This window comes from Streptomyces sp. B93 (genome assembly GCF_018070565.1).
Classification (GTDB): domain Bacteria; phylum Actinomycetota; class Actinomycetes; order Streptomycetales; family Streptomycetaceae; genus Streptomyces.
In genome coordinates this window covers 1-57,671 of record NZ_JAGPXL010000041.1, presented here as the reverse complement: position 1 = coordinate 57,671, position 57,671 = coordinate 1, and the positions used below count along the sequence as shown (strand labels likewise).

Here is a 57,671-nt window from a genome sequence, read left to right as displayed (position 1 = left end):
ACCAGTTTGCGGACGTCGGCGCGGGTGCCGGCGGCGAGCGCCTGGAAGAGCGCGGCGTGCTCGGAGTCGACCGGGATGATCTGGCCGGGCTTGGCGAGCGCCTTGACCAGCGGGCCGCCCACGATGAGCGACTCCTTGTTGGCGAGCGCGAGGGTGCGGCCCGCCTCCAGGGCGGCGAGGGTGGGCGCGAGTCCGATGGAGCCGGTGATGCCGTTGAGGACGGTGTGGCAGTCCGCGGCGGCGACCTGGGTGGCCGCGTCGGGGCCGGCGAGGATCTCGGGGAGCGGCTCCCCGGCGCCGTACTCGGCACGCAGGGCTTCCCGGAGGTCCGGTACGACGTCCTCGCGGGCGACCGCGACGGTCCCCACCCGCAGCCGGTACGCCTGCTCGGCGAGGAGGGCGACCCGGCCGCCGTTGGCGGAGAGTCCGGTGACCCGGAACCGGTCCGGATTGCGCAGCACCAGGTCGATGGCCTGGGTGCCGATCGACCCGGTGGACCCGAGGATCACCACGTCCTTCGGGCCGCCGCCCGCCACGGGGTCGTAGACGAGGTGCGGGTCGGCGAGGGGGGATGGGCTGTCGCTCATCCCCCCATTGTGGCCGTAAGGACTGTGTGGGAAGCACAGGGCGTCCCCGTCAGGGGTTCACGGTCCACCGTGGACGGTGACCCCTCGGGGTGCGTGTCACCTGATCGGGCGGTGCAGGTTCTCCTTCGTCGAGGGGCCGGGGGGCGCGGCGGCGATCCACGGGCCCTCGCCCGAGGGGTCGACGACGCCGTGCTCCAGCCACTCGTAGGTGCCCGCGAGGACGCCCTTGACGACCTTGCGGTCCAGGTCGTCGGTGTTGCTCCACAGGCGGCCGAAGAGTTCCTCGACGCGGAGGCGGGACTGGCGGCAGAAGGCGTCCGCCAGCTGGTAGGCCTCGCGGCCGTGGTCGCCCTGGCCGCGCAGCAGCTCGGCGCGGACGCAGGCCGCGCTCATCGCGAACAGCTCGGCGCCGATGTCGACGATCCGGCCGAGGAAGCCCTGCTTGGTCTCCATGCGGCCCTGCCAGCGGGACATGGCGTAGAAGGTGGAGCGGGCCAGCTTGCGGGCGGTCCGCTCGACGTACCGCAGGTGTCCGGAGAGGTCCACCTCCCGCTTGAACTCGGCGTACGAGGTCGGCAGTTGGCCGGGGCCCGCGACCAGTTTCGGCAGCCACTTGGCGTAGAAGACGCCCGCCTGGGCGCCCGCCCTCGCCTTGTCCTGGAGGGACTTGTCGGGGTCGATGAGGTCACCGGCGACGGAGAGGTGGGCGTCGACCGCCTCGCGGGCGATCAGCAGGTGCATGATCTCGGTGGAGCCCTCGAAGATGCGGTTGATGCGCAGGTCGCGCAGCAGCTGCTCGGCGGGCACGGCGCGCTCGCCCCGGGCGCGCAGCGACTCGGCGGTCTCGAAGCCGCGTCCGCCGCGGATCTGGACGAGTTCGTCGGCCATCAGGCAGGCCATCTCGGAGCCGTACAGCTTGGCGAGGGCGGCCTCGATGCGGATGTCGTTGCGGTCCTCGTCGGCCATCTGGGAGGAGAGGTCGAGGACGGCCTCCAGGGCGAAGGTGGTGGCGGCGATGAAGGAGATCTTGGAGCCGACCGCCTCGTGCAGCGCGACCGGCTTGCCCCACTGCTCGCGGGCGCCCGACCACTCCCGGGCGATCTTCAGGCACCACTTCCCGGCGCCGACGCACATCGCGGGGAGCGAGAGGCGGCCGGTGTTGAGGGTGGTGAGGGCGATCTTCAGTCCGGCGCCCTCGGGGCCGATGCGGTTCGCGGCCGGGACGCGGACCTGGTGGAAGCGGGTGACACCGTTCTCCAGGCCGCGCAGGCCCATGAAGGCGTTGCGGTTCTCGACGGTGATGCCCTCCGAGGCGGCCTCGACCACGAACGCGGTGATGCCGCCCTTGTGCCCCTCGGACTTGGGGACGCGGGCCATGACGACGAGCAGGTCGGCGACGACGCCGTTGGTCGTCCACAGTTTCACTCCGTCGAGGACGTAGTCGTCGCCCTCGGGGACCGCCGTGGTGGCGAGCCGCGCGGGGTCGGAGCCGACGTCCGGCTCGGTGAGGAGGAAGGCGGAGATGTCGGTGCGGGCGCAGCGGGGCAGGAAGGTGTCCTTCTGCTCCTGGGTGCCGAACTGCTTCAGCGGCTGCGGGACGCCGATGGACTGGTGGGCGCTGAGCAGCGCGCCGATCGCGGGGCTGGCGGAGCCGACCAGGGCGAGGGCCTTGTTGTAGTAGACCTGGGTGAGGCCGAGGCCGCCGTACTTGGTGTCGATCTTCATGCCGAGGGCGCCGAGTTCCTTGAGGCCGTCGATGACCTCGTCGGGGATCTGGGCGTCCCGTTCGATCCGGGCCGAGTCGATCTTCGTCTCGCAGAAGTCGCGGAGCTTGGCGAGGAACTCCTCGCCGCGCTGGACGTCCTCGTCGGCCGGGAGGGGGTGGGGGTGGATGAGGTCGAGCCGGAAGCGGCCGAGGAACAGTTCCTTGGCGAAGCTGGGCTTGCGCCACTGCTGTTCCCGCGCCGCCTCCGCCACTTGGCGGGCCTCACGTTCGGTGACGGTGGGTCGGGTGGTGGGAGTTGCGGACATGAGGCTCACCTCGCCGCGAATCGGGATCATGGGCCGTTTTGGTTACCGACGGGTGCTACTCGATCGTATGTACCCGATCCCGGGCGAGGCCACCACCCTGCGTGCAGCCGTTCGGCCGATGCGACCGGATACCGGCGGACGGGGACGCACGCTTACCTTGAGGGGCGCGGGACGGGCACCGGCGCCCGAAGAAAGCCATCGAAGCGCTTCGACAGCTCTGGACACCCACTCGCACTGAAGCTACTGTCGAACCACCCTCACCACCCCCTGATCGACAACGCGCCACAGTCGAAGCGCTTCACAAAGCTTGGAGAGCCGGATGGTCACCCTCGCCGAGGTCGCCCAGCACGCCGGAGTCTCGGCGAGCACGGTGAGCTATGTCCTCAGCGGCAAGCGGTCCATCTCCGCGACCACCCGGCTGCGCGTCGAGCAGAGCATCCGGGAGCTGGGCTACCACCCGAACGCCGGTGCCCGGGCCCTGGCCAGCAACAGGTCGAACATCATCGCGCTGATGGTCCCGCTGCGCACGGACATGTACGTGCCGGTGATGATGGAGATCGCCATCGCCGTCGCCACCACCGCCCGCACCCACGGCTACGACGTGCTGCTGCTCACCGGTGAGGAGGGCCCGGACGCCGTGCGCCGGGTCACCGGCAGCGGGCTCGCCGACGCCATGATCCTGATGGACGTCGAACTCGACGACGAGCGGCTGCCGTTGCTGCGCGCCACCGACGACCCGTCGGTGCTGATCGGTCTGCCCGCCGACACCGCCGGACTGACCTGCGTCGACCTGGACTGGTCGGCGACGGGCGCGTTGTGCGTGGCGCACCTGGCGGGGCTCGGGCACCGGGACGTCGCCGTCATCGGCGAGGCCCCGGCCGTCTACGAGCGGCACACCGGCTTCGCCGAACGCACCCTCGACGGACTGCGCACCCGCGCCCGGGAACTGGGCGTGCGGCTGCTGCACCGGCCCTGCGAGGGCGGGTACGACGCGATGGCCGTCACCCTCGCCCGCATCCTCGACGAACGCCCCGGCACCAGCGGCTTCGTGGTGCAGAACGAGTCGGCGGTGGAGCCGCTGCTCGCCCTGCTGCGCCAGCAGGGCCGCGCCGTGCCCGAGGACGTGTCCGTGGTCGCGATCTGCCCCGACCAGGTCGCCACCCAGGCCTCGGTGCGGCTGACGTCGGTCGCCATCCCCGCGCAGGAGATGGGCCGCAACGCCGTGGAGCACCTGGTCGCCAAGCTCGACGGCCGCGGCACCGACGAGGTCGTGCTGATCGCGCCCGAGCTGACGGTCCGGGCCAGCTCGGGCCCGGCGCCCGCGGCCTCCTGACCCACCTCCCCGTACGGCCTCCCGGGCCGACCCCTGCCTGCCCTCAGGAGCACCCACGTGACTCAGCCCAAGGTCAGCCTCGCCCAGTCCTCCCCCACCGTCGGCACGTTCCGCGAGCGAGGCGGCGCGCTGGAGTGGAGCGGCCGTCAGGAGACCGTACGCGTCGAGCCCTGGGGCCCGGACGCCGTCCGGGTGCGGGCCCGGCTCGGCGGCCCGGTGCTCGACGGGCTGCCGGGCGCGCTGCTCGAGACGGCGCCGGCGACCGGGTCCACCGTCAAGATCGAGGACGGCCGCGGCCGGCTGACCGTCGGCGCGCTGACCGTCACGGTCGACGCGGAGGGCCTGGTCCGCTTCCTGCGCACCGACGACGGCGGCGAACTGCTCGCCGAGGAGCGCGCCCACTTCTGGTGGCCGGGCCCGCGCCTGTACACGGCCGTCGGAGGCGGCCACCACCGCCTGGAGCAGCGGTTCGCCGCCTACGACGACGAGAAGCTGTACGGCCTCGGACAGCACCAGCACGGGCGCCTGGACCAGAAGGGCCTGGTCGTCGACCTGGTGCAGCGCAACGCCGAGGTCTCCATACCGGTGCTGACCTCCAGCCGCGGCTACACCCTGCTGTGGAACAACCCGGCGATCGGCCGCGTGGAGCTGGCCCACAACGGCACCCGCTGGGTGGCGGACTCGGCCCGCCAGATCGACTACTGGATCACCGCGGGCAGTCCGGCCGACGCCCAGCGCCGCTACAGCGCGGTGACCGGCCGCACCCCGATGCTGCCGGAGTGGGCGGCGGGCTTCTGGCAGTGCAAGCTGCGCTACCGCACCCAGGACGAACTCCTCGCCGTGGCCCGCGAGTACAAGCGGCGCGGGCTGCCGGTCTCCGCGATCGTCTGCGACTTCTTCCACTGGACGCACCTGGGCGAGTGGAAGTTCGACCCGGAGGAGTGGCCCGACCCGGCGGCGATGGTCCGCGAGCTGGACGAGCTGGGCATCAAGCTCGTCGTCTCGGTCTGGCCGTCGGTCTCCCCGCTCTCCGAGAACCACCCGGTGATGGAGCAGCGTGGCCACTTCATCGGCACCCAGTACGGCCCGCTCGCGCACGCCGACTGGCCGGACAAGGAGGTGGCGTCGACGGTCCAGGTGGCCTTCTACGACGCCACCAACCCCGAGGCGCGGGAGTTCGTGTGGTCGAGGATCAAGGAGAACTACCTCGACCCGTACGGCATCACCGCGTTCTGGCTGGACGCCTGCGAGCCGGAGCTGAAGCCGGGCTTCCCGGAGAACCTGCGCTACTGGGCGGGCCCCGGCCTGGAGGTCGGCAACCTCTACCCCGCCGAGAACGCCCGCACCTTCGACGAGGGCCTGCGCGCGGCGGGCGTGGACGAGGTGATCACCCTCAACCGCTCGGCGTGGGCGGGCAGTCAGCGGCACGGCGCCGCCCTGTGGTCCGGTGACATCGGCACCGACTTCGCGACCCTGCGCCGCCAGATCGCGGCCGGGCTGAACACGGCCCTGTCGGGCATCCCCTGGTGGAACACGGACATCGGCGGCTTCCACGGCGGCGACCCGGACGACGAGGCCTACCGCGAGGTGCTGGTCCGCTGGTTCCAGTTCGGCGCGCTGTCCCCGCTGATGCGGCTGCACGGCTTCCGCGAGCCGGGCATGCCGCTGGGCCCGGAGATGACGGGCGGCCCGAACGAGGTGTGGTCCTACGGGGAGGAGGCGTACCCCATCCTGGCCGGGTACCTGCGCCTGCGCGAACGCCTGAGGCCGTACGTCCTCACGGTGATGCGGGAGGCCCACGAGGAGGGCCTGCCGGTGATGCGTCCGCTGTTCCTGGAGTTCCCCGGCGACCCGGCCGCCTGGTCCGTGGACGACGCCTACCTCCTCGGCCCCGACCTGCTGGTCGCCCCGGTCCTGACGGCGGGCGCGACGGCCCGCACGGTCTGCCTCCCGGCGGGCGCGCGCTGGACGGACGCGTGGACCGGCGAGACGTACGACGGCGGTGGGACGGTCACGGTCGACGCACCGCTGGACCGCATCCCGCTGTTCCTGCGGGACGGGGCGCGGCTGCCGGTGGCGGAGTAGCCGTCGGGTGGGGTGGCTCAACTGGCCTTAGAGGGGGGACGGTTAAGGTCCTTGGGTCGAAAGGAGCCGCCCCGTGACCACCGTCCCGCTCCCCCTCACCCTGGCCAACGCGCTGGTGCGGCCGATGGCCCGGTCGCGCCGTGACCCCGATCAGGTCTTCGACCGGCTGCTCGCGGAGGCCGGGCGGGCGGTGCGGAAGGAGGCCGGGCGGACGCTCGGGGACGAGCCCGGGGGTGACGAGGAGTTCACCGAGGGATTCCGGCTGCTGCTGCGGCACTGGGCCGGGGCCGAGGGCCTGACCCCCGTGGGCTGGCAGTCGGCGCAGGTGCACGTGCGCAGGCACCTCACCAACCGGGCCCGGCTCCGGCGGCTGGTCGCCGAGCACCCCGCGATCGAGCGGGAGCCCGTCGAGCGGCCGGTGTTCGTGGTGGGGCTGCCGCGCACCGCGACGACGCTCACCCACGGGGTGCTCTCGCTGGCGGCGGAGCACCGCAGCCCGCTGCTGTGGGAGCTGCTGACGCCGGGACTGCACACCACCCCGGTGCAGCAGCGGCGGGCGATCGCGTCGGCCCGGCGGATGGTGCAGGGCACGAACCTGTTCGTGCCGAGGTTCCGGGACATCCACCCGATGGCCGCCGAGGGCCCCGAGGAGTGCACCTTCGCCCTGCCGCACGCCCTGATGCCGCTGTCCCAGGCCCGCATACCGGCGTACCAGGAGTGGCACTGCGGGCGGGACTTCACCGACGACTACCGGCACCTCAGGCGGGTGTTCCAGGTGCTCCAGTACGGGCGTGAGCGGCGCTGCTGGATCCTGAAGTCGCCGATGCACCTGGAGAACCTGGACGCGCTGCTGAGGGTGTTCCCGGACGCGACGATCGTGTGGACGCACCGCGACCCGGTCACCGTGCTGGCGTCGTTCTGCTCGCTGATCGAGCACGGCATGGCCGTCAGCACCCACCCCGTCGACCTGCCCGGCATCGGCGCCACCTGGCTGGAGCTGCTGGGCCGGGCGATGCGCCGGGCACTGGCCGCCCGCGCCGCGATACCCCCGGAGCAGTTGGTGGACGTGCCGTACTCCTGGCTGGGCACCGACCCGGCGGCGGGCGCCCCGAAGCTGTACGCCGCCGTCGGCGCCCGCTGGACGGACGCGGACGCCGCGCGGCTGCCGGAGGTGGCCGCCCGCCCCAAGGGCTCGCGCCCGCACCGGTACGAGCTGGCCCGGTACGGCCTCGACCGCGCCGGGGTCGAGTCGGTGTTCGCCGACTACAACGCCCTGCGAGCCGAGGTCGACCGGGCCTGAGACGGCTCAGCCGCCGCTGACCGTCAGGTGGTTGGTGACGAAGTCGAGGCCGCCCGACGACGAGGTGATCTCGTAGCCGAACTGGACGTCACCGATGGTCTCGTTGCCCATCCAGCCCTTGGTGTCCTTGATCCACTTAAGGACCGGCAGGATGTCGACGGTCCCCGAGGTGGAGTCCGAGGTGCGCAGGAACGAGAAGACCTCGTTGTGGCCGTTGCTGCCCTTGTAGACGTTCCAGGTGTGGCCGCCGAGGCTGGCGCTGCCCTGCGCGGTGCCGAGGGGGCCCACCGCGCCGTTGTGGTTGACCCACAGCATGATCTCGTAGTCGTAGTCCGTGTCCCAGATGTCGTACGACGTGTTGTACGCGCCCGACGACGGGACGGTGACGTTGTAGCTGCTGGTGAGGGAGGCGATGGAGGTGATCGGCTTGTTGATCACCTTCTTGGAGTTCGGGTAGGACTTGATGCCGCCCGTGTTGGGGTGGTTGGCCCACACGCCCCAGTTGGTGCCGGAGTTGGCCCACACGCACTGGCTGCCCGCGCCGGAGCCCCAGATGTTGTTGTAGAGGATGTAGCCGTTCAGGGTCGTGTTGCCCCACTGGTCGCAGCTGCTCCAGACGGCGGCGTGCGCGGGTGCGGAGGCGAGGCCGACGGTGGCGCCGAGCGCGAGCGCGGGGGCCAGCAGTGCCTTGGCGACCTTGCTCAGGGTGCTGGTTGCCATGGTGTCCCTTCCATGGGTGGGGGGAGTTGCGGGGGGTTACCACGCCCCCAGACGGAGGACGTGGTCCTGCCCGGCGACGAGGTCGAGCGGCTCGGCGCCGGAGGAGGTCCTGAGTTCGACGCGGTGGGTGCGGTCCGGGCGGAGGAGCGCCGTGGCGCCGTCCGGGCTCCAGGTGAGGTCGACCTCCGCGCCGAAGCGGGTGCGGACGCCGTACAGCGCCCCGCTCGGGCAGGGCGGCGCGGGCAGCAGCACCAGCCGGTGCGGGGTCGACTGGACCAGCCCCTCGATCAGCACGGCCGGGAGGGTGTGGGCGGCGTCCGCGTTGTAGACGTCGCGGTGGGGGTAGTGGGCGCTCATCAGGGAGGTGTGGAAGAAGTCGCCCTCCAGGACCCGGGCGAGCGCCCCGGTCACGGCGTCGCGGTCGCGCAGCCGGGCCGCGATCAGGGCGTGGTGGAGGTGGCCGTGCGCGGAGTCGTTCTCGGGGCCGCGCAGGGTGAGGGCGCGGTGGGCCGCCGCGGCGAGGCCGGGGGTGTCGTAGGGGTTGATCTCGTCCAGCGGCCAGACGCCGTAGAGGTGGCTGAGGTGCCGGTGGTCGTAGGTGTCGTCGAGGCCGGGCCACGCCCACTCCGCGAGCGCCCCGTCGGCGTTGACGCGGTGCGGCGGGAGCCGGTCGGCCAGGGCGTGCCAGCGGTCGGCGTGTTGGGGGTGGTACGCGGCGGCCGTGCGCAGGGCGTGCCGGGCGGCGGACAGGTCCATGGCCGCGTTGACGGTGCCCCAGCTGGCGTTGGCGGGCCGGTTCTCGGGTGAGTAGGAGGGGACTACCACGAGACGGCCCTCGCGGTCGGTGCGGGTGAGGAAGTCCTCGTAGAACGCGGCGACCTCGGCGAGCGCGGCGGCGGTGCGCGGATCGCGTCCGCCGTGCGTCTCGTCGTGGTCGACGAGCGGCTTCAGCAGCCAGTCGGCGCCCGCCGTCCACAGGTGCAGCGGGTACTCGCGGCTGAAGTGGTACGAGTGTCCCGACTCGCCGTCGCTGTGGCCGGGCGCGACCACCCCGCGGGCGCCGAAGACCTCGCGGGCGTTGTCCCGCCAGTCCGGCAGCTGGCGCTGGACGAGGGCGGCGTGCGCCTCGGTCACCTCGGGGAGGTGGGCCGCGGCGGCGGAGGCCGTCTGGAGGTTGAGGTTGGCGTCGTAGGTGAGGGCGCCGGACCAGGCGGTGTGCCACTCGCCGGTCCACAGGCCGGTCAGGCGGGGCGGGTTGAGGCCGCTGGCGGAGAGCAGGTGGTAGCGGCCCGCGGCGAACAGGCGCTCCAGCAGGGCCGGGCTCCGGGGGTGTTTGAGCAGTTCGGAGCCGGGGAGGGCGCGTTCGGCGGGGGTGGCGGCGAGGTCGAGAATGACGCGGTCGTAGGCGGTGCGGTGCGCGGTCAGATGCGGGTCGAGGAGGTCGTCGTAGGTGCCGGGCAGTTCGCGCAGGGCCCGGGTCTCGGCGACCACGTCCAGCTCGCCGGTGTGGCGGCGCACCCGGGTGAGCAGCAGCACGGACTCGGCGCCGGTGACGTGGACGCCGGGCGGCGCGAGGGCGGTCCGGCCGCCGGTGACCGCGGCCAGGGTGACGCCGGTGCAGGCGAGGTCGCTGTCCGGGTAGCCGGCGCGCAGGCTCAGCACGGCGCCCTCGGCGGTGCGCAGGACACCGCTGCCGACGCTCAGTCCGTTGGGGGCGCCCGGGAGCTGGTGGTCGAGGCGGACGTCGAGGGTGAGGCCGGGGCCGGCGATGTGGTGGACGATGACGTCGTCGGCGCGGGAGACGAAGAGGCGGCTGGTCCAGTCGCCGGTGCGGGCGGTCACCTCGCCGGTGCGGAAGTCGACGGTCCGCCGGTAGTCGCGGGGGTCCCCGTCGGGCCGGTTCAGGCGGAGCTGGAAGGCCGGGTGGAAGGCGCGCACCCAGTGCAGTGCCCGTCCGTCCGTGAACTCCTCGGCGGCGGTGCGGTCCCCGGCCAGCAGCCGGTCCTGGAGGGCGGGCAGCCGGGCGGCGAGCCGGGGCGGGCGCGGGTGCGGGCCGTTGGGCCGTACGAGGCTGTGGTGCGTGACGATGACACGGTCGGCGTTCGGATCACCGAACACCAGGGCGCCGTGGTGGCCGTTGCCGCTCAGGAAGGCGTCCTCCCAGCGGGCGGCCGGGTGCGGCTCCCAGGTGCCGTGGACGGGGGAGGACGTCATGGCCGCAGCACCGCCACTCCGAAGCGTTCGAGCCGGACCTCGTCCCGGACGGCCACCCCGGTCAGCAGCTCACGGTGGGTACCCGGGACGGCGACGGTGACCGGCTCCCGCCCGTGGTTGAGCACGAACAGCAGCTCGCCCCGCCGTACCGCCTCCACGCCCTGCGGAAGGCCGTCGAGCACGGGCCGTACGCCCGCGCCCGCCGCGATCCGGGCGAGCAGCGCGCGCAGCGCCTCCGGCTCGGGGAGGGTGGAGACGTACCAGGCCCGTCCCCTGCGCAGCACGGCGGGCAGCCCGGCCAGCTCACCGCCCCGGTAGTCGATCCGCTCGTCGAGGTCGTCGGCGGCCTCGATCTCCTCCGACCAGAGCGTGCCCCGGAAGCCGTCGCAGCCGACGGTCTCCCCCTCCTCCAGCGGCCACCACTCGTGCAGGACGCGGATGCCGAACAGCTCCCGCAGCCGGGGGTCGACACCGCCGGGGCGGACGCGGTCGTCCTCGTCGGCGACCCCGGTGAGGAAGCCGCAGACCAGGGTGCCGCCACCGTCGACATAGGCGCGCAGGTTGTCGATCGCGGCGTCGGTGAGCAGATAGAGCTGCGGTACGACGACCAGGCGCCGCCCGGTCAGATCGTGCTCGGGATGCGCGAAGTCGGCGGTGAGGTGGGCCTCCCACAGGGCGCGGTGCCAGGCTGCCAGCAGGGTTGGGTGACCGGCCCTGCGGGAGAGACGGCCGTCCTGCTCGGCGGCCCACCAGGCGTGCCAGTCGTGCAGGACCGTGACATCGGCGGTGACCTGCCGTCCCGCGACCTCGCCGCCGATCCGCTCCAGCTCGGCGCCGAGCCGCCTGACCTCCTGGAAGGTCCGCCCCCGCTCCCCCGCGTGGCCGACCATCCCGGAGTGGAACTTCTCCGCGCCCTGCCGGGACTGCCGCCACTGGAAGTAGCAGACGGCGTCCGCGCCCCGGGCCACGGCCTGCCAGGACCACAGCCGGTTCAGGCCGCGCGGTCTTGGGTGGTTCACGCCCCGCCAGTTGACCGCTCCGGCCGCCTGCTCCATCAGCATCCACGGACCGCGCGCCTGCGACCTGGTGAGGTCCTGCACCAGTGCCCCGTCGCGGGCGCCGCCGACCGGGTCGCGCGGGTCGGGGTAGAGGTCGACGGAGACGACGTCCTCCTCCTCGGCCCAGCGCCAGGCGTCCTGGCCGAAGAACAGCGGCATGAAGTTGGTGGTGACCGGCAGGTGCGGGGTGTGGCGCCGGACGATGTCCCGCTCGGCGGTGAAGCACTCCAGCAGCATGTCGGAGGTGAAGCGCCGGAAGTCCAGCACCTGGGCGGGGTTCTTCAGGTAGTGGGTGTGGCGGGCGGGCAGGATCTCGGCCCAGTCGTCGTAGCGCTGGCTCCAGAAGGCGGTGCCCCAGGCGGTGTTGAGGGCGTCGATGGTCCCGTACTTCGCCCGCAGCCAGCCGCGGAAGCGGGCGGCGGCCTCGTCGCCGTGGTCGGCCGTGCAGTACTCGTTGTTGATGTGCCACAGGGTGAGCGCGGGATGGTCCGCGTACCGGGCGGCCAGGTCCTCGGTGATCGCGGCGGCGTAGCGCCGGTAGACGGCGCTGGAGTGCGAGAAGTGCTGCCGTCCGCCCCACCACTCCACCCGGCCGTCGGCGTCCCGGGGCAGCGTCTCCGGGTGCAGCCTGCCGAGCCAGGGCGGCGGCGCGGAGGTGGGGGTGGCCAGGACGACCCCGATGCCGTGCTCGTGCAGCAGGTCCATCAGCCGGTCGAGCCAGCCGAAGTCGCGCACCCCCGGCCGGGGTTCGAGCCGGGCCCAGGAGAAGACGCCGACGGTGACGGAGTTGACGCGGGCGTCCCGCATCAGCCGGACGTCCTCCCGCCAGGTCTCCTCGGGCCACTGCTCGGGGTTGTAGTCACCGCCGAAGAGGACCCGGCCCCGGGTGGTGTCGTCGAGCGACGGCATCAGACCGGCTCCCCGTACTGGATCCCACGCCCGTTGGTGCCGAGGTAGACCCGCCCGTACACCCGCGGATCGCCGGTGATGACCTCGCCGGTCCACCCCCACTGGTGCCGGTCGTCGTTGATCCGCGTCCAGCTGCGGCCCGCGTCGTCGGAGCGCAGCACGGCGGTCACGGCGTCGGTGGCGCCCACCTGGTAGACGGCGGGGTAGTCGGCGGCGCCCTTGCCGAAGCCGAGGGTGTACGACGCCCAGCAGCTGTCGACCTTGCTGAATGCCGCCCCGCCGTCCGTCGACCGGTACAGCCCGTTCCACTTGGTGCTGAGCCAGAGGTCGCCGACCCGGCCGGGCGCGGCCGCCAGCCGGAACTGACTGTCGCCGGACGGCAGTCCGGAGGCGCGCGCCGCGAAGGTGCGCCCGCCGTCCGTACTGGCGTACAGCGTCCCCGTGTCGGTGTCGTAGGCGTAGCAGCGCGCCGGGTCGACGGGGTCGGCGACGGGTGTGGCGCCCTTGGGGAACGAGCCGACCTCGGACCAGCTCGCCCCGCCGTCGTCGGACCGGTGGGCCGCGTACTTGGTGCCGTCCCAGTGCACGAACGTCCACAGCAGTACGGTGCCGTCCGCGCTGACGGCGATGGGACCGGGCGCGTTCGGCGCGAGGTCGGGCTGCGCCGGGAAGGGTGTCCAGGTGCGCCCGCCGTCGTGGGAGTGGGCGCCGTTGCCGCCGTCGCCCCATCCCGTCCGGACGACGTACGACGGCTCGGTGGCGGCCTGCGCGAGCCCGGTCGCGGTCCCGAAGACGGGGTTGGCGGCCATGCCCCGTGACGGGGACGAGGTCAGCGTCTCGTGGTACATCACGCCGATGTCCCCGAGGCCGCTGATCAGATGGGCCCGCCCGGTCGGCGGCGACACCAGCTGCCGCACGGACGACTCCTCGATCCCCCGGACCTCGGGCGCCCAGTGGACGAGGTCCCGGGTGCCGTAGAGGGTGGCGCCGGTGCCGAAGACGAGGTGCCGGGAGTCGTACGGGTCCAGCGCCAGCGCCTGGATCCACCAGCCGAACTTGGGCTCGTCACCGCCCCACTTGAGGTACGGAGTCTCGGAGACGTCCATGACCGCCGACTCCCTCAGCGACGCCCAGGTGCGCCCGCCGTCCGTGGAGTGGTACAGGGTGTCGACGGCCGCCCAGCGGTTGTTGGTGGAGACGACGACGGTGCCGGGACGCCGCGCGTCGACGGCGACCCCGCCGTACCCGAACGTGTCGTCGCCGCCGGGCACGACGGGCGTCACGTCGGTCCAGACGCCGGTCGCGGTGTCCAGCCGGTGCACGCTCCCGTCGGACTGGCCGTTGGGGCCGGGGGCGTCGGCGTAGGTGATGTGGAGGGCGCGGGTGTGACGGTCGTAGGCGGCACGTATCGGCACCCTGGCGGCGGCGCCGGCCGGCTGCCCCGGGACGGCCTCCCAGCCGACGCCGTCGAAGGTCCGGTAGAGGTTGGGCGCCCCGTCACCCCACCCGGCGTACACGGCCCGCCCGGCGGCGACGAGGAGGGTGACGCCCTGGCCTGGGTCGGCGGGCGTGCCCGGAAACGTCTCCGCCCGGACCCAACTGGCGCCACGGTCCGTCGACTTCAGCAGCCCGTCGTGCCGCGTGCCGAGCCACAGCACGTCACTGTCCCGCGGATCGACCAGCAGCCGCTCCCCGGTGCCGCGCCCGTCCTCGTTGGCGCCGAGTTTCACGGAGAGGTCGGTGCGGCTCCAGGTCGCTCCCCGGTCCTCGGACCGCAGCACGGCCCCGTTGCCGCCCCAGGACTGCGCGTAGGTGCCGACGGCGAGATACAGCCGGCCGGGATGCGCGGGATCGACGGCCATCGCCTCCACACCGAGCAGGTTCCAGTCGTCCCACCCGATGTGATCCAGGAGCGGTGTCCAGCGCCCTCGCCGGTCGTCCCACCGGTAGGCGCCGCCGATATCGGTACGGGCGTAGGCGAGCCCGCGCACGGAGGGGTGGAAGAGCACGCCGGTGATGAACCCGGTCCCGCCGATGACGACGTCGCGCCAGCGATAGGGAGCGCCCGCTTTCGCCGCGTGCGCCGGAGAGGCGCCGAGAAGCGGCAGAGCGGAAACGGCAGCGGCTCCGGCAAGAACGGCTCGCCTGGTCATGCGCATGACATACCTCGCCTAGAAAAGTAGGGGGAGCTTCCTTGCCCCGCACCCAGGACTCAACCCTTGACCGCCCCGGTCAACATGCCCTTCTTGAAATGCCGCTGCACGAACGGCGAAACCACCGCCACCGGCAACAACGCCATCACCATCACGGCCATCTGCACGGCCAGCGACGACAACTCCCCCGTCTTGATCGCCTGCCCCAGCCCCACCGGCGCCTCCTGCTTCTGCACCAGCTGGATCATCACGTTCTGCAACGGCATCATGTCCTGGTCCGTCAGATAGATCGACGCGTTGAACCACGCACTCCAGTACCCGACGGCGTAGAACAGCGTGATCACGGCGATGACGGCCCGCGACAACGGGATGACGATCTGCCACAGGATCCGCCAGTCCCCCGCCCCGTCGATCCGCGCGCTGTCGATCAGCTCCGGCGAGATCCCCATGAAGAACCCGCGCAGCACCAGGATGTTGAAGACGCTCACCGCACTCGGCAGGATCAGCGCGAGATACGTGTCCGTCAGCCCCAGCGACTGCACCAGCAGATACGTGGGGATCAGCCCCGCCCCGAAGAACATCGTCGCCAGCAGCGTCATCAGCATCCACCGGTGCCCCACCGACCCGCTCCGCGACAGCCCGTACGCCGCGAGCACGGACACCGTCATGGAGAACAGCGTGCCGACGACGGTCACCCCGATGCTCACGATCGCCGCACGGGTGACCTGCCCCCCGCTCAGCAGCTCCTCGTAGGCGATGAAGGTGAGGTCCTTGGGCACCACCACCAGACCGCCCGCCTCGGTGATCGTCTGCTTGGTGGACAGACTGGTCACGATGACGATCCACAGCGGGAACAGGACCGCCAGACACGCGCCCCCGATGACGATGCCCTTGCCCGCCAGCCCCGCCGTGCTGGGCGGCTCCTCCCAGACGGGCCTCTCGGGCCCGGCCCAGCCGCTCCGTCCCCGTACCGGCGGCTTGTCGATCACGGCGCTCACTTCTTGTACACCCCCTGCTCGCCCATCAGATGGGCGACCTTGTTGGCGGCGAGGACCAGGCCGAGGCTGACCACGCCCTTGATCAGGCCCGCGGCGGCGGCATAGCTGAAGTCCTGGTTGCGCACGCCGTTCCACCACACATAGGTGTCGAGGACTTCGGCGGCGCCCGGCCCCACCGCGTCCCGTTGCAGCAGGATCTGTTCGAAGCCGACGGTGAGCGCGTCACCGACCCGCAGCACCAGCAGCAGGGCGATCACCGGCCGCAGCGCGGGCAGGGTGACGTGCCACATCCGGCGCCAGCGCCCGGCGCCGTCCATCGCGGCGGCCTCGTACAGGTCGGGGCTGACGGAGGCGAGCGCGGCGAGGAAGACGATGATGCCCCAGCCCGCGTCCTTCCAGACGCCCTCGGCCGTCACCAGGAACTTGAAGATCCCGGGGTCGGTCATCAGGTCGAAGCCCTCGTAGCCGTGCCGCCGCAGGGTCTGCGCGATGATTCCGGCGCCGCCGAAGATCTGCTGGAAGACGGTGATGACCAGCACCCAGGAGAAGAAGTGCGGCAGGTAGAGGATGGCCTGCGCGACCGCCCGCACCCGGGGCCTGATCACGCTGTTGATGAGCAGCGCGAGCACGATCGGGACGGGGAAGAACAGCACCAGCTGGAGGAAGAAGAGGACCAGCGTGTTCCATACCGCGTCCCAGAACGCCGAGTCCTCGAAGATCCGCTGGAACTGCTCGACGCCGACCCAGGGGCTGTGGAAGATCGCCACGAACCCGTTCTCGCTGACGTACGGGTCGTACTCCTGGAAGGCGACGACATTGCCCAGGATCGGGACGTAGTTGAAGACGAGCACCAGCAGCAGGGCCGGGAGCGTCATCAGGACGAGCGTGCGGTCGCGCCGGAACCGGGGGCGCAGCCCCAGCTTCGGCTCGCGGCGCCGCCCGCCGGGCCGGGCACGGTGGCCGCCGGACCCGGCCGGAGCCCCCGCCCCCGTCCCCTTCTCCGTCTTCGCCTCGGCCCTGCTGCGAGGCACCGTGCTGTGGGACACGGCCTTCTCCTTGCCTCGGGTGCCGGTCAGTTGGCCGAGCCGTTGTCGTCCAGCAGCTTCTGGTACCAGTCGCGGAGCTTGTCGCCGCCCTGGCTCTTCCAGTCGGAGACGGCCTGCTGCATCTCGCTGACCTTCTTGCGGCCCCGGACGATGTCGTCCTCCAGCTGCTCGAAGTCGTTGGAGAGGTTGGTGTAGCGGGCGGGCTCGGTGATCTGGAGGCCCCAGAAGGGGCTCTTCCTCGTGAAGGCGCCCATCCGCTGCTGCCACTCGACCTGCGCCCGGGCGATGTCGGGGAGGTCGGGGTGGGCGATGGTCGGGGCGGGGCTGGCGATCATCACATAGGCGTTGATGACCTCGGTGTTGCCCTTGTCGTTCTTGACGGGCGTGCCGTTGTCGAGGGTGTAGTGGGTGCCCTCGACGCCGTAGTTGGTGAGCATGTACTCCTTGGTGCCGTACGGGGCGGCGGTGACGTTGGCGACGGCCAGGACGTCACGGATGACCGCCTCGGACGCCTTCTTGTTGACGAACGCCCAGATGCCGGCGGGCTGCTTGGCCCACAGCACCGGGTCGCCGCCGTCGTGGCCGAAGACGTCCATGCCGCCGATCTCGAACTCGGGGTTCTGGGAGGCCTGTTCGGCGGCGCGGCCGTACCACTGGGAGATGTCCTGGTTGTAGATCAGGCTCTGCCCGGACCCGAAGCGGACGGCGGGGTCGGTGTTGGTGGAGGCCTTGGCGTCGGGGTGCACGACCCCGGCCGCGTACAGCTTGCGCGTCCACTCCAGGGCCTCGAGGTAGGCGTCGGTCTCCACCCGGTAGACCAGCTTGCCGTCGGCCCGACCCCAGCCGAGCGGCTTCTCCTCGCCGGAGAGCACGCCGAAGCTGTTGAACGCCGTCCACTTCATGTCCTCGCAGGCCCACACCTTCGCCCGGGCGTTGGTGATCTCCTTGGCGAGGGCGAGGAACTCGTCGGCGGAGGTGGGGATCTCGTACCCCTCCGCGTCGAAGACGTCCTTGCGGTAGAAGGGCACGATGTTCGGCACGTACGGGGCGGGCATGGGCAGGCCGAGCAGCTTGCCGCCGAAGATGGAGCGCTGCCAGGACTCGGTGGGGATGGCGGCGAGGTTCGGGTACTCCTTGACCTTGTCGCCGGAGAGGTACGGGCCGAGGTCGGCGAACTTGCTGATGATGGCGCTCGGTATCTTGCCGCCCATGTTCCAGCCGGGGACGACCACGACGTCCGGGATGCTGCTGGAGGCGAGGACCGCGCCGAGCTTCTCGTCGTAGGTGTTGCCGTCCTGGTTCTGCCAGACGACGTCGACGCCGATGGTGTCGTTCATCGCCCGGTAGTAGGCGTTGTCGCTCTTGGGCGGCGAACCCCAGAACGGCGACATGATCTTCACCGTGCCGCCCTTGCCCAGCTTCTCGGGCACCGAGGTCTTCAGTCCCGCGAGGTCGAGCTTGCCGGTGAAGCCGGCGGCGGAGCCGTTCTTGGCGGGGATGTCCGGGGTCACCACGCTCTGCGCCACGAAGGCGGGCAGGATCTTCTTCGCGTCCTTGCCCGCGGTGGTCCCCTCGCGCGAGCCGCTGTCCGAACCGCCGCAGGCGGTGAGCAGGGGCACTCCCCCGCCCACCGCGACAGCGGCGACCGCCGTGGAGGCGAGGAAGCCTCTCCGGCTGGGAGCGGAGGGGGCGGAAGCGGCGTTCGGCGTCATTGCGTCAACCCTTCGTGGCGCACCAGGACACCCGGCGGTGGAGCCGTCGGCTGAGGTGTCTCGATTGGAACTGGCCGATCCGAAGCGGCTCTCGCAGGAATACGCGCCTCCCGGCGGCACTTCCCGTTTCGTCGAAGCGCTTCGATGTTGCTGCGAGGTTAAGTGAACGCCGGAGGGCGCACAAGGGTCGATTCCAAGATTCCTCCGACGTGTGGCGGTGCCGCGCCGAATCCGGCCGCGCTCATATGTGCCTTGAATTGGCGGTGAGAACAAGGAGATGTTGCGGAGGGACGTCTTGACACCCACCCAGGGGTCGAATCAGCATCGAAGCGCTTCGAAAGGCCTCGCCGCTCCATCGCAAGGGGAACCCCACGTGACCGCTCACCCGCCGCCCACGCCGCCTTTCCGCGACCCCAGCCTGCCGTTCGCGAAGCGCGTCGACGACCTGCTGTCGCGGCTGACACTCGACGAGAAGGTGCCCTTTCTGCACCAGTTCGGCCCCGCCGTCGAACGGCTCGGCGTCGCCGCGTTCCGCACCGGTCAGGAGGCCCTGCACGGGGTGGCGTGGATGGGCCCCGCGACGGTGTTTCCGCAGGCCGTGGGCCTGGGCGCGACCTGGGACCCGGACCTGGTACGCCGGGTCGGGGACGCGGTGTCGCGGGAGGTCCGCGCCATGCGGGCGCACGACGACCGGGTCGGCCTCAACGTCTGGTCCCCGACGGTCAACCTGCTGCGCCACCCGCTGTGGGGCCGTAACGAGGAGGGCTACTCGGAGGACCCCCGGCTGACCTCCGCGATCGCCACCGCCTACACCCGGGGCCTGCGCGGCAGTCATCCGATCTTCTGGCGCACCGCGCCCGTCCTCAAGCACTGGCTCGCCCACAACAACGAGACCGACCGCGACACCTCCTCCGCCTCGGTCCGCCCGCGCGTGCTCCACGAGTACGATCTGCGGGCCTTCCGCGCGACGGTCGAGGCGGGCGCGGTGGCCGGGGTGATGCCCGCCTACAACCTGGTCAACGGCCGCCCCAACCACCTCTCCCCCTACCTCCGCGCGCAGCTGCGCACCTGGACCGAGGAGGACCTGCTGGTCTGCTCGGACGCGGGCGCGCCCTCCAACCTGGTGGACTCCGAGCACTACTTCGACAGCCACGAGGAGGCCACCGCCGCCGCGCTGCTCGCGGGCGTCGACAGCTTCACCGACCACGGCACCGACAGCTCCAGGATCGTCGCCCGGGTGCGGGGCGCCCTGGAGCGCGGCCTGCTCACCGAGGCCGACGTCGACACCGCCGTGCGCCACCAGCTCTCGGTCCGCTTCCGCCTCGGCGAGTTCGACGGCCACGACGAGCCCGGCGCCTTCGACACCCCCGAACACCGGGCGCTCGCCCAGGAGGCCGCGGAACGGGCGATCGTCCTGCTGAGGAACGAGGGCCTGCTGCCGCTCGCGCCCGGCACCCGCGTCGCCGTCGTCGGCCTGCTCGCCGACGAGTGCAAGCTCGACTGGTACAGCGGCGCGCTGCTGCACCGCTCCACTCCCCTGGAGGGCATGTACGAGCGCTTCGGCGCCGAGCGCGTCACCTTCGCCGAGGGCGTGGACCGCGTCCGCTTCCGCACCCCGGACGGCACCTTCCTGCACGTACTCCCGGCCCCGGAAGCAACCGCCTCGGCCCCCGGTGCCGAGGGCGCCCTCGACCCGGCGCTGCTCGCGGGCCGCACCGACCTGCCCCCGCTGACCCAGGACCCCGTGGGCACGGAACTCGCCCTCGTCGACTGGGGCGAGGGCGTCCTCACCCTGCGCGCACCGGACGGCCGCTACCTCTCGGTCGCCGAGGACGGGTACGTGCGCGCCTCCGCCGACCAGCCCGGCGGCTGGGTGGTCCAGGAGACGTTCCGCCTGGAGCCGTACGGCCATGGCCACCTCCTCAGGCATCTCGGCACGGGCCACCACGTGCAGGTCACCGCCGACGGCGTGAAGGTTGCCGGGGAGAACCCGACCGTCCTGGAGATGACGGTCGTCGAACGCGGCGAGGACGCGGTCGCCCGGGCCGCGGCGGAGGCCGACGTGGTCGTGGTGGTCGCGGGCAACGACCCGCACATCAACGGCCGTGAGACCGAGGACCGTACGACCCTGCGCCTCCCCGCCCACCAGGAACGCCTGCTGCGGGCCGCCCGCACCGCCAACCCGCACACGGTCCTCGCCCTGACCTCGGCCTACCCGTACGCGGTGGAGGTCTCCGCCCTCCCCGCGGTCCTGTGGACCGCGCACGGCGGCCAGGCCGCGGGCACCGCCCTGGCCCGGGTCCTCGCCGGTGACGTCTCCCCCTCGGGCCGCCTCCCGCAGACCTGGTACGCGGACGACCGCGACCTGCCCGGCCTCCTCGACTACGACGTCATCGGCTCCCGCCAGACCTACCTGTACTTCGAGGGCACCCCGCTCTACCCCTTCGGCCACGGCCTGTCGTACACGTCCTTCGCCTACGGCGACCTGACGGCCGGTACGGCGGACGGCTCGGTCCGGGTCGCCTTCACGGTCACCAACACCGGCGACCGCCCCGCCGCCGAGGTGGCCCAGCTCTACTCCCGGGCCGCGGCCCCGTCGACGACCCCGCGCCCGCGCCGTGAACTGCTGGCCCACGAGCACCTGACCCTCGCCCCCGGCGAGACCCGGCGGGTGACCTTCGAAGTCCTCCTGACCGACTTCGCGTTCTGGGACGTGGCGCAGGGTCACTGGCGCCTCGACCCGGGCCCCTACGACCTCCTGGTCGGCGCCTCCAGCGAGGACGTCCGGCTGCGTACGACGGTGATCCTGGACGGCGAACCCGCCGCCCCCCGCGCGGTCCTGCAACGAGGCCTGCCCGCAGCGGACTTCGACGAGCAGAGCGGCATCGAGATCGTCGACCGCACCAAGGTGTCCGGTGACGCGGTGACCCCGGCGGCCGACGGCACCGGCGAACTCCTCTACCGCGACTGCGACTTCGTTGACGGCGTCACCACGGTGTCGGTGACGGTGGCGGGCTGGGGCGAGGTGGAGATCTCCCTGGACGGCACCGGCCCCCGGGCGGTCCTCCCGGCCACCCCGGTCTCGGGACCGTACGACTACACCACCCTCACCACGACGCTCACCGCCGAGGGCGGCGTCCACGACGTACGCGTCGGACTGCGCGGCCCGCTGCGGCTCGCGCACGTCGGCTTCTCCGGTTGAGGGTCCGGAGCCGGGCCGACGACACGGAGGGGCCCGGCACCGCGCGTACGCCGGTGCCGGGCCCCTCGCCCGTGTCCGCGGGTCAGAGCGCGAGACCGGTGAGCACCAGCACCCGCTCGTAGGTGTAGTCGTCCATCGCGAACCTGACGCCCTCCCGGCCGACGCCGGACTGCTTGGCACCGCCGTACGGCATCTGGTCGGCGCGGTAGGACGGGACGTCACCGATGATCACGCCGCCGACCTCCAGGGCCCGGTGGGCGCGGAAGGCAGCCTGGACGTCGTGGGTGAACACGCCCGCCTGGAGGCCGTACTTGGAGTCGTTGACGGCGGCGAAGGCCGCTGCCTCGCCGTCCACCTTCTGCACGCTGAGGACCGGCCCGAAGACCTCCTCGCAGGCGAGGGTGACCCCGGCGGGCAGCCCGGTCAGCACGGTCGGCGCGTACGAGGCACCGTCGCGCTTGCCGCCCGTGTGCAGCGTGGCGCCCGCGTCCACGGCCTCCCGCACCCACGCCTCCACGCGCTTGGCGGCGTCCTCGCTGACCAGCGGGCCCACGTCGGTGGCGTCGTCGGCCGGGTCGCCGGTGACCTGCGCTTCGACGGCGGCGACGATGCGCGGCAGCAGCCGGTCGTACACGGAGGCGTCGGCGATGACGCGCTGCACGGAGATGCAGGACTGGCCGCCCTGGTAGTTGGAGAACGTCGCGATGCGCTGCGCCGCCCAGTCCAGGTCGGCGTCGCTGGCGTAGTCGCCGAGGACGACCGCGGCGCCGTTGCCGCCCAGCTCCAGGGTGCAGTGCTTGCGGGGCACCGAGTCCATGATCGCGTAGCCGACCTTCTCGGACCCGGTGAAGGAGATCACCGGCAGCCGCTCGTCCTGGACGAGGGCGGGCATCCGCTCGTTGGAGACGGGCAGGATGCTCCACGACCCGGCGGGCAGCTCGGTCTCGGCCAGCAGCTCACCGATGACCAGGCCGGAGAGCGGGGTGGCGGGCGCGGGCTTCAGGATGATCGGGACACCGGCGGCGATGGCCGGGGCGACCTTGTGCGCGCAGAGGTTCAGCGGGAAGTTGAACGGCGCGATCCCGAGGACGACGCCCTTCGGGAACCGGCGGGTGAGGGCGAGACGGCCCTGACCGCCGAGGTCGGTGTCCAGCCGCTGCGCCTCGCCGCCGTTGAAGCGGCGCGCCTCCTCCGCCGCGAACCGGAACACGGACACGGCCCGGCCGACCTCACCGCGCGCCCACTTGACGGGCTTGCCGTTCTCCGCCGAGATCAGCCGCGCGATCTCCTCCGTGCGCTCCGCCAGCCGCCGGCTGACGTGGTCCAGCGCGGCGGCCCGCACATGCGCGGGCGTCGCGGCGAACTCGTCCCGCACGGCGTACGCGGCGGCCACGGCCTCCTCGACCTGGTCCTCGGTCGGCACGCTGACCGTGCCGACCACCCGGCCGTCCCACGGGGAGGTGACGTCGAGGCTGTCCTCGCCGGTGGCCTGACGGCCGGCGAGCCAGAAGGCGTGGGTGGAGGTCATGGGAGTCCCGGCCCTTCCGCGTTGGAGGTGTGCTGCGTTTCTGGTCCCACGGTAGGGGCGGAGGGCTGGACCGTCGGTTGTCCGATTCGTAGCAGTGGGGGGTGGGGGTGCTACGGAATGGCATCCTCGGCCGGGATGTCGGGCGCGGCTACTCGGTGCCGGTCGCCTTGAGCGCCAGCCACAGCTCCATCCGCACGTCCGGATCGTCCAGCGACCGCCCGAGGATCTCCTCCACCCGCCGCATCCGGTAGCGCAGGGTGTGGCGGTGGACGCCCAGGTCGGCGGCGGCCGCGTCCCACTGTCCGTGGCGGGAGAGCCAGGCGCGCAGCGAGGCGACGAGGTCGCCGCGGCCGGTGGCGTCGTGCTCGTGCAGGGCGCGCAGCAGGCCGTCGGCGAAGGCGCGTACGGCGTCGTCGGCGAGGAGGGGGAGGACCGAGCCCGCGGCCAGTTGCTCGTGCTCGACGAGGACCCGGCCGCGGCGGCGGGCCACCGACAGGGACTGCTCGGCCTGCTTGTAGGCCGCGGCGGCGGCGATCGGGCCCGCCGGGGCGGAGAGGCCGAGGACGATGTCGTCCTCCTCCGCGGTCGCCTTGCGGGCCGCCTCCCGGTCCGCCGCGTACTCGCCGCAGGACGCCACGGCCGCGCCGCCGTCCGCGGCCAGGACGACCAGCCGCTCGCCCTCGGGCACCAGCAGCACCGCCTCGCCCGCGCGGGCCGCCGCCGCCTCGACCGCCTCGGTCAGTCCGGTCAGGCCCGCCTGCGCGGCGCCGCTCTCCGCGACCAGGATGCGGAAGGGGGCGTCGAGCAGTTGCCCGTAGAGGTCCCCGGCGACCGCGCGGGCGTGGTCCGGCTGTGCGGCGAGCAGCATGCGCAGCACCGCGGCTCCGATGCGCTGTTCGGCGGCGTGCAGGGAGCGGGAGCGTTCCGTGATCAGGGTGAGCAGGGCGATGGCCGAGTGGACGGCGTAGCGCTCGGCCGTGCCGAGGGCGGCGGCGGTGCCGACGGCGAGGGCCGCGCGGGGGCGGCGGCCGGTGCCGAGGGAGTGGAGTTCGACGCGGTCCTCGTGCTCGGGGCCGCCCACGACGGAGGAGGCGGGGGCGGGGCGTTCGCGCAGCCGCTCCACGTCGGCGGTGAGGCGCGCGGCCCTGCGGCCCGCCCACTCCGGTGCGGTGGCGACCACGGCGCCCGAGGCGTCGTAGAGCGCCGCCCAGCCGTCGACCTGTGCGGCGAGCGCGGTGAGGAGCCCTTCCGGGCCTTCCGCCAGCGCCTGCCTGGTCAGCTCGCGCTGTGCCGCGAAGCCCGCCGTCACCGCCCGGTACTGGTCGGCCGCGATGGCCGCCGACACCGCCTTGCTGATGGCGAGGAACGGGGTGCGGCGCGGCACCTCCAGGAGCGGGAGCCCTTCCGCCTCCGCCGCCTCGACCAGGGCGTCGGGGATGTCCTCGTAGTTGACGCCGACCGCGAAGCCGAGGCCGACCACCCCGGCCCCCACCAGGCGCTTCACATAGCGCCGCATCGCCTCGGGGTTCTCCGCGTCCAGCTTGAGCGCGGTGATCAGCAGCAGCTCCCCGCCCTCCATGTACGGCACGGGGTCGGCCAGCTCGCTGACGTGCGCCCAGCGGACGGGCACGTCCAGACGGTCCTCGCCCGCGCGCACGGTCAGTTTGAGCGCGGAGTGGTGCACGAGCGAGGCGAGCGTGGGGGGCATGAGGCCTTCAGGTCGGTGTGATCTTTTGGCCGTCGCGTATGAACGGCCTCACCCGATTCTGCCTCACCGTACGATCCGCGGGAGACCGCCGGCCTGCCCCGACGTCACTAACCGGCCAAGGTCACACCCGCTCGTCCCGCAGGTCCACCAGCAGCGGCGGCGCGTGCTCGCCGCGCACGCTGGTGAGCGACAGCACCGCGTGCCCCGGCGGCATCGCGTGCGCCAGGTCGGAGGCGGACCAGCGCTCCCGCTCGACCTGCCGCACGGTCACCGCCCGCGCGGTCGCCGCCTTGCCGGTGATCACCCGGCGCACCGCGTGCCAGGCCTTGCCCGCGGGGCTGTCGGCGATGATCTGCCGGTCGGTGACGTCACGCGCCTCGGTCCACTCCTTGCCCCACACCTCGGCGAAGTCCTGCCCGTCCCACGGGGTCAGTCCGGCCAGCGCCATCCGGCAGCCGGTGGCGCCGAGCAGCGGGCCGCGCAGCGGACGCGGTACGTCGTCCAGGGTGCGCAGCGTCAGCACGGCGCCCGCGTTGCCCGACCGCAGCCGCTGGATGCCGCGCACCGCCTCCGGTGTCACCACCCCGGTCGCGTCGTCCAGCACCAGGCAGGCGAAGAGCGACCGGTCCTCGCGTACCGCCACGCTCGCCGTGAACTGGGCGAGCACGAGGCGGGCCAGGATGCGGGAGGCGTCGGCGTGGCCGCGTTCGGGCAGGTCGACGCGGACCCGGACCGGGTGGTCCAGCGCCTTCAGGGAGAAGGGCCGGGACTGGCCGGAGGTGTCGAAGAACCCGGCGAAGGCCGGGCGGTCCAGCAGCGCCACCCGGTCGGCGAGCACCCCGGCGACATCGCCCGGGTGCGCCAGCTGCCGCTCGCGGGCGTCGAGTTCCCGCAGCAGCGAGTCCTGCCCGGCCCGCTGCAACGCCTTGCGCAGTTCGGCCAGCGGTCCGGGCGCGCCGTCCAGCAGCTGCCGCAGTTCGGGGACGGACGGGAAGCGGCCGTGCACCGCCCGGAACGGGCCGAGCAGCTGGGCCAGCACGGTGGTGGAGCGGCGGCTGTCGTTGCCCGGGTGCGGATCGGCGAGGTCCCCGACGAGGGCCTCGGCGAGGACGGCGGCGGCCTCGTCGGGGTCGTTGGTGCCGCCGTACAGGTCGAGGTCGTAGACGGAGTCGGGGTTCCCGATGCGTACGACCACGTCGTAGGCCTCGGCCGGGCCGATCCCGGCGCCCGCCGCGCCGACCACGACGACCGCGGCCCGCCCGGCGAGGGCGTGCAGGCACAGCGACTCGGCGAGCGGCCGGACGAGGGTGCCGGTCTTGCCGGACCCGGCCGGGCCGACGGCGAGCAGCGAGGTGCCGAGCAGTTCGGGGCCGAGGGCGAGGCCGGTGCCGCGGTAGGCGTAGGGGTTGCGGGGGTCGTCGGCGGTGGTGCCGAGCCGCACCTGGCCGGTGACCAGGTCGTGCCGGGCCTGCCGGGCGGGCAGGTCACGGGCGCCGGAGGGGTGCGGGCAGGCGGCGGCGCCGTCCTTGAGCACGGCACCGGTGAAGGTGGCGAGGCTGTGGCGACCGGTGCGCACGCCCTGCCAGGCGCGGGTGATCCGGGCGTGGTCGACGTCCCGCATCAGCCCGGTGCGGGCCTCGGCGGCGAGCCGTTCGGCGGCGTCGGCGGCCCCGGCGGCGCGCAGCGCGGGCCAGACCGCGGGGTCCTCCTCGGGCGCGGGCGGGCGCTCGGCGGCCGGTGCGGTGCGGGGGCGCCAGGCGGGCGGGCCGTAGCGGCGCCAGATCTCGCCCCAGCGGCCGAGCCGGCCGACGCCGACCATGATGGTCCCGGCGACCAGCGTGTAGTAGGCGTACACGACGATCACGGCGGTGAAGCTGTGCGGGTCGACCCAGGAGTCGGGGATCATCGCGTACAGCGGCAGCAGCCACCAGCCGCCGAGGTAGCCGTTCCACAGCAGCGACCAGATCAGCCAGCCCACCAGGAAGGCGATCACCGCCCCGCTGAGCAGCTGACGGGCCGGGATCAGCTCCGGCTCCGCGTCCGGGCGGGGCCGGTAGCCGAAGCGCCACACGCCCGGCGCCGCCTCGGGGCGCGGGGTGCGCAGCCAGCTCAGGAAGGCGGAGCCGTCCGGCAGCGGTGGCGCGGACGGCGGCCGTGGCGGCGCCGCGGGCATCCGTGGCGGCCCCGCCGGGCGCGGCACAGGGTTCGCATGCGTGCCCCGCGCGTCCCGGTTCGCGTCGCTGTCCATTGCGCTTGCCCCCTGACCAGCCGTTCCCTGCCGTGCGTGACCCATCAGCGAGTCAATCTAACGCCGTCCGAAGGGGAGTTCACCGCTTACGTGGCCGGTGCGGTGCCGTTGGACCGGGTACGGCTATGTCCACCACGGACAACCGGCCCCCCGGACAACGCCCAGATGGAGCATGCCCACCCCCTGCTGCCCGCCCTAGCCTGCGAAAAAAGGAAGCAAGCGTCCCGTAACACCCCCAGGAGCCCCGCATGACCGCACTTCCCCAGGAGCGCCGCGTCGTCACCGCCATTCCCGGCCCGAAGTCGCAGGAGCTTCAGGCCCGCCGTACCGCCGCGGTCGCCCAGGGCGTGGGCTCCGTGCTGCCGGTGTTCACCGCGCGGGCGGGCGGCGGGATCATCGAGGACGTCGACGGCAACCGGCTGATCGACTTCGGCTCCGGCATCGCCGTGACCTCCGTCGGCGCCTCCGCCGAGGCCGTCGTACGCCGCGCCGCCGCGCAGCTCGCCGACTTCACCCACACCTGCTTCATGGTCACGCCGTACGAGGGCTACGTCGAGGTCGCCGAGGCGCTCGCGGAGCTGACGCCGGGCGACCACGCCAAGAAGTCGGCGCTGTTCAACAGCGGCGCGGAGGCCGTCGAGAACGCCGTCAAGATCGCCCGCGCGTACACCAAGCGCCAGGCCGTCGTCGTCTTCGACCACGGCTACCACGGCCGTACGAACCTCACCATGGCCCTGACGGCGAAGAACATGCCGTACAAGCACGGCTTCGGCCCGTTCGCGCCCGAGGTCTACCGCGTCCCCGTGGCCTACGGCTACCGCTGGCCGACCGGCCCGGAGAACGCCGGTCCCGAGGCCGCCGCGCAGGCCATCGACCAGATCACCAAGCAGGTCGGCCCGGAGAACGTCGCCGCGATCATCATCGAGCCGGTGCTCGGCGAGGGCGGCTTCATCGAGCCCGCCAAGGGCTTCCTCCCGGCGATCCGCGAGTTCGCCTCCGCCCACGGCATCGTCTTCGTCGCGGACGAGATCCAGTCCGGGTTCTGCCGCACCGGCCAGTGGTTCGCCTGCGAGGACGAGGGCATCGTCCCCGACCTGATCACCACCGCCAAGGGCATCGCGGGCGGCCTCCCGCTCGCCGCCGTCACCGGCCGCGCCGAGATCATGGACGCCGCCCACGCGGGCGGCCTCGGCGGCACCTACGGCGGCAACCCGGTCGCCTGCGCCGGTGCGCTCGGCGCCATCGAGACGATGAAGGAGCTGGACCTCAACGCCAGGGCCAGGGCCATCGAGGCGACCATGAAGGCCCGCCTGACCGCCATGGCCGAGAAGTACGACGTCATCGGCGACGTCCGGGGCCGCGGCGCGATGATCGCCATCGAGCTGGTCAAGGACCGCGCGACCAAGGAGCCGAACCCCGGGGCGACCGCCGCCCTCGCCAAGGCCTGCCACGCCGAGGGCCTGCTGGTCCTGACCTGTGGCACCTACGGCAACGTCCTGCGCTTCCTGCCCCCGCTGGTGATCGGCGAGGACCTGCTGAACGAGGGCCTCGACATCCTCGAGCAGGCGCTCGCGGGGATCTGAGCAGGGCCCTCTTCTCTGGCGGACCGTGTGAAGAAGGTGTGCGGGGTGGATGACAGGAGGCCGATCCGGCTGTCCTGCGTCCACCCCCTGCCGTAGGTTCTACCCAGATGAGAGATACACCCGCTCACAGGGCACTGTGAGCGGCATCAGGCCGGGGCCTCCCCAGCTTCGACCTGGTCGTGCCTCGCGCACACAACCGGGGCCCTCGGCTCCGGGTCTCCTCACCGATCGGACGGTCGCCCGCCCCAGACCCCCCGGGGCGCGCGACGTTCCGATCCGGACGGCCGCTTCGGCGCCGCCCACTGAAGGGCCAGCGCAAACCCCCCCTTGCGCTGGCCCTTCAGCGTGTTCCGGACGCCCACGGCCGTTGGTCCTCGCCGTCCTCGCGCGCCCGCGTGATCGAATGCCCCCATGCCGGACAGCCCGATCCCCCCTCGAAGGTCCCTCGCGCTCAGCACCGCGGCAGCGGTCGTCTTCGCCCTCGTCACCTGGCAGGTAGCCGTGGACGGCCCGCTGCTGGACGCCGATGAGCGGGCCGGGCGGGAGTTCGTGCGGCGGGGGTGGCTCGCCGAGTTGTTCGCCGATCTGGGTGGGGTGCCGGTGGCGGTGCCCGTGCTGCTGGTGGTCGCGGTGGGCACCGCCTGGTGGGCTCGCGCCCGGGGGGTGCGGCGGTGGTGGCTGCCCGGGGTGGTCGCCGTGGGCGCGATGGCGCTCGTGCCCCTCGTCGTCGTGCCCCTGAAGGAGCTGACCGACCGGGGCGGCACCGCCGTGACCCCCGGAACCGGGTTCTACCCCTCCGGCCACACCGCCACCGCCGCCGTCGCCTACGGCTGCGCCGCCCTGCTGGTGCTGCCGTGGCTGCGCGGCCGTCGGGGGCGTCGGTGGCTGGTGGGCGGGTGTCTGGCCGTGAATCTCGGGGTCGGGGCGGGGCTGGTGCGGCAGGGGTACCACTGGCCGTTGGACGTGGTGGGCAGCTGGTGCCTGGCCGTGCTGCTGCTCACCGCCTTCGCGGGTGTCGTCAGCCGAAGTAGTTGTCGAACGTCCGCTGGAACTCCCAGCCGTCGAAGCGGTCCCAGTTGATCGACCAGGTCATCAGGCCGCGCAGGGACGGCCAGGTGCCGTGGGTGGCGTACGAGCCGCAGCTCTGTTTCTTCGTCAGGCAGTCGAGGGTCTTCACGACCTCGGCCGGCGGCACGTGGCCGTTGCCCGCGTTGGTGGTGGCGGGCATGCCGATGGCGATCTGGTCGGGGCGCAGGGGTGGGAAGACGTTGTTCGTGTCGCCCGCCACGGGGAAGCCCGTCAGGAGCATGTCGGTCATGGCGATGTGGAAGTCCGCGCCGCCCATGGAGTGGTACTGGTTGTCGAGGCCCATGACCGGGCCGGAGTTGTAGTCCTGGACGTGGAGGAGGGTGAGGTCGTCGCGCAGCGCGTGGATGACCGGGAGGTAGGCCCCGGCGCGCGGGTCCTGGCCGCCCCAGGGGCCCGTTCCGTAGAACTGGTAGCCGAGTTGGACGAAGAACGTCTCCGGTGCCATGGTGAGGACGAAGTCGTCGCCGTATCTGGCCTTCAGGGTCTTCAGGGCCTGGATCAGGTTCACGATCACCGGGGTCTTCGGGTTCCTGAAGTCGGTGTCGTCGGTGTCGAGGGAGAGCGAGTGGCCCTCGAAGTCGATGTCGAGGCCGTCCAGGCCGTACTCGTCGATGATCTTCGAGACCGATGACACGAAGGTGTCCCTCGCCGCCGTGGTCGTCAGGCGGACCTGGCCGTTCTGGCCGCCTATGGAGATCAGGACCTTCTTGCCCGCCGCCTGCTTGGCCCTGATCGCCGCCTTGAAGTCCGCGTCGCTCTCGACGTTCGGGCACTCCGTCGCCGGGCAGCGGTCGAAGCGGATGTCCCCCGAGGTGACCGAGGTCGGTTCGCCGAAGGCCAGGTCGATGACGTCCCAGCTGTCGGGGACGTCGGCGAGGCGGGTGTAGCCGGAGCCGTTGGCGAAGGTGGCGTGGAGGTAGCCGACCAGGGCGTGCGGCGGGAGGTCGGAGGGGCCGCCTCCGGAGCCGGGGGACGTGGTCGCGGTGACCGTCGCGGAGCGCGCCGATTCGCCCGCGTCGTTGAGGGCCGCCACCTGGAACGCGTACGGCGTCTGGGGGGACAGGCCGGTCACGGTGGTGGAGGTGCCGGTGACCGTCCGGGTGCGCGTGCCGTCGCGGTAGAGGGCGTAGCCGGTCGCGCCGGGTACCGGGGACCAGGAGAGGGCGACCGTGGAGGAGGTGACCGTGCCGGTGCGCAGGCCGGTGGGCGGGGCGGGGGGCTGGCCGGGGTCGGTGGACGGGCCCGTGAGGGAGATGTCGTCGGCGTGGTAGGCGCCGGTGCCGTACCAGCCGTGGGTGTAGACCGTCACGCGGGTGGTGCTGGGGCCGGTGCGGAAGGTCGTGGTGAGCGGCTGCCAGGTGGGGGCGGACTGGGTCCAGGCCGACACGTCGGTGGTGCCGGTGCCGCTCGCGCCGACGTAGACGTACGAGCCCTGCACATGGGCCATCAGGGTGTACTGGGAGTCCGGGCGGACCGTCACCGTCTGCGCGCACCGGGCGTTGTCACTGCCCGCCGGGGTGGCCCGCAGTGCCGCACTTCCGCTGCGCACGGGTGAGCCGACGGTGGTGGCCGCCGTGCAGGTCCAGCCGCCGAGACCGGTTTCGAAGCCCCCGTTGGCGATCAGGTCCGCGTCGGCCGCACGGGCGGCCGACGAGAGCGCGGTGATGCCGGGGACGGTCAGGACGGCGGCCGTGAGCACGGCCAGCAGGGGTCTGGTGCGGTCCACAAGTGCCTCCGGGGGTGGGGGAATTGGAGGGTGGAGCGCCCCACAGCTTGGTCCAGACCAATTAAGTGGTCAAGACCTCCGGACGGTCACCCCTGTTCCTCTTCCTCCCCCTGCCGGCCCGGCCTGGCGGCCAGCCCCGCCGCCGCCTCGTGCATCGCCAGTTCCAGCAGTGCCGGATCGGTGAGGGTGCCGGAGCCGTCCGGTGGGATCAGCCAGCGGACGCCGCCGGTGGCGCGGCCCGGGTAGGGGACGACGATCCAGGTGCCCGACCCGGCGGTGCGGATGCCGGTGCCGAGCCAGCGGGACGCGGTGCCCGGTGGCACCAGGAAGCCCATCCGGGCGTCGCCGAAGTCGGCGAGGACCGGGCCGGGCTGGTCGAGGATGCGGGTGAGGACGTCGAGGGTGGGGTAGCCGAGGTCGCCCGGCAGGATCAGTACGTCCCAGGCGCGGCCCGCCGGGAGCAGCACCACCCCGTGCGGGTTGCGTTCCCATTCCCAGCGGCACGCCTCCGGGTCCGGTGCCACCGATACCAGCCACTCGACGGGCGTCTTCCCACCAGCCATGAGGGACCTCCCTCTCTCCATGGACGCGGCGGTCGCGTCAGGGGGGAGAGGGAGGTCCCCGGAGGAGCATTACGCGGGTTCTGGTGACCCGTTGGGGTGAAGCGGGTCACGCCCCGCCCTTCGTGGTCAGCTGTCGAAGCCCAGGCCCAGCCGGTCCAGCGTCCGCAGCCACAGGTTGCGCCGCCCCTCGTGGGCGTCCGCGCGGGCCAGGGACCACTTGGTGAGGGCGATCCCGGTCCAGGCGAACGGCTCCGGCGGGAACGGCAGGGGCTTGGTGCGCACCATCTCCAGCGCGGTGCGCTCCGTGCGCTCCCCCGCCAGCAGGTCCAGCATCACGTCGGCGCCGAACCGGGTGGCGCCCACCCCGAGGCCGGTGTAGCCCGCCGCGTAGGCGACCCGGCCGCCGTGGGCGGTGCCGAAGAACGCCGAGAAGCGCGAGCAGGTGTCGATGGCGCCACCCCACGCGTGGGTGAAGCGGACGCCCTCCAGCTGCGGGAAGCAGGTGAAGAAGTGCCCGGCGAGCTTGGCGTAGGTCTCCGGGCGGTCGTCGTACTCGGCGCGCACCCGGCCGCCGTAGGGGTAGACCGCGTCGTAGCCGCCCCACAGGATCCGGTTGTCGGCGGAGAGGCGGAAGTAGTGGAACTGGTTGGCGCTGTCACCGAGGCCCTGGCGGTTGTTCCAGCCGATCGAGGCCAGCTGGCCGGCGGTGAGGGGCTCGGTCATCAGCGCGTAGTCGTAGACCGGGACGGTGTAGGAGCGGACCCGTCTGACCAGGTTCGGGAAGACGTTGGTGCCGAGCGCGACCCGGCGGGCCCGGACGCGGCCGTAGGGGGTGGTCACGGCCATACCGGCGCCGTGCGGCTTCAGGGTGAGGGCGGGGGTGTGCTCGTAGAGGCGTACGCCGAGGCGCAGGCACGCCTGTTTCAGGCCCCAGGCCAGCTTGGCGGGGTTGAGCAGGGCGACGCCTCGGCGGTCGTGCAGGCCCGCCTGGAAGGTGGGTGAGGCGACCTGTGCGCGGACGGCGTCGGCGTCCAGGAACTCGACGCCGTCGGCGAGGCCGTGGCGCCGCATCTCCTCGTACCAGTCGCGCAGTTCACGGGCCTGGTACGGCTCGGTGGCGACGTCGATCTCGCCGGTGCGTTCGAAGTCGCAGTCGATGCCGTGCCGGGCGACCGCCGCCTCGATCCCGTCGAGGTTGCGGGCGCCCAGCCGCTCCAGCTGGTGGATCTCCCCCGGCCAGCGGGCCAGCCCGTTGGCCAGCCCATGGGTGAGGGAGGCGGCGCAGAAGCCGCCGTTGCGGCCGGAGGCGGCCCAGCCCACCTCGCGGCCCTCGACCAGGACCACGTCCCGCCCCGGGTCGCGCTCCTTGGCGCCCAGCGCGGTCCACAGTCCGCTGTAGCCGCCGCCGACGACCAGCAGGTCGCAGGTCTCGTTGCCGGTGAGCGCGGGTTCGGGGCGTGGCCTGCCCGGGTCGTCCAGCCAGTACGGGACCGGCTGGGCGTCGGAAAGGGACTTCGTCCAGTTGGTGTTCTCGCTGCGGCTCATGGCGCTGGGGGCCATGATTTCAACTCCCTACGCGGACTTCTGCTTGGTGCGGCGGCTGCTGATGACCATGGAGGCCACCACCAGCAGTACGGCGATCAGGAACATGGCCGTACCGACGACATTGATCTGCACGGGCGTACCGCGCTGCGCCGAGCCCCAGACGAACATGGGGAAGGTGACGGTCGCGCCCGAGTTGAAGTTGGTGATGATGAAATCGTCGAAGGAGAGCGCGAAGGCCAGCAGCGCGCCCGCCGCGATCCCGGGTGCCGCGATCGGCAGGGTGACCCGCAGGAACGTCTGCACCGGACCGGCGTACAGGTCCTGCGCCGCCTGTTCCAGCCTCGGGTCCATCGACATCACGCGCGCCTTGACGGCGACGACGACGAAACTGAGGCAGAACATGATGTGGGCGATCAGGATCGTCCAGAAGCCGAGCTGGGCGCCCATGTTGAGGAACAGGGTGAGCAGCGAGGCCGCCATCACGACCTCGGGCATCGCCATCGGCAGGAAGATCAGCGAGTTGATCGGGCCGCGGGCGCGGAACCGGTAGCGGACCAGTGCGAAGGCGATCATCGTGCCGAGGAGGGTGGCGCCGAGGGTCGCCCAGAAGGCGATCTGGAGGCTGAGGGTGAGCGAGTCGCACAGGCCCGCGACACCGCAGGGGTCCTTCCAGGCGTCCAGGGAGAACTTCTGCCACTCGTAGTTGAAGCGGCCCTTGGGATCGTTGAACGAGAAGACGGTGACGATGACGTTCGGCAGGAGGAGGTATCCGAGCGTCAGCAGTCCCGCGATGACGACGAGGTGGCGCTTGAGCCAGTTGACGAAGGCCATTTAAACCAGGTCCTCCGTCCCCGACCTGCGGATGTAGAGCGTGACCATGATGAGGATCGCGAACATCAGGATGAAGGAGAGCGCGGCGGCCGTCGGATAGTCGAGGATCCTCAGGAACTGCGACTGGATGACGTTTCCGATCATTCTGGTGTCGGTGGAGCCGAGCAGGTCGGCGTTGACGTAGTCGCCGGTGGCCGGGATGAAGGTCAGCAGCGTGCCGGAGACGACTCCGGGCATCGACAGCGGGAAGGTGACCCGGCGGAAGGTGGTGGAGGGACGCGCGTACAGGTCGTTCGCGGCCTCGTGGAGCCGGGGGTCGATGCGCTCCAGCGAGGTGTACAGCGGCAGGATCATGAACGGCAGGAAGTTGTACGTCAGACCGCACACGACCGCCAGCGGGGTGGCCAGCACGCGGTCGCCCGCGGTGATGCCGAGCCAGCTGGTGACGTCCAGGACGTGCAGCGCGTTCAGCGCGCCGACGACCGGTCCGCCGTCCGCGAGGATCGTCTTCCAGGCGAGGGTGCGGATCAGGAAGCTGGTGAAGAACGGCGCGATCACCAGAATCATGATCAGGTTCCGCCAGCGGCCCGCGCGGAAGGCGATCAGGTACGCCAGCGGGTAGCCGAGCAGCAGGCACAGGAAGGTGGCGGTCCCGGCGTACAGCACCGAGCGCAGGAACTGCGGCCAGTAGTCGGTCAGGGCGTCCCAGTAGGTGGCGAAGTGCCAGGTGACCTCGTAGCCCTCCTCAAGGGAGCCCGTCTGCACGGACGTGGAGGCCTGGTAGATCACCGGCAGGGCGAAGAAGACCAGCAGCCAGAGGATGCCGGGGAGCAGCAGCAGGTACGGCGTCCAGCGGCCGCGTCTGCGGGGTGGTTTCCGCTCCGGCGCGGTGGGGCTGAGAGGCGGTGGCGCCTCGGTGAGCGTCGTCGTCATCACACCGCCTCTTCCACTCCGGCCTCGCGGTCCTGGCTGGCGTCCAGGCCGAAGGTGTGCGCCGGGCTCCAGTGCAGGACGACCTCGGCGCCAGGGGCGAGGCGGGCGTCACGGTCGACGTTCTGCACGTAGACGGCGAGTTCGGCACCGGCCGGGCTGTCGACGACGTACTGGGTGGAGACCCCGATGAAGCTGGCGTCGGCGATCTTGCCGGTGACGCGGTTGCGGCCCGCCGGGATCTCGCCCGCGTCGTCGGCGTGGGTGAGGGAGATCTTCTCCGGGCGCACGCCGACCAGCACCTTGCCGCCCGTCGCCGCGGGCGCCGAGCAGCGGCCGGTGGGCAGGGTGAGCTTGCCGCCGCCCGCCTTGAGGACGATCTCGTCGCCGCTGGTGGTGTCGACCTCGGCCTCGATGAGGTTGGAGGTGCCGAGGAAGTTGGCGACGAAGGTGGTGGCCGGGTTCTCGTAGAGGTCGGCGGGGGCGCCGAGCTGCTCGACGCGGCCCGCGTTCATCACGGCGACGCGGTCGGCCATGGTCATGGCCTCCTCCTGGTCGTGCGTGACGTGGATGAAGGTGATGCCGACCTCGGTCTGGATGCGCTTCAGCTCCAGCTGCATCTGGCGGCGCAGCTTCAGGTCGAGGGCGCCCAGCGGCTCGTCGAGGAGGAGCACCTTGGGGTGGTTGATCAGCGCGCGGGCGACCGCGACGCGCTGCTGCTGGCCACCGGAGAGCTGGTGCGGCTTCTTGCGGGCCTGCTCGCCGAGCTGCACCAGGTCGAGCATCTCCTCGACCTGCTTCTTCACGCTCTTGATGCCGCGCCGGCGCAGCCCGAAGGCGACGTTCTCGAAGATGTCGAGGTGCGGGAAGAGCGCGTAGGACTGGAAGACCGTGTTCACCGGCCGCTTGTACGGCGGCAGCCCCGTCACGTCCTGGTCACCGAGGTGGACGGTGCCCGAGGTGGGCTCCTCCAGGCCCGCGATCATGCGCAGGGTGGTGGTCTTGCCGCAGCCGGAGGCGCCGAGCAGGGCGAAGAACGAGCCCTGCGGGACGGTCAGGTCGAGCGGTTGTACGGCGGTGAAGGCGCCGTAGGTCTTGCTGATGCCGGAGAGGCGGACGTCGCCGCTGTTGTCTGTCGTCGTCATCTCGTCACGCCCCTGTGAGCTTCGCGAACTTCTCTTCGTAGGCCGTCTCTTCCTTCGCGCTCAGGGAGCGGAAGGCACGGGACTTCGCGGCCATGTCCTTGTCGGGGAGGATCAGCGGGTTGTTCGCCGCCTCCTCGTCGATCTTCGCCAGCTCGTCCTTCACCCCGTCGACGGGACACACGTAGTTGATGTACGCGGCGAGCTGGGCGGCCGGGCCCGGCTCGTAGTAGAAGTCGATGAGGCGTTCGGCGTTGGTCTTGTGCCGGGCCTTGTTGGGGACCAGGAGGTTGTCCGTCGACGTCATGTAGCCGCTGTCGGGGATCAGGAAGTCCACGTCGGGGCTGTCCGCCTTGAGCTGTACGACGTCACCGGCCCACGCGAGACACGCGGCGAAGTCGCCCTTGGTGAGGTCGGCGGTGTAGTCGTTGCCGGTGAAGCGGCGGATCTGCCCCTTGTCGACGGCCTTCTGGAGGCGGGCCACCGCCGCGTCGAAGTCGTCGTCGCTGAACTTGCCGGGGTCCTTGCCCATGTCGAGCAGGGTCATCCCGATGCTGTCGCGCATCTCGGAGAGGAAGCCGACCTTGCCCTTGAGCCGGGGGTTGTCGAGCAGGTCGGAGACCGACCGCACCTCCTGGCCGTCCAGCGCCTTCTTGTTGTAGGCGATGACCGTGGAGATACCGGTCCAGGGGTAGGAGTACGCCCGTCCCGGGTCCCAGTCCGGGCTGCGGAACTGCTGGGAGAGGTTGGCGTAGGCGGTCGGCAGGTTGGACGGGTCCAGTTTCTGGACCCACCCGAAGCGGATCAGCCGGGCGGCGAGCCAGTCGGTGACGCAGATCAGGTCGCGTCCGGTCTCCTGACCGGCGGCGAGCTGCGGCTTGATCTTGCCGAAGAACTCGACGTTGTCGTTGATGTCCTCGGTGTACTTGACCGTGACGCCGGTCCGCCGCTTGAACTCGTCGAGCGTGGGGTGGTGCCGCTCGCTGTCGTCGACGTCCATGTACTCGGTCCAGTTGGAGAAGCTGACGGTCTTCTCCTTCTCCGAGTGGTCCTCGGCGGAGACGCCGCCCTCGGACTGGCCCGCGGGCGGGATGCCGCAGGCGCTGAGCGCGCCCAGGCCGCCGACCGTGAGCGCGCCGCCCGCGGAGGCGCGCAGCAGCGAACGGCGGGTCAGGGAGGCCCTGCCGCGTCGGAAACTGCGCCGCATGGCGGCCACTTGGGCCGGGGACAGGCGGTCGGGCTCGTACTGCTCCATGCGCGTGGTGCCCTTTCGGGAGGGTAGGCGGCCGTGGGTCAGACGGCCTGAGTTGCTATCGGTCCCCGAAGATCGTCCGGTGCCAGTCCTTCCTGGCGACCGCGGTGTTGTCGTACATGACGTGCTTGATCTGCGTGTACTCCTCGAAGGAGTAGGCGGACATGTCCTTGCCGAAGCCCGAGGCCTTGTAGCCCCCGTGCGGCATCTCGCTGATGATCGGGATGTGGTCGTTGATCCACACGCACCCGGCCCTGATCTCGCGCGTGGCGCGGCCCGCCCGGTAGACGTCCCGGCTCCAGGCCGAGGCGGCGAGACCGTACGGGGTGTCGTTGGCGAGGGCGATGCCCTCGTCGTCGCCGTCGAAGGGGAGGACGACGAGCACCGGGCCGAAGATCTCCGACTGCACGATCTCGCTGTCCTGGGCGGCGTCGGTGACGAGGGTGGGCCGGTAGTAGGCGCCGTCCTTCAGCTCGCCCTGGGGTGCCTCACCGCCGGTGACCACGCGCGCGTAGCCGCGCGCCCGGTCGACGAAGGCGGCGACGCGGTCCCGCTGGACGTGCGAGATGAGCGGACCGAGGTCGGTGCCGGGGGCGAAGGGGTCGCCCAGGCGGACGGTCTCCATGAGCGCGGCGGTCCGCTCGACGAAGGCGTCGTAGAGGGGCCGCTGCACGTACGCGCGCGTGGCGGCCGTGCAGTCCTGCCCGGTGTTGATGAGCGCGCCCGCGACCGCGCCGTGCACCGCGGCCTCCAGGTCGGCGTCGTCGAAGACCAGGAAGGGCGCCTTACCGCCCAGCTCCAGGTGGAGGCGCTTGACGGTGGCGGTGGCGATCTCGGCGACGCGCTTGCCGACGGCGGTGGAGCCGGTGAAGGAGGTCATGGCGACGTCGGGATGGCCGACGAGGTGCTCGCCCGCTTCCTTGCCGGTGCCGGTGACGATGTTGACGACCCCGTCCGGGATGCCCGCGTCGGTGGCGGCCTGCGCGAAGAGGAGGGAGGTGAGCGGGGTCAGCTCGGCGGGCTTCAGGACGATGGTGTTGCCCGCGGCGATCGCCGGGAGGATCTTCCAGGCGGCCATCTGGAGGGGGTAGTTCCAGGGCGCGATGGAGCCGACGACACCGATGGGCTCACGGCGGACGTACGAGGTGTGGTCGCCGGAGTACTCGCCGGCGGACTGCCCCTGGAGGTGCCGGGCGGCACCGGCGAAGAAGGCGGTGTTGTCGATCGTCCCCGGGACGTCGAACTCCCGGGTCAGCTTCAGTGGCTTGCCGCACTGGAGGGACTCGGCGCGGGCGAAGTCCTCGGCGCGTTCGCTGAGGACGGCGGCGAACCGGTGCAGCGCGTCGGACCGCTCGCCGGGGGTGGCGCCCGCCCAGCCGGGGAAGGCCGCGCGGGCGGCGGCGACGGCGGCGTCCACGTCGGCGGGTCCGGCCAGTTCGTAGACGTAGACCTCCTCGCCGATGGCCGGGTCGACGACGGCGTGCGTACGGCCGGAGGTGCCCTTGGTCAGTCGTCCTCCGATGTACTGCGCACCAGCCGCGAGGCGTTCCTGCGCGGGGAACCGTTCCGGGGTCGCTGTGCCCGGGTTGTGCATGTCGCTCTCCTCCGCCGTCGCCCCGTGTCCGAGGGTGGGTGGCGTAGCTCCGGCTCGATTTGAGTGCCGATCCTGACAGAGGAACGGCACTCCAACAAGGGATTCCGTTGTTGCCTTTTGGTTAAGCGACGGAATCTGTCGACCAGGTGTCGAGTGGGGCGGGAAAAGGGGGGACGGAGTGTCAGTGGCGCCTGCCAGACTCGGGTGCATGGAGAAGATCGATTCTCGGGACGCCCTGGTCAGGGAGGTCCGCGCGGGGGCGAGGGTCAGGTACCTGCACTTCTGGGGGCACCGGCCGCGACCCGACGGCCGACTGAGCGCGAGCTGTCTCAGTCAGTGGTGGCCGTCACCGTTCGAGGTGGACGGCGTGCGGTACGCGACGGCGGAGCACTGGATGATGGCCGCCAAGGCCCGTCTCTTCGGCGACGCGGAGGCGGAGCGCGGTGTGCTGTCCGCCGGGCATCCCGCGGCGGCCAAGAAGGCGGGGCGGCTGGTGCGGGGCTTCGACGAGGCGGTGTGGGAGCGCGAGCGCTTCGGCATCGTGGTCGAGGGCAGCGTCCACAAGTTCGCGTCCGGCGAGGAGCTGCGGGGGTTCCTGCTGGGGACGGGCGACCGGGTGCTGGTGGAGGCGAGCCCGATGGACCGGGTGTGGGGCATCGGCCTGACGGCCACGGACGAGGGCGCGTCGGACCCGGAGCGGTGGCGGGGGCTGAACCTGCTGGGGTTCGCGTTGATGGAGGCGCGGGGACGGTTGGCGGCCGGGTAGGCGGGGGCGGCCGACCGCGGTGTTCAGAGCCGCCGCGGTGCTCAGGGCACGAAGATCACGAGTGCGGCCATGCCCAGGGCCAGCAGCATCCCGACCGAACCGCAGATGATCCCGGCCAGGGCCTGGCCCCCGTTGCTGGCCTCGCCCCGGCCGGCCTTCTTCCGGCCGATCGCGCCGAAGACCACCCCGAGCAGACCGAGGATGAAGGCCAGCGGCCACAGACAGAACAGGACGGTCGCGACGATGCCGAGGACCAGCCCGGCCGTACCCATCCCGTTGCTCGGCACGGGGGCCGCACCGGGCCAGCCCGGGTAGCCGGGGTAGCCGGGGTAGCCGCCGTGCTGGTAGGGGGCGGCCGGGTGGACGGGCGGGGCCGGGTGGCCGTAGCCGCCGGGGTAGCCGTAGGCGCTCGGGCCGGGCCCGTCGGGCGCGATGGGCGGCGGGGGGACGGGCGAGTCCTGCGCCGGGGCCGCGAAGGGGTTGGCGGCGCCGGGCCCGTCGTGGGCCGGGGGTGCGAACGGGCCGGGCGGGGCGGCCGGGCTGCTCCAGGGCTGGGGCGGCGGGTAGCCCGCACCGGCGCCGGGCATGGAGGTGACGGTCTGCTGATCGTGCACGGACGGGGGCCGCGCAGGGGTGCGGGCGTCGCCGGTGGACGCAGACGAGGGCCCGGCGGGCGGCGACGAGGGCCCAGCGGGGGGCCGGGCGTCGTCGGCGGGCGGAGCCCAGGGGTCACGCTCCGGGCCCGGTCCGGAGGGGGCGGCCCCCCGGTCGTCCGCCTTGTGCAGCGGCACGCGCGGATCGGCGTCCTGCGACGGCTGACCGTACGGCCCGTGCGGCGTGCCCGAGGCCCAGGGGGTTCCGCCACCGTCCTGCGGCGGCGCCGACGGAGCACCGTCCCGCGGCGCGGCCCACGGCACCCCGCCACCGTCCGGCGGCGGCGCCGACGAGGCACCGTCCCGCGGCCCGGCCCACGACACCCCCTTGCCGTCTGCCGCCGCGGGCCGCGCGTCCGCGTCGCTCACCGGCGGACGCGGACCGCCACGGTCCTCCGGCGCGGCCCACACGTCCCCGCCCTCGGCGCCGCCCGCCGCCCCGCCGTCCCCGCCGCTCGCGTTCTCGGCGGACGGCGGCTGCGGTTCGTCGGACATGGGCGGGTCCCCTCCGTCGGCGGTGCGATCAGGTGCGTCGGCTGCACGGTCACGTCCTTCGACCGTGCCGTCATGCTACGGCGCGGCACGGGCCGCCACGGGACCGGCCTACGATGATCCCGAGTCACCGATCAGCCGATCACCCCGCCCCGCCGCCCCGAGGGCGGCGCGGGGCGCCGTTCCCGGGGAGGAACCTTGCCCGACCATCTCGTCGAGCCGCGCATCCCGCACGACCTGCACGCCTTCATCGCCGGACTGCCGAAGGCCGAACTGCATGTGCACCACGTCGGTTCCGCCTCCCCGCGCATCGTGTCCGCGCTGGCCGCGCGCCACCCGGACTCCAAGGTCCCCACGGACCCCGAGGCCCTGGTCGACTACTTCACGTTCACGGACTTCGCGCACTTCATCGACGTCTACCTGTCGGTGGTCGACCTGATCCGCACCCCGGAGGACGTCCGCCTGCTGACGTACGAGGTGGCGAGGGAGCTGGCCCGGCAGCAGGTGCGCTACGCCGAGCTGACCATCACGCCGTACTCCTCGACCCGGCGCGGGATCGACGAGGCGTCCTTCATGGACGCGATCGAGGACGCCCGCAAGGCGGCGGAGACCGAGTTCGGGACCGTGCTGCGCTGGTGCTTCGACATCCCCGGGGAGGCCGGTCTGGAGTCGGCCGAGGAGACCGTGCGGCTCGCGACCGACGACCGGCTGCGCCCGGAGGGCCTGGTGTCGTTCGGGCTGGGCGGGCCCGAGATCGGCGTGCCGAGGCCGCAGTTCAAGCCGTACTTCGACCGGGCGATCGCCGCGGGGCTGCGGTCGGTGCCGCACGCCGGGGAGACCACCGGCCCGAAGACGGTGTGGGACGCCCTGACGCATCTGCGCGCCGAACGCATCGGGCACGGCACCAGCTCCGCGCGGGACCCCAAGCTGCTGGCGCACCTGGCCGAGCACCGGATCGCGCTGGAGGTCTGCCCGACCTCGAACATCGCGACCCGGGCGGTGGCGAACCTGGACGAGCACCCGATAAAGGAGTTCGTGCGGGCCGGGGTCCTGGTCACCGTCAACTCCGACGACCCGCCGATGTTCGGCACGGACCTCAACAACGAGTACGCGGTCGCCGCCCGGCTGCTGGACCTCGACGAGCGAGGTCTGGCCGAGCTGGCGAAGAACGCCGTGACCGCGTCCTTCCTCGACGAGGCGGGGAAGGCGAAGCTGGCCGCCGAGATCGACGCCTACACCACGGACTGGCTCACCGGCTGATGAACGAGCGTCCACGCCCCGCCCGCCCCCGTACCGTCACCGCGGTGGGCCACCGCGGCGATCCGTACCGCTTCCGGGAGAACACGCTCGACTCGCTGGCCTCCGCGCTCCGCCGGGGCGCGGACGCGGTCGAGATCGACGTACGGCTCACCCGGGACGGTGTCCCGCTGCTGCTGCACGACGGCACGCTGAAGCGGCTGTGGGAGCACGACCGCCCGCTGCTCACACTGTCCGCCGCCGAGGTGGACGGGCTGACGGCGGGCCGGGTGCCGACGCTCACGGACGCGCTCGCCGCGACCGAGGGGCACCGGGTGATGATCGACCTGCCCGGCACCCCGGAGGTGCGGGCGGCCCGCCGGATCGTGGACGTCGTAGGCGAGGCCGGGGCGCGGGACCGCGTCTACTACTGCGCGGGCGCCGAGGCGATGCTCGCGATCCGCGCCGCCGACCCCGACGCCGAGATCGCCCTGACCTGGACGACCCTGGCGCCGCCGCGTCCGGTGCTGCTGGACGCGGTCCGGCCCCGCTGGCTCAACTACCGCTTCCCGCTGGTGGACCGGGCCCTCGCCGACCGGGTCCACGCCGACGGCTACCTGGTGTCGGTGTGGACGCCGGACACCGGTCGGGCGATGCGCCGTCTGATCGCGGCGGGCGTCGACTCGATCACCACGAACCGGGTCGACGTCCTGTGCGCGCTCCGCGAGCGCGCACAGGACCGGCCCTGAGCGTGGACCCCCTCACGGCCGGGCCGTGACCACGGACCGCCTCACGCCCCGAGTGCCCTGAACCGCCGCAGCCGCAGCGAGTTGCCGACGACGAAGACCGACGAGAAGGCCATGGCCGCCCCGGCGATCATCGGGTTGAGCAGTCCCGCCGCGGCGAGCGGCAGGGCGGCGACGTTGTAGGCGAAGGCCCAGAAGAGGTTGGACCTGATGGTGCCGAGGGTCCTTCGGGACAGCCGGATGGCGTCCGCCGCCGCCCGCAGGTCACCGCGGACCAGCGTCAGGTCGCCCGCCTCGATCGCGGCGTCGGTGCCGGTGCCCATCGCGAGCCCGAGGTCGGCCTGGGCGAGCGCGGCGGCGTCGTTGACGCCGTCCCCGACCATGGCCACCGAACGCCCCTCGGCCTGGAGGCCCTTGACCACGGCGGCCTTGTCCTCGGGCAGCACCTCGGCGATCACCTCGTCGATGCCGACCTCGGCGGCGACCGCCCGGGCGACCGCCTCGTTGTCGCCGGTGAGGAGGACGGGCCGCAGCCCCAGCGCCCGCAGCCGGGCGATGGCCTCGGCGCTGGTGTCCTTGACCGCGTCGGCGACCTCCAGGACGGCCCGCGCGGCGCCGTCCCAGGCCACCGCGATCGCCGTACGGCCGGACCGCTCGGCCGCCGCCTTCGCCGCCGCGAGGTCCGCGGGCAGGTCGATCGCCCACTCACCCAGCAGCTTCTCCCGCCCGACGAGGACCGCGTGCCCCTCGACGATCCCCTGCACGCCGAGGCCCGGTACGTTCGCGAAGTCCTCCGGCACCGGCAGCGCGGCCCCGGTCCGCTCCAGCGCGCCGGCGGCGACGGCCCGCGCCACCGGGTGCTCGGAGGCGTGCTCCAGCGCCCCGGCCAGCCGCAGCACCTCCGTCTCGTCCTCGCCGTCGGCGGTGTGGACGGCCAGCAGGGTCATCCGGCCGGTGGTGACGGTGCCGGTCTTGTCGAGGACGACGGTGTCGACGCGCCGGGTGGACTCCAGCACCTCCGGTCCCTTGATCAGGATGCCGAGCTGGGCGCCGCGCCCGGTGCCGACCATGAGCGCGGTCGGCGTGGCCAGGCCCAGGGCGCACGGGCAGGCGATGATCAGTACGGCGACGGCGGCGGTGAAGGCCGCGGTGAGTCCGGCGCCGTTGCCGAGCCAGAAGCCGAGCGTGCCGAGGGCGAGCGCGATGACGACCGGCACGAAGACCCCGGAGATCCGGTCGGCCAGCCGCTGGGCCGCCGCCTTGCCGTTCTGCGCGTCCTCGACCAGCTTGGCCATCCGCGCGAGCTGGGTGTCGGCGCCGACCCGGGTGGCCTCGACGACCAGCCGTCCCCCGGCGTTGACGGTCGCGCCGGTCACGGCGTCCCCGACGCCCACCTCGACGGGGACGGACTCGCCGGTGAGCGTGGAGGCGTCCACGGCGGAGGAGCCCTCGACCACCGTCCCGTCGGTGGCGATCTTCTCGCCGGGCCGCACCAGGAAGCGGTCGCCGACGTTCAGCTCGCCTATGGGCACCCGCGCCTCGCCGCCGTCCCGCAGCACGGTCACGTCCTTGGCGCCCAGTTCCATCAGCGCCCGCAGGGCCGCGCCCGCGCGGCGCTTGGACCGGGCCTCGAAGTAGCGCCCGGCGAGGATGAACGCGGTGACCCCGGCGGCGGCCTCCAGATAGATGTTGGCGGCGCCGTCGCCGCGGGCGATGGTCAGCTCGAAGGGGTGGGTCATGCCGGGTGTGCCCGCGGTGCCGAGGAACAGCGCCCACAGCGACCAGAGGAACGCCGCCGAGGTGCCGACCGAGATCAGCGTGTCCATGGTGGCGGCGCCGTGCCGGGCGTTGGTCCAGGCGGCGCGGTGGAACGGCCAGGCGGCGTAGGTGACGACGGGCGCGGCGAGGGTGAGGGACAGCCACTGCCAGTACTCGAACTGGAGCGCCGGGACCATCGCCATGGCGATCACCGGGACGGCCAGGACCACGGCGGTGACCAGCCGCTCCCGCAGCGGCTTCAGCTCGTCGTGTTCCTGCGCCCCCGGTGGTTCGGCCGCCGGGGGCGCCGGCTCGTGGGCGGTGTAGCCGGTGGCCTCGACGGTGGCGATGAGGTCGGGGACGGACACCTCCGGGGGGTACGCCACCTTCGCCTTCTCCGTCGCGTAGTTGACGGTGGCGGTGACGCCGTCCATGCGGTTGAGCTTCTTCTCGATGCGCGCCGCGCAGGAGGCGCAGGTCATCCCGCCGATGGCGAGTTCGACCTCGGTGGTGCCGGGGGCGGTGGTGCTGATCACTGCCTCATCACTCCTTCTCGCGCGTTCCCACGCGCTGGGCGCTCCCTCTTCACTTCATACCCCAGGGGGGTATAAGCTGACTCCTGTATACCCCCAGTAGGTATCCAGGGCAAGTCATGAAGAGCCCGAGCGACCACCACCCAGGAGCCCGCGATGAACTCCCTCACGAAGATCGGCGCCTTCGGCACCGCGCTCGCCGCGACCTTCGCCGCCGCCTACGGCATCGGCAACGCGGTCTCCCCCGTCGACACCGCGCCGGACAAGGCGGCCCACGCATCCGCCGAGCACGCCCCAGCGAGCAAACCGGCCGCCGACACCTCACCCGGCGGCCTCCAGATCGCCGCCGACGGCTACGCCCTCGACCTGCGCACACCCCAGGTGAAGGCGGGCGAGAAGAGCACGCTGCGGTTCGTGGTCCGAGGCGCGGACGGACGCCCGGTCACCGACTACCGGGTCGAGCACGAGAAGGAGCTGCACCTGATCGTCGCCTCCCGCGACCTCACCACCTACCGCCATCTGCACCCCGTACGCGCCGAGGACGGCACCTGGTCCACCACCACCACGCTCCCCGACCCCGGCGGCTACCGCGTCCTCGCGGACTTCACGCCCGCCGCCGAGGAGGAGGGCCTGACACTGGGCGCCGACCTGGCCGTCTCCGGGACGTACGAACCGGCGGCGCTGCCCGCCGCGTCCAGGACCGCCACGGTCGACGGCTACACCGTCGAGCTGAACGGCGACCTGAGCGCGGGCCGGGAGAGCGACCTGACCTTCACCGTCCGCCGCGACGGCCGCCCCGTCACCACCCTCCAGCCCTACCTCGGTGCCTACGGCCACCTCGTCGCCCTGCGCTCCGGCGACCTCGCCTACCTGCACGTCCACCCGCACGAGGAGGCCCACGGCGACGAGACGTCCGGCCCCCGCGTCGCCTTCGCCACCACCGCGCCCAGCTCGGGCAGTTACCGGCTCTTCCTGGACTTCAAGGCGGACGGCGAAGTGCGCACGGCGGCCTTCACGGTGCACCTGGACTCCGGCGCCGGGCAGCCGCGGCCGGAGCCGGAGGAGCACGAGAAGGAGACTCCGGGGTCTACCCACGGCCACTGACCACGGGTGATCCTCGGAGCATGCCCCCGCGTTCCGCGCCCGACCGGCTGCTCGCGGTGCTCGACGCCTTCGACCACGACCACCCGGCCCTGACCCTGACGGACATCAGCCGCCGCGCGGGACTACCCCTCACCACCGCGCACCGGCTGGTCGGCGCCCTCACGGCGTGGGGCGCGCTGGAACGCGACCCGTCCGGCGTCTACCACATCGGACTGCGCCTGTGGGAGGTGTCGGCGCTGGCCCCCCGCGGCCTGGCCCTGCGCCAGGCCGCGCTGCCGTTCCTGGAGGACCTGTACGAAGCCACCCACGAGAACGTGCAGCTGGCGGTCCGCGACGGCACCGAGGTGGTCTACATCGAGTGGATCTCGGGCCGTTCGGCGGTCGGCGTCCGCATCCAGGTCGGCGCCCGCTGGCCCCTGCACGCCACCGGCGTCGGCCTCGCCCTGCTCGCCCACACCGACCCGGAGTTCCAGGCGGCGTACTGCACCGGACCCCTGCCCGCGTTCACCACCCACACCGTCACCGACCCCGCGCTGCTGCGCCGCATGCTCGCCGAGGTCCGCCGTACCGGCTGCGCGGTGAGCGTCCGTCAGATCACCGACGACGCCCTGTCGGTGGCGGCGCCGGTACGCGGGGCGGGCGGAGCCGTGGCGGCGGCCGTCTCGGTCGTGGTCCCGGCCGACGACACACAGGTCCCGGCACTGATCCCGGCGGTACGGCTGGCAGCCCGCGGCATCTCCCGGCGGCTGGGGTGGCGACCCGCCTGAGGCCAGGGGGCCATCTCCCTGCCGCCCCCCTTCCGTGGGACGGAAGCGGCATTGCGATCCCCCACCCCCCGTCCCGACCATGACCGCACCACCGACGACGGGAGCCGCGCCCATGCCGCACATGACCGCCTTCGCCCGCAACCAGTGGTACGTCGCCGCCTTCGCGCACGAGGTCGGCCGTGGCCTCCTCGGCCGTACGGTCCTCGGCGAGCCGGTCGTGCTGTACCGCACCGAGACCGACGGCACCCCGGTCGCGCTCGCCGACCGCTGTGTGCACCGCCGCTACCCGCTCTCCGCGAGCGGTCTGGACGGCGACCGGATCGTCTGCGGCTACCACGGCTTCACCTACGACACCACCGGCGCCTGCGTCTACGTGCCCGGCCAGCGGCGCGTCCCGCGCACGGCCCGGGTCGCCGCCTACCCGGTGGCCGAGGTGGACTCGCTGGTCTGGGTCTGGATCGGGGACCCGGCCCTCGCCGACCCGGCGACGATCCCGCGGGCCCCGCACCTCGACGCGCCGGGCTGGGTCACCGTGCGCGGGATGGAGCCCATCGCCTGCGACTACGGGCTCCTCGTCGACAACCTCCTCGACCTCTCCCACGAGACCTATCTGCACGGCGGCCACATCGGCACCCCCGAGGTCGCCGAGACGCCGATCACCACCGAGGTCGACGAGGGCGCCGGGATCGTACGGGTGAGCAGGCACATGGACGACGCCGAGTGCCCGCCGTTCTACGCCCGTTCCACCGGCATCGACGGGCGGATCATGCGCTGGCAGGACATCGAGTACCACGCGCCCTGTCTGTACCTGCTGCACAGCCGGGTCGCCCCGGTGGGGGTGCTGCCGGAGCCGGACGGCAGCGATCCGGACGCCTTCCACACGGAGATCACGTACTGCATCACCCCGTCCGCCGACGGCGAGGTGTACGACTTCTGGGCGGTCTCGCGGGACTGGGCGACCGACGACGCCGAGGTCACCGAGTTCCTGCGGAGCGGCAACCACACGGTGGTCATGCAGGACGTCGACGCGCTGAACCTGCTCCAGCGGACCCTGGGCACCGAGCGCGCCGGGTACCAGGAACTCAGCATCAACATCGACACCGGCGGTCTCGCCGCCCGCCGTATCCTCGCCCGGCTGGTGGAGGAGGGCGACAAGCCCGTGGAGCGGGTCAGGTGACCGCGCCGACGACCGGCGAGGTCTACCGCGTCGACTGGCTGCCGGGCACCGACCTCCTGCACGGCACCTGCCACTGCGGCGCCCAGCACACCGCCGAGGACCCGGTGACCATGTGGGAGTGGATGCTCGCCCATCCCGAGGGGCACCGGCCCCGGGGGACGGCCGTATGACGACGTACGAACTCCTCGTCGAACGGCGCGAGTGCGCGGCGGACGGGGTGGTCGCCCTCACCCTGCGCCACCCGCGGGGCGGACCGCTGCCCGCCTGGACGCCGGGCGCCCACGTCGACGTGCTGCTCGGACCCGGTCTCGAGCGGCAGTACTCGCTGTGCGGCGACCCCGCCGACCGGTCGGTGTGGCGGATCGCCGTGCTGCGGGAGGCGGACGGGCGCGGCGGATCGGCGTATGTGCACACCGGGGTGCGGCCGGGCACCCGGCTGCGGCTGCGCGGCCCGCGCAACCACTTCGCCCTGGAACCGGCCGCCCGCTACCGCTTCGTCGCGGGCGGCATCGGCATCACCCCGATCCTGCCGATGCTGGCGGCGGCCGACCGGGCGGGCGCGGACTGGACGCTGCTGTACGGCGGACGGACCCGGGCGTCGATGGCGTTCACCGGGGAACTGCGCCGCTACGGGAACCGGGTCACCCTGCGCCCCCGGGACGAGGCCGGTCCGCTGGACCTCGCCCCGGTCGTCGACGACCTGCCCGAGGGCACCCTCGTCTACTGCTGCGGCCCGGGCCCGCTGCTGGACGCGATGGAGGAGCGGTGCCCGGCCGGAGCGTTGCGCGTGGAGCGTTTCCGGCCGACGGAACAACGGGACGGCTACGACGGGGAGTTCGAGGTCGTCCTGGCCCGCACCGGCCGGACGGTGGGCGTCCCGGCGGGCGTCTCCGTCCTGGAGGCGGTGCGGGCGGCGGGCGTCGAGGTGCTGTACTCCTGCGCCGAGGGCACCTGCGGCACCTGTGAGACGGACGTCGTCGAAGGCGTCCCCGACCACCGTGACTCGGTGCTCACCGGGGCCGAGCGGGCAGCGGGCGACACGATGATGATCTGTGTCTCCCGCTGCCGGGGACGACGGCTGGTCCTCGATCTGTGAGGCCGGTAAGGCCGACTCAGCCGTCCAGCGACGTCATGACGTGCTTGATGCGGGTGTAGTCGTCGAAGCCGTACCCCGACAGGTCCTTGCCGTAGCCGGACTTCTTGAAGCCGCCGTGCGGCATCTCGGCGACCAGCGGGATGTGGGTGTTGATCCACACACAGCCGAAGTCGAGCTTCTTGGACATCCGCATGGCACGGGAGTGGTCCTTGGTCCACACCGAGGAGGCGAGGGCGTACTCGACGCCGTTGGCCCACGCGACGGCCTGGTCCTCGTCGGTGAAGGACTGCACGGTGATGACCGGTCCGAAGACCTCGTTCTGGATGATCTCGTCGTCCTGCTTCAGGCCGGAGACGACGGTCGGGGCGTAGAAGTAGCCCTTGTCGCCGACCTGCTGGCCGCCCGCCTCGACCTTGGCGTGCGCGGGGAGGCGCTCGATGAAGCCCGCGACCTGCTTGAGCTGGTTGGGGTTGTTCAGCGGGCCGTAGAGGACGTCCTCGTCGTCGGGCTGGCCGGTCTTCGTCTCGGCGGCGGCCTTGGCGAGCGCGGCGACGAACTCGTCGTGGATGGACTCCTGGACGAGCACGCGGGTGGCGGCGGTGCAGTCCTGCCCGGCGTTGAAGTAGCCCGCGACCGAGATGTCCTCGACGGCCTTGGCGATGTCGGTGTCCTCGAAGACCACGACCGGCGCCTTGCCGCCCAGCTCCAGGTGGACGCGCTTGACGTCCTTGGCGGCGGACTCGGCGACGGACATGCCCGCGCGCACCGAGCCGGTGATGGAGGCCATCGCCGGGACGGGGTGCTCGACCATCATGCGGCCGGTGTCGCGGTCGCCGCAGACGACGTTGAAGACGCCCTTGGGCAGGATCGAGCCCAGGATCTCCGCGATCAGCACCGTGGAGGCCGGGGTGGTGTCGGACGGCTTCAGCACGACCGTGTTGCCCGCGGCGATGGCCGGGGCGAACTTCCACACGGCCATCATCATCGGGTAGTTCCACGGGGCGACCTGGGCGCAGACGCCGACCGGCTCGCGGCGGATGATGGAGGTCATCCCCTCCATGTACTCACCGGCCGAGCGGCCCTCGAGCATCCTGGCCGCGCCCGCGAAGAAGCGGATCTGGTCGACCATCGGCGGGATCTCCTCGGAGCGGGTGAGCCCGACGGGCTTGCCCGTGTTCTCCACCTCCGCGGCGATCAGGTCCTCGGCGCGCTCCTCGAACGCGTCCGCGATCTTCAGGAGGGCCTTCTGCCGCTCGGCGGGGGTGGTGTCACGCCACGCGGGGAACGCGGCCTCCGCGGCCGCCATGGCGGCGTCGACGTCGGCCTGCCCGGACAGCGGCGCTGTCGCGTACGCCGCACCGGTGGCCGGGTTCACCACCTCGGTGGTCCGTCCGTCGGCGGCGTCCCGGAACTCTCCGTCGATGTAGTTGCGCAGACGACGCAGTTCGGTGGTCACTGCCGGCCCTCCTGTCGATGTCCATTCCTTGAGATGCCCACCCTAAACGGTACGCCGACGGTTTCAACAGCCCCCAACCCGCCAGATCTGCGAAATCCGCAAGCTGCAATCTCGTAAACAACGAATTTCATCGATCACGCCTTGCGAAACTGTCGAGTCCTCGTGCAAAGTGAGCGCGTGGCCAGTCGAAGCGCAGAGCAGAGGAACGGCAGCCCCCAGCTGGACGCCGTCTCCCTCGCCATCATCGAACAGCTCCAGGAGGACGGCCGCCGGCCGTACGCGGCCATCGGCAAGGCCGTGGGCCTGTCCGAGGCGGCCGTGCGCCAGCGCGTCCAGAAGCTGCTCGACCAGGGCGTGATGCAGATCGTCGCCGTGACGGACCCGCTGACCGTGGGTTTCCGCAGGCAGGCGATGGTCGGCATCAACGTCGAGGGCGACACGGAGTCCGTGGCCGACGCGCTGACCGCCATGCCGGAGGTGGAGTACGTGGTGATGACCGCGGGCTCGTTCGACGTCCTCGCCGAGATCGTCTGCGAGGACGACGACCACCTGCTGGACGTCATCAACAAGCGCATCCGGTCGCTGCCCGGCGTCCGGTCCACCGAGAGCTTCGTCTACCTCAAGCTCAAGAAGCAGACCTACATGTGGGGAACCCGATAACCATGAGGACCCGATAACCGTGAGCAGCAAGGACCTCAGTCGCACCGCGTACGACCACCTGTGGATGCACTTCACCCGCATGTCCTCGTACGAGAACTCCCCCGTCCCGACCATCGTCCGGGGCGAGGGCACCTACATCTACGACGACAAGGGCAGGCGCTACCTCGACGGTCTCGCGGGCCTGTTCGTGGTCCAGGCCGGTCACGGCCGCACGGAACTCGCCGAGACCGCCTCCAAGCAGGCCCAGGAGCTGGCGTTCTTCCCGGTGTGGTCGTACGCCCACCCCAAGGCCGTGGAGCTGGCGGAACGGCTCGCGCACGAGGCGCCCGGCGACCTGAACAAGGTCTTCTTCACCACCGGCGGCGGCGAGGCCGTCGAGACCGCCTGGAAACTGGCCAAGCAGTACTTCAAGCTGGTCGGCAAGCCCACCAAGCACAAGGTCATCTCGCGCGCGGTCGCCTACCACGGCACCCCGCAGGGCGCCCTGTCCATCACCGGCCTGCCCGGTCTGAAGGCCCCCTTCGAGCCGCTGGTCCCCGGCGCCCACAAGGTCCCCAACACCAACATCTACCGCGCCCCGCTCTTCGGCGACGACCCCGAGGCCTTCGGCCGCTGGGCCGCCGACCAGATCGAGCAGCAGATCCTCTTCGAGGGCCCGGACACGGTCGCCGCGGTCTTCCTGGAGCCGGTGCAGAACGCGGGCGGCTGCTTCCCGCCCCCGCCCGGCTACTTCCAGCGGGTCCGTGAGATCTGCGACCAGTACGACGTGCTGCTCGTCTCCGACGAGGTCATCTGCGCCTTCGGCCGCCTCGGTACGACCTTCGCCTGCGACAAGTTCGGCTACGTGCCGGACATGATCACCTGCGCCAAGGGCATGACCTCGGGCTACTCCCCGATCGGTGCCTGCATCATCTCCGACCGCCTGGCCGAGCCGTTCTACAAGGGCGAGAACACCTTCCTGCACGGCTACACCTTCGGCGGCCACCCGGTCTCCGCGGCCGTCGGCCTCGCCAACCTCGACCTCTTCGAGCGCGAGGGCCTCAACCAGCACGTCCTCGACAACGAGGGCGCCTTCCGCGCCACCCTGGAGAAGCTGCACGACCTGCCGATCGTCGGCGACGTCCGCGGCAACGGCTTCTTCTACGGCATCGAGCTGGTGAAGGACAAGACGACCAAGGAGTCCTTCAACGAGGAGGAGACGGAACGCGTCCTGTACGGCTTCCTCTCCAAGGCCCTGTTCGACAACGGCCTGTACTGCCGCGCCGACGACCGTGGCGACCCGGTCGTCCAGCTCGCGCCGCCGCTGATCTCCAACCAGGAGACCTTCGACGAGATCGAGCAGATCCTGCGCGCCACGCTGACGGAGGCGTGGACGAAGCTGTGACCGTCCCGGTCGCGCTGTGATCATCTGACCGTGTGATCAGATCCCGGCCCCGGGCCGCCGTTCGAGTGAGAAACGGCGGCCCGGGGCCGTGTGCTGTCCGGGCCCCGGGCGCCCACTGCCTAGCGTGCCAGTGACCGATCGGCCCTGCCTTCGTTCCCCCGCACGGGGGAACGGCACGGGAACTACGGATCTGAACCGAGGTGTACGCCCATGGAGGCTCCGCCGGACAACGACGTGCTCTGGGCACGGTCCCTGCACCACACCCACGCCGACGGCTCCCCCGGGCTGCACGGCGTCTCGCTCGGCGTCCGCGAGGGCGAGATCCTCGCCGTCGGCGGCCCGCGCGGCAGCGGCAAGAGCACCTTGCTCCACTGCCTCTCGGGCCTGCTGCGGGCCCAGCGCGGCGAGGTCTGGTTCAACAGCGTCCCCGTGCACACCATGGGCCACCTCGCCCGGGAACGGCTCCGCCGCGACCGGTTCAGCTGGATCGACCCCGCCCCCACCCTCGTACCGGAACTGAACGTCTGGGAGAACGCCGCCCTGCCCCTGATGCTGCGCGGCACCGGCCGCCGCCGCGCCAAGGGCGCCGCCCTGGAGTGGCTGGAACGCCTCGACGTCGGCCACGCCGCCCGCAAGCGCCCGCACGAACTCCCGCTGGCCGCCCGGCAACGCGTCTGCCTGGCCCGCGCCCTCGCCCCGGCGCCCACCGTCCTCTTCGCCGACGAGCCGACGGCGCCCCTGCACCGCGCCGACCGCGCCCATGTCCTGCGCACCCTCACCACGGCCGCCCGCTCGCACGGCATCACGGTGATCCTCGCGACCCACGACGCGGAGACGGCGGCGCTGGCGGACCGCACGGTCTCGCTCCTCGACGGACGCCGGGTGAACACCGTCCACCTGCCCCCGGTCACCGAGACGGAAGGCCGGGCCGCGTGCTCGCTCTCCGCCTGACCCGCGGCGCCCAGCCCGCCGTACAGCTGCGCCGCCTGCTGGTGGCGGCGGCCTCGGCGGGCACGGGCTTCCTCCTGCTCTGCGCCCTCGGCCACGCCCTGGGCCACCCGCAGGACACGACCGCCTCGCTGCTGCGCCTCGCCTGGTGCGTGCCCCCGCTGGCCGCCACGGTCCACTTCGCCGTCGCCGTCGCCCGCACCGACCCGGGCACCAGCCCCCGCCCCGGCCTCTCCGCCGTCGGCCTGGGCCCGGCCCGCCTGATGCTCGTCTCCGCCACCACCACCACCACCCTCGCCACCACCCTGGGCTCCGCCCTGGCCCTCCTCCTCTTCCTCCACCTCCGGGGCGACCTGACGGGCACCCCCTTCACCGCCCTCGGCACGGACTTCCTGGCCACGGCCCAGCCGTTGCCCGTCCCCGCCACGGTGACCCTGCTGTCCGTGGTCCCGCTGACGGCGTCGACGGCGACGGCCTGGGCGCTACGCCCGCACGAGCCCGCGGGCAGTCGTGCCGCCGGGGTGGCTCCCGACCCGCGGAAGGACGGCACCCCGCCGGCGCCGGACCGCGCGACCCGCCCCCCAGCGGCAGCCCCCCGCACCGAACAGGCCAACCCGCTCACCACCCTCCCCTGGGGCTTCACCCTCCTCGCCGCAGGCCTCGCGGTGGAGACCTACGCGGCCCATGCCAAGACCACCACCCCCGTCACCCTCCCCGGCGGCCTCACCGCCAGCCCCACCGGCATCCTCACCGGCTGGATCCTCACCGCCCTGGGCCTGGCCCTCACCGGCCCCGGCCTCACCCACCTCACCGGCCGCCTCCTCCAGACCGCGAACCCCGGCGCCCTCCGCCTCCTCGCGGGCCGCGTCCTCATGGCCGAGGCCCCCAGGATCGGCCGCCCCCTGGGCGTGGTCTGCGCGGTGGTCTCCGCCGCCTACGCCACGACCGCCCTCTACGACACCTCCGCCCCGCCCTTCGGCCCCCTCACCACCCTCGGCGCCCTCCTGGTCACGGGCTGCACGGTGGCCACGCTCCTCACCTCCGCCGTGGAGGCGAAGCACGCCCGCGCCGACATCACCGGCGCCCTGCTCCGCCTCGGCGCCCCGGCGACGACCCTCCGCGGCGCCGCCACCCTGCGCACCGCCGCCCTGCTGGCGGTCTTCGCCCCGCTCACCCTGCTGGTGGCGGAGCTGGCGACGCAGCCACTGCGGGCCTGAGCAGACCGAGAAGACCGAGAAAAAAAGTTCCCGAAGACCGATGAGTCCGCGAGCCCCCCGGCGTCTATCCCCACGAACACGATGGAACACACCGAGGGAGACCCCCATGGCCACCACCGCCCCGTACCAGCAGATGATCTTCGTCAACCTCCCCGTGAACGACCTCGACGCCTCGAAGAAGTTCTTCACGGAGCTGGGCTACACCATCAACGCCCAGTTCAGCGACGAGAACGCCGCCTCGGTCGTGATCAGCGAGACCATCGTGGCGATGCTGCTGACCAAGCCGTTCTACGCGACCTTCACCGACAAGGAGATCGCGGACGCCACCAAGTCCAGCGAGGTGCTGATCTGCCTGAGCGCCGAGAGCCGCGACAAGGTCGACGAACTCGTCGAGAAGGCCGTCGCCGCCGGTGGCACCGCCTCCGACAAGGTCCAGGACATGGGTTTCATGTACGGCCGCGCCTTCGACGACCTCGACGGCCACACCTGGGAGGTCGTGTGGATGGACCCGGCCGCGGTGCAGGGCTGACGCACCCTGGTGCCTAGCATGGGCGCGTGCAGACGATGCCCGCCCATGCGGCCCACCACCACGACCGTGAGATAGAGACCCTGGAGGAGTTCGACGCGACGGTCGCCGCGCGCGGCTCGCTCGCCGGATACCGGGTCCAGGCCGTCGACCTGACGGACCGTACCCGCGAACTGCTCACCACGACCACCTCGGGCGCCGTCTTCCTCGGCTGCCCGATGCGCGACAACGCGGCCGCGAAGGTCCGCGCCGACGGCGCCCTGGTCTTCCCGCCCGTACCCGGCCTGCCGTTCGACCCGTACCGCGGCCTGGTCTACTCGCCCGACGAACTCTTCGCGTCCCTCGCGGACGGCGGCTACGAGGCCACCCCCGACGCCCGCGCCTACGACTGGTTCCAGCGGACCAAGGCGGACCGGGACATCTACGCCTCCACCCTGCGCGCCGTCCACGACGACGCCATCTCCGACGCCCTGGACGAACTCCTCCTCGGCGCCCGGGTGGTGGGCGTCATGGGCGGCCACGCCATGGCCCGCGGGACGGAGGCGTACGCCGGTGCCGCCCGGCTCGGCCGGGAACTCGCCCGCGCCGGACTGACCGTGGCGACCGGCGGCGGCCCCGGCGCCATGGAGGCCGCGAACCTGGGCGCGTACGCCGCACCGCACGACGACGCGATGCTCCCGGAGGCCCTCGAACTCCTCGCCAAGGCACCGGGGTTCACCCCGTCCATCACGGACTGGGCGCGCACGGCCTTCGAGGTGCGCGCACGCTGGCCGCGCGGCGGCCGCTCGGTCGGCATCCCCACCTGGTTCTACGGCCATGAGCCGCCCAACCCGTTCGCCTCGCACCTCGCCAAGTACTTCGCCAACGCCACGCGCGAGGACGGCCTGCTGGCCCGCTGCACCGCGGGCGTGATCTATCTGCCGGGCGCCGCCGGGACCGTACAGGAGATCTTCGACAACGCGACCCCGAACTACTACGAGTCGCGCGGGGAGCCCACGCCCATGGTGCTGGTGGACCGCGCGCACTGGACGGAGCGGCTGCCCGCCTGGCCACTGCTGCGGTCGCTGGCCCGGGAGCGGTCGATGGAGGCTCAAATAGCGCTGGTTGACCGGATCGAGGAGGTTCCGGAGGCGTTGAAACGTCTCGGCGGTTAATAAGCGGGCAAAGCCAACGGCGGTGGGACACCCGTGCATTGACACTGCTTATGGAGCGCTTATAGACCTGTGAGTTCCGGGGGGTGATGGACGTGCCCTCAGCGGCGCCCCACATCCCCCTCAACCCCCCTCATTTGCAACTCGAGAAGGACAAACGTGTCCATAATCCGCCGCAACGCACGCAGTAACGCCAGCCGGCTCACCGGCCGTTCCGTGCGCGCCCTCGGTGTCGCCGCCGCCTCCACCGCGCTGGTGCTCGGTGTCACGGGCAGCGCGCTCGCCTGTGACATCAGCGAGTTCTCCGCCGCCGCCGAGTGCGACGGCGCCAAGGGCGTCATCACGGTCACCGACAAGGACCCGACCGGCGTCCCGGCGACCGTCACCGTGTACCTGCAGAACAACGGCGCCGACGAGCGCAAGGTCGGCAGCCAGGAGGTCAAGGGCTCCCGCGAGGGCGTCACGATCACCTTCGAGGAGGACTGGGAGCCGGGCGCCACCTACCGCGTCCACGTCAAGGCAGGCAACCAGGTCGACGAGGACATCAAGCCCCACCTCACCACCCCGGCCACGGGCTGCGCCGACGACGACACCCCGACCCCGACCCCCTCGGAGTCCTCCCCGGAGCCGTCCGACACGCCTTCCGAGACCCCCTCGGAGAGCAGCCCGGCGACCCCGTCGGCCCCGGCCGAGGAGACCACCACCGCCCCCGCGGACACGGCGAGCAACGCGCCCTCCCCGGCGGCCGGCAAGTCCAACCTCGCCGAGACCGGCGCCAACTCCAACACCGGCATGATCGCCGGGATCGCGGGTGCGCTGGTCCTCGTCGGCGGCGGAGCGGTCTTCTTCGGCATGCGCCGCCGCAACGGCAACAACAACGGCTGACCGACCGCCGTACCCGAGGGGCGGGGGGG

At 72.3% G+C, this 57,671-nt stretch carries 44 protein-coding genes (1 of these 44 running past the window's edge); 21 read left to right on the top strand and 23 right to left on the bottom strand.

The window, feature by feature from the left end:
* Both dxr and KBY47_RS28905 read right to left on the bottom strand, forming a co-directional pair.
* Nucleotides 1-587, bottom strand: partial view of a 1-deoxy-D-xylulose-5-phosphate reductoisomerase gene (gene dxr, locus KBY47_RS28910; protein ID WP_210926106.1) — the 5' end (the start) only. The gene continues 697 nt to the left of window position 1, outside the view; the window shows 587 of its 1,284 coding nt (coding positions 1-587); its start codon is at nt 585-587; the stop codon falls past the left edge of the window.
* 96 nt (nt 588-683) lie between these two features.
* Nucleotides 684-2,618 carry an acyl-CoA dehydrogenase family protein gene (locus tag KBY47_RS28905; RefSeq protein ID WP_210926104.1) on the bottom strand — a complete coding sequence of 645 codons (1,935 nt, stop codon included), beginning with the start codon at nt 2,616-2,618 and terminating at the stop codon, nt 684-686.
* A 319-nt stretch (nt 2,619-2,937) separates the two neighbouring features.
* On the opposite strand from KBY47_RS28905, the gene KBY47_RS28900 reads away from it, so the two are divergent.
* The 3 genes from KBY47_RS28900 to KBY47_RS28890 all read left to right on the top strand — a co-directional run bounded on the left by KBY47_RS28900 (nt 2,938) and on the right by KBY47_RS28890 (nt 7,336).
* The gene (locus KBY47_RS28900) at nt 2,938-3,951 is read left to right on the top strand and encodes a LacI family DNA-binding transcriptional regulator (protein ID WP_210926102.1); all 1,014 of its coding nucleotides are present in this window, start codon (nt 2,938-2,940) and stop codon (nt 3,949-3,951) included.
* 57 nt (nt 3,952-4,008) lie between these two features.
* Complete coding sequence (locus tag KBY47_RS28895) at nt 4,009-6,036, top strand: TIM-barrel domain-containing protein (RefSeq protein WP_210926100.1); 2,028 nt, start codon at nt 4,009-4,011, stop codon at nt 6,034-6,036.
* Between the two features lie 73 nt (nt 6,037-6,109).
* Nucleotides 6,110-7,336 (top strand): sulfotransferase, encoded by a 1,227-nt coding sequence (locus tag KBY47_RS28890; RefSeq protein ID WP_210926099.1) that lies wholly within the window; start codon nt 6,110-6,112, stop codon nt 7,334-7,336.
* Between the two features lie 6 nt (nt 7,337-7,342).
* Here the strand turns inward: KBY47_RS28890 and KBY47_RS28885 are convergent, their stop codons facing one another.
* From KBY47_RS28885 to KBY47_RS28855, 7 genes are read right to left on the bottom strand one after another with little or no spacing between them, the layout of a single operon-like run.
* Nucleotides 7,343-8,056 carry a hypothetical protein gene (locus tag KBY47_RS28885; RefSeq protein ID WP_210926096.1) on the bottom strand — a complete coding sequence of 238 codons (714 nt, stop codon included), beginning with the start codon at nt 8,054-8,056 and terminating at the stop codon, nt 7,343-7,345.
* Nucleotides 8,057-8,092: 36 nt separating this feature from the next.
* Nucleotides 8,093-10,270: a glycoside hydrolase N-terminal domain-containing protein gene (locus tag KBY47_RS28880; RefSeq protein WP_210926090.1), complete on the bottom strand. Its 2,178-nt coding sequence runs from the start codon at nt 10,268-10,270 to the stop codon at nt 8,093-8,095.
* A complete protein-coding gene (locus tag KBY47_RS28875) occupies nt 10,267-12,237 on the bottom strand; it encodes a beta-galactosidase (protein WP_210926089.1) in 1,971 nt (656 codons plus the stop codon). Before KBY47_RS28875 ends, KBY47_RS28880 begins: the two co-directional genes overlap by 4 nt.
* Complete coding sequence (locus tag KBY47_RS28870) at nt 12,237-14,396, bottom strand: sialidase family protein (protein WP_210926087.1); 2,160 nt, start codon at nt 14,394-14,396, stop codon at nt 12,237-12,239. The genes KBY47_RS28875 and KBY47_RS28870 overlap by 1 nt, the downstream gene beginning before the upstream one ends.
* Before the next feature lie 53 nt (nt 14,397-14,449).
* Nucleotides 14,450-15,388, bottom strand: a complete 939-nt coding sequence (locus KBY47_RS28865) for a carbohydrate ABC transporter permease (protein ID WP_210926085.1) — start codon at nt 15,386-15,388, stop codon at nt 14,450-14,452.
* Nucleotides 15,385-16,434, bottom strand: coding sequence for a sugar ABC transporter permease (locus tag KBY47_RS28860; protein ID WP_210926082.1), 1,050 nt, complete (start codon nt 16,432-16,434; stop codon nt 15,385-15,387). Before KBY47_RS28860 ends, KBY47_RS28865 begins: the two co-directional genes overlap by 4 nt.
* A 26-nt stretch (nt 16,435-16,460) precedes the next feature.
* On the bottom strand, nt 16,461-18,146 hold the full coding sequence (locus tag KBY47_RS28855; protein WP_210926081.1) for an extracellular solute-binding protein: 1,686 nt from the start codon (nt 18,144-18,146) through the stop codon (nt 16,461-16,463).
* Nucleotides 18,147-18,519: 373 nt separating this feature from the next.
* Between KBY47_RS28855 and KBY47_RS28850 the strand changes: the two genes are divergently transcribed.
* Nucleotides 18,520-21,348, top strand: a complete 2,829-nt coding sequence (locus KBY47_RS28850; protein WP_210926079.1) for a glycoside hydrolase family 3 C-terminal domain-containing protein — start codon at nt 18,520-18,522, stop codon at nt 21,346-21,348.
* An 82-nt stretch (nt 21,349-21,430) separates the two neighbouring features.
* Here KBY47_RS28850 and KBY47_RS28845 read toward each other — a convergent pair whose 3' ends face one another.
* From KBY47_RS28845 to KBY47_RS28835, 3 genes are all read right to left on the bottom strand, one after another.
* Nucleotides 21,431-22,876 (bottom strand): aldehyde dehydrogenase family protein, encoded by a 1,446-nt coding sequence (locus KBY47_RS28845; protein WP_210926077.1) that lies wholly within the window; start codon nt 22,874-22,876, stop codon nt 21,431-21,433.
* Between the two features lie 148 nt (nt 22,877-23,024).
* The gene (locus KBY47_RS28840; RefSeq protein ID WP_210926075.1) at nt 23,025-24,584 is read right to left on the bottom strand and encodes a PucR family transcriptional regulator; all 1,560 of its coding nucleotides are present in this window, start codon (nt 24,582-24,584) and stop codon (nt 23,025-23,027) included.
* Nucleotides 24,585-24,705: 121 nt separating this feature from the next.
* The gene (locus KBY47_RS28835) at nt 24,706-26,832 is read right to left on the bottom strand and encodes an ATP-binding protein (RefSeq protein WP_210926073.1); all 2,127 of its coding nucleotides are present in this window, start codon (nt 26,830-26,832) and stop codon (nt 24,706-24,708) included.
* 248 nt (nt 26,833-27,080) lie between these two features.
* On the opposite strand from KBY47_RS28835, the gene gabT reads away from it, so the two are divergent.
* The gene (gabT, locus tag KBY47_RS28830; RefSeq protein ID WP_210926071.1) at nt 27,081-28,415 is read left to right on the top strand and encodes a 4-aminobutyrate--2-oxoglutarate transaminase; all 1,335 of its coding nucleotides are present in this window, start codon (nt 27,081-27,083) and stop codon (nt 28,413-28,415) included.
* 411 nt (nt 28,416-28,826) lie between these two features.
* Complete coding sequence (locus KBY47_RS28825; RefSeq protein WP_210926069.1) at nt 28,827-29,495, top strand: phosphatase PAP2 family protein; 669 nt, start codon at nt 28,827-28,829, stop codon at nt 29,493-29,495.
* Here the strand turns inward: KBY47_RS28825 and KBY47_RS28820 are convergent.
* From KBY47_RS28820 to KBY47_RS28785, 8 genes are all read right to left on the bottom strand, one after another.
* Nucleotides 29,434-31,230 (bottom strand): chitinase, encoded by a 1,797-nt coding sequence (locus KBY47_RS28820; RefSeq protein WP_210926067.1) that lies wholly within the window; start codon nt 31,228-31,230, stop codon nt 29,434-29,436. The two genes, KBY47_RS28825 and KBY47_RS28820, sit on opposite strands and share 62 nt — an antisense overlap.
* Nucleotides 31,231-31,316: 86 nt before the next feature.
* Entirely contained in the window at nt 31,317-31,793 is a 477-nt protein-coding gene (locus KBY47_RS28815; RefSeq protein WP_210926065.1) for a hypothetical protein, read from the bottom strand.
* A 126-nt stretch (nt 31,794-31,919) separates the two neighbouring features.
* Nucleotides 31,920-33,353: an FAD-binding oxidoreductase gene (locus KBY47_RS28810; protein ID WP_210926063.1), complete on the bottom strand. Its 1,434-nt coding sequence runs from the start codon at nt 33,351-33,353 to the stop codon at nt 31,920-31,922.
* Nucleotides 33,354-33,365: 12 nt separating this feature from the next.
* Nucleotides 33,366-34,169 (bottom strand): ABC transporter permease, encoded by an 804-nt coding sequence (locus tag KBY47_RS28805; protein WP_210926061.1) that lies wholly within the window; start codon nt 34,167-34,169, stop codon nt 33,366-33,368.
* Nucleotides 34,170-35,102 carry an ABC transporter permease gene (locus KBY47_RS28800; RefSeq protein WP_210926059.1) on the bottom strand — a complete coding sequence of 311 codons (933 nt, stop codon included), beginning with the start codon at nt 35,100-35,102 and terminating at the stop codon, nt 34,170-34,172.
* Nucleotides 35,102-36,244, bottom strand: a complete 1,143-nt coding sequence (locus KBY47_RS28795; protein WP_210926058.1) for an ABC transporter ATP-binding protein — start codon at nt 36,242-36,244, stop codon at nt 35,102-35,104. The genes KBY47_RS28800 and KBY47_RS28795 overlap by 1 nt, the downstream gene beginning before the upstream one ends.
* Before the next feature lie 4 nt (nt 36,245-36,248).
* Nucleotides 36,249-37,496: a PotD/PotF family extracellular solute-binding protein gene (locus tag KBY47_RS28790; protein WP_210926056.1), complete on the bottom strand. Its 1,248-nt coding sequence runs from the start codon at nt 37,494-37,496 to the stop codon at nt 36,249-36,251.
* A gap of 55 nt (nt 37,497-37,551) precedes the next feature.
* Nucleotides 37,552-39,087: a gamma-aminobutyraldehyde dehydrogenase gene (locus KBY47_RS28785; RefSeq protein WP_210926054.1), complete on the bottom strand. Its 1,536-nt coding sequence runs from the start codon at nt 39,085-39,087 to the stop codon at nt 37,552-37,554.
* A 208-nt stretch (nt 39,088-39,295) separates the two neighbouring features.
* Here KBY47_RS28785 and KBY47_RS28780 point away from each other — a divergent pair, with 208 nt between their 5' ends.
* The gene (locus KBY47_RS28780) at nt 39,296-39,853 is read left to right on the top strand and encodes an NADAR family protein (RefSeq protein ID WP_210926052.1); all 558 of its coding nucleotides are present in this window, start codon (nt 39,296-39,298) and stop codon (nt 39,851-39,853) included.
* A gap of 41 nt (nt 39,854-39,894) precedes the next feature.
* On the opposite strand, the gene KBY47_RS28775 is transcribed toward KBY47_RS28780, so the two are convergent.
* Complete coding sequence (locus KBY47_RS28775) at nt 39,895-41,001, bottom strand: DUF4190 domain-containing protein (protein WP_210926050.1); 1,107 nt, start codon at nt 40,999-41,001, stop codon at nt 39,895-39,897.
* A 195-nt stretch (nt 41,002-41,196) separates the two neighbouring features.
* Here KBY47_RS28775 and KBY47_RS28770 point away from each other — a divergent pair, with 195 nt between their 5' ends.
* Both KBY47_RS28770 and KBY47_RS28765 read left to right on the top strand, forming a co-directional pair.
* A complete protein-coding gene (locus tag KBY47_RS28770; RefSeq protein ID WP_210926048.1) occupies nt 41,197-42,258 on the top strand; it encodes an adenosine deaminase in 1,062 nt (353 codons plus the stop codon).
* Nucleotides 42,258-42,983: a glycerophosphodiester phosphodiesterase gene (locus KBY47_RS28765; protein WP_210926046.1), complete on the top strand. Its 726-nt coding sequence runs from the start codon at nt 42,258-42,260 to the stop codon at nt 42,981-42,983. Before KBY47_RS28770 ends, KBY47_RS28765 begins: the two co-directional genes overlap by 1 nt.
* A 41-nt stretch (nt 42,984-43,024) precedes the next feature.
* Here KBY47_RS28765 and KBY47_RS28760 read toward each other — a convergent pair whose 3' ends face one another.
* The gene (locus tag KBY47_RS28760; RefSeq protein WP_210926113.1) at nt 43,025-45,271 is read right to left on the bottom strand and encodes a cation-translocating P-type ATPase; all 2,247 of its coding nucleotides are present in this window, start codon (nt 45,269-45,271) and stop codon (nt 43,025-43,027) included.
* A 156-nt stretch (nt 45,272-45,427) separates the two neighbouring features.
* Between KBY47_RS28760 and KBY47_RS28755 the strand changes: the two genes are divergently transcribed.
* The 5 genes from KBY47_RS28755 (at nt 45,428) to KBY47_RS28735 (ending at nt 49,415) form a co-directional block, all read left to right on the top strand.
* A complete protein-coding gene (locus tag KBY47_RS28755) occupies nt 45,428-46,375 on the top strand; it encodes a hypothetical protein (RefSeq protein ID WP_210926044.1) in 948 nt (315 codons plus the stop codon).
* 20 nt (nt 46,376-46,395) lie between these two features.
* Nucleotides 46,396-47,142 (top strand): IclR family transcriptional regulator, encoded by a 747-nt coding sequence (locus tag KBY47_RS28750; RefSeq protein ID WP_210926042.1) that lies wholly within the window; start codon nt 46,396-46,398, stop codon nt 47,140-47,142.
* A 112-nt stretch (nt 47,143-47,254) separates the two neighbouring features.
* Nucleotides 47,255-48,319 (top strand): aromatic ring-hydroxylating dioxygenase subunit alpha, encoded by a 1,065-nt coding sequence (locus KBY47_RS28745; protein ID WP_210926111.1) that lies wholly within the window; start codon nt 47,255-47,257, stop codon nt 48,317-48,319.
* Nucleotides 48,316-48,489: a hypothetical protein gene (locus tag KBY47_RS28740; protein WP_210926040.1), complete on the top strand. Its 174-nt coding sequence runs from the start codon at nt 48,316-48,318 to the stop codon at nt 48,487-48,489. Before KBY47_RS28745 ends, KBY47_RS28740 begins: the two co-directional genes overlap by 4 nt.
* A complete protein-coding gene (locus KBY47_RS28735) occupies nt 48,486-49,415 on the top strand; it encodes a PDR/VanB family oxidoreductase (protein ID WP_210926038.1) in 930 nt (309 codons plus the stop codon). Before KBY47_RS28740 ends, KBY47_RS28735 begins: the two co-directional genes overlap by 4 nt.
* Nucleotides 49,416-49,431: 16 nt before the next feature.
* Here the strand turns inward: KBY47_RS28735 and KBY47_RS28730 are convergent, their stop codons facing one another.
* A complete protein-coding gene (locus tag KBY47_RS28730; protein WP_210926036.1) occupies nt 49,432-50,871 on the bottom strand; it encodes a gamma-aminobutyraldehyde dehydrogenase in 1,440 nt (479 codons plus the stop codon).
* Nucleotides 50,872-51,033: 162 nt separating this feature from the next.
* Between KBY47_RS28730 and KBY47_RS28725 the strand changes: the two genes are divergently transcribed.
* The 7 genes from KBY47_RS28725 to KBY47_RS28695 all read left to right on the top strand — a co-directional run bounded on the left by KBY47_RS28725 (nt 51,034) and on the right by KBY47_RS28695 (nt 57,642).
* A complete protein-coding gene (locus KBY47_RS28725) occupies nt 51,034-51,531 on the top strand; it encodes an Lrp/AsnC family transcriptional regulator (protein WP_210926033.1) in 498 nt (165 codons plus the stop codon).
* Nucleotides 51,532-51,550: 19 nt separating this feature from the next.
* The gene (locus tag KBY47_RS28720) at nt 51,551-52,915 is read left to right on the top strand and encodes an aspartate aminotransferase family protein (protein WP_210926031.1); all 1,365 of its coding nucleotides are present in this window, start codon (nt 51,551-51,553) and stop codon (nt 52,913-52,915) included.
* 210 nt (nt 52,916-53,125) lie between these two features.
* Nucleotides 53,126-53,866: an ABC transporter ATP-binding protein gene (locus KBY47_RS28715; RefSeq protein ID WP_210926028.1), complete on the top strand. Its 741-nt coding sequence runs from the start codon at nt 53,126-53,128 to the stop codon at nt 53,864-53,866.
* Complete coding sequence (locus KBY47_RS28710; RefSeq protein ID WP_210926026.1) at nt 53,848-55,080, top strand: hypothetical protein; 1,233 nt, start codon at nt 53,848-53,850, stop codon at nt 55,078-55,080. Before KBY47_RS28715 ends, KBY47_RS28710 begins: the two co-directional genes overlap by 19 nt.
* 106 nt (nt 55,081-55,186) lie before the next feature.
* A complete protein-coding gene (locus KBY47_RS28705; RefSeq protein WP_210926024.1) occupies nt 55,187-55,609 on the top strand; it encodes a VOC family protein in 423 nt (140 codons plus the stop codon).
* A gap of 26 nt (nt 55,610-55,635) precedes the next feature.
* Nucleotides 55,636-56,760, top strand: a complete 1,125-nt coding sequence (locus KBY47_RS28700) for an LOG family protein (RefSeq protein ID WP_210926023.1) — start codon at nt 55,636-55,638, stop codon at nt 56,758-56,760.
* A 156-nt stretch (nt 56,761-56,916) separates the two neighbouring features.
* On the top strand, nt 56,917-57,642 hold the full coding sequence (locus tag KBY47_RS28695; protein WP_374103123.1) for an LAETG motif-containing sortase-dependent surface protein: 726 nt from the start codon (nt 56,917-56,919) through the stop codon (nt 57,640-57,642).
* Nucleotides 57,643-57,671: the final 29 nt, after the last annotated feature.

Coding starts and splice junctions, on each gene's coding strand:
- KBY47_RS28905 (WP_210926104.1), bottom strand. CDS start 2,618: ATGTCCGCAACTCCCACCACCCGACCCACCGTCACCGAACGTGAGGCC.
- KBY47_RS28880 (WP_210926090.1), bottom strand. CDS start 10,270: ATGACGTCCTCCCCCGTCCACGGCACCTGGGAGCCGCACCCGGCCGCC.
- KBY47_RS28815 (WP_210926065.1), bottom strand. CDS start 31,793: ATGGCTGGTGGGAAGACGCCCGTCGAGTGGCTGGTATCGGTGGCACCG.
- KBY47_RS28810 (WP_210926063.1), bottom strand. CDS start 33,353: ATGGCCCCCAGCGCCATGAGCCGCAGCGAGAACACCAACTGGACGAAG.
- KBY47_RS28750 (WP_210926042.1), top strand. CDS start 46,396: ATGCCCCCGCGTTCCGCGCCCGACCGGCTGCTCGCGGTGCTCGACGCC.
- KBY47_RS28705 (WP_210926024.1), top strand. CDS start 55,187: ATGGCCACCACCGCCCCGTACCAGCAGATGATCTTCGTCAACCTCCCC.
- KBY47_RS28800 (WP_210926059.1), bottom strand. CDS start 35,102: ATGACGACGACGCTCACCGAGGCGCCACCGCCTCTCAGCCCCACCGCG.
- KBY47_RS28775 (WP_210926050.1), bottom strand. CDS start 41,001: ATGTCCGACGAACCGCAGCCGCCGTCCGCCGAGAACGCGAGCGGCGGG.
- KBY47_RS28735 (WP_210926038.1), top strand. CDS start 48,486: ATGACGACGTACGAACTCCTCGTCGAACGGCGCGAGTGCGCGGCGGAC.
- KBY47_RS28900 (WP_210926102.1), top strand. CDS start 2,938: ATGGTCACCCTCGCCGAGGTCGCCCAGCACGCCGGAGTCTCGGCGAGC.
- KBY47_RS28825 (WP_210926069.1), top strand. CDS start 28,827: ATGCCGGACAGCCCGATCCCCCCTCGAAGGTCCCTCGCGCTCAGCACC.
- KBY47_RS28715 (WP_210926028.1), top strand. CDS start 53,126: ATGGAGGCTCCGCCGGACAACGACGTGCTCTGGGCACGGTCCCTGCAC.
- gabT (WP_210926071.1), top strand. CDS start 27,081: ATGACCGCACTTCCCCAGGAGCGCCGCGTCGTCACCGCCATTCCCGGC.
- KBY47_RS28790 (WP_210926056.1), bottom strand. CDS start 37,496: ATGGAGCAGTACGAGCCCGACCGCCTGTCCCCGGCCCAAGTGGCCGCC.
- KBY47_RS28855 (WP_210926081.1), bottom strand. CDS start 18,146: ATGACGCCGAACGCCGCTTCCGCCCCCTCCGCTCCCAGCCGGAGAGGC.
- KBY47_RS28835 (WP_210926073.1), bottom strand. CDS start 26,832: ATGGACAGCGACGCGAACCGGGACGCGCGGGGCACGCATGCGAACCCT.
- KBY47_RS28805 (WP_210926061.1), bottom strand. CDS start 34,169: ATGGCCTTCGTCAACTGGCTCAAGCGCCACCTCGTCGTCATCGCGGGA.
- KBY47_RS28780 (WP_210926052.1), top strand. CDS start 39,296: ATGGAGAAGATCGATTCTCGGGACGCCCTGGTCAGGGAGGTCCGCGCG.
- KBY47_RS28845 (WP_210926077.1), bottom strand. CDS start 22,876: ATGACCTCCACCCACGCCTTCTGGCTCGCCGGCCGTCAGGCCACCGGC.
- KBY47_RS28755 (WP_210926044.1), top strand. CDS start 45,428: ATGAACTCCCTCACGAAGATCGGCGCCTTCGGCACCGCGCTCGCCGCG.
- KBY47_RS28745 (WP_210926111.1), top strand. CDS start 47,255: ATGCCGCACATGACCGCCTTCGCCCGCAACCAGTGGTACGTCGCCGCC.
- KBY47_RS28840 (WP_210926075.1), bottom strand. CDS start 24,584: ATGCCCCCCACGCTCGCCTCGCTCGTGCACCACTCCGCGCTCAAACTG.
- KBY47_RS28765 (WP_210926046.1), top strand. CDS start 42,258: ATGAACGAGCGTCCACGCCCCGCCCGCCCCCGTACCGTCACCGCGGTG.
- KBY47_RS28870 (WP_210926087.1), bottom strand. CDS start 14,396: ATGCGCATGACCAGGCGAGCCGTTCTTGCCGGAGCCGCTGCCGTTTCC.
- KBY47_RS28885 (WP_210926096.1), bottom strand. CDS start 8,056: ATGGCAACCAGCACCCTGAGCAAGGTCGCCAAGGCACTGCTGGCCCCC.
- KBY47_RS28785 (WP_210926054.1), bottom strand. CDS start 39,087: ATGCACAACCCGGGCACAGCGACCCCGGAACGGTTCCCCGCGCAGGAA.
- KBY47_RS28795 (WP_210926058.1), bottom strand. CDS start 36,244: ATGACGACGACAGACAACAGCGGCGACGTCCGCCTCTCCGGCATCAGC.
- KBY47_RS28875 (WP_210926089.1), bottom strand. CDS start 12,237: ATGCCGTCGCTCGACGACACCACCCGGGGCCGGGTCCTCTTCGGCGGT.